The following is a 53,486-nucleotide window of genomic DNA, read 5'->3' on the forward strand; positions in this document are numbered from 1 at the left end:
GCTGGCGAGGTAACCGCCCAGCAGGCCGACCAGTGGCGTGCCCCACCAGGCTTTGAACGGTGTTCGATCAGACATCGGCGATAACGCGCCGTGCAACCGAACGTTTACGCCAGATCCGTACGATCGGCACCAGCAACATGACCACAATCAGACTCCAGACACCGATGGTGATCCCGCTCGACCAGAGGATATCCAGCGAACCGTTGGAGATCGACAAGGCCCGACGCAGGTTTTGCTCCATCAAGCCGCCGAGGATGAAGCCCAGCAGCACCGGCGACAACGGGAAGTCCAGTTTGCGCAAAATGTAGCCGAAGATGCCGATACCGATCATCAGGAACAAATCGAACGTGGTGGCATGCACCGCGTACACGCCGATGGCGGTGATGATCGCGATCATCGGCACCAGCGCCCAGTTCGGCACGGCGAGGATTTTGGTGAAGATGCGGATCATCGGGATGTTGAGGATCACCAGCATGATGTTGGCGATGAACAACGACGCGATCAGGCCCCAGACGATGTCCGGTTGCTGTTGGAACAGCATCGGGCCCGGGGTGATGTTGTACAGCGACAGGGCGCCGATCATCACCGCCGTGGTGCCCGAGCCGGGAACGCCGAGGGTCAGCATCGGCACCAGCGCGCCGCAAGCTTCGGCGCCGATGGCGGTTTCCGGGGCCGCGAGGCCACGCTTGTCGCCCTGGCCGAACTTGCCGTTCGGACCGGCAATGCGTTTTTCGGTCATGTAGGCCACGGCGCTGGCCAGCGTCGCACCGGCACCCGGCAGCACGCCCATGATGAAGCCGAGCACCCCGCAACGCATGTTCACCCAGAACACCGAAGCAGCTTCCTTGAAGTTGAACATCATCCGCCCGGTCGCCTGGAAGGCTTCCTGGCCACGGTGGGTTTTTTCCAGCAGCAACAGGATTTCGCTGATGGAGAACAGGCCCAACACCAGCACCACGAATTGAATGCCGTCGGTGAGGTGGATGTTGTCGCCGGTGAAGCGGTACACGCCGCTGTTGGCATCGATGCCGACGGTGGACAGGAACAGCCCGATCAGCGCCGCAATGAACGTCTTGAGTGGTCGATCACCGGCCATGCCGCCGAGGCAGACAATCGCAAACACCATCAGCACGAAGTATTCCGCCGGGCCGAAGGCAATCGCCCACTTCGCCAGGATGGGCGCGAACACCACCATCCCGCAGGTCGCAATGAACGCACCGATGAACGAACTCCAGGCCGACAGCGATAGCGCCACACCGGCCAGACCCTGTTTAGCCATCGGGTAGCCGTCGAGGGTGGTCATCACGGTGGATGCTTCGCCCGGAATGTTCAGCAGAATCGAGCTGATACGGCCACCGTATTCGCAACCCAGGTACACCGCCGCCAACAGGATCAGCGCAGACTCCGGCGGCAGGCCCAGGGCGAACGCAATCGGGATCAGCAACGCCACGCCGTTGATCGGCCCCAGCCCCGGCAGCAGGCCGACGACCGTGCCGATCAGCGTGCCGCTGAGCGCGGTCACCAGGTTGTAGGGGGTCAGTGCGACGCCGAAGCCGTGACTCAAATAACCAAGCGTATCCATATCAGTTCTCCAGAACGTCGAGCAGGCCCAGAGGCAGTGGCACGTCCATGACTTTGTCGAACAGCAGGTACAGGCCGACACTCATCAGGCTGATGATCACCGCGCCCGGCAACCAGCGCCCGCCGTACAGGCGCGCCATCGGTATGCCCACCAGCATGCTGCTGAGGATGAAGCCCAGCGGTTCGAACAGCCCGGCGAAGACCAGCAGCAACACCACGCACACGCCAATCTTGGTCAGGGTTTCGCGATCCATCGGTGGATCTTCATCGGTGTGCTTGATCGGCGAAGGGCGGTACACCATGTACACCAGCGCCAGGCCCATCAGCCCGAGCATCAACAAGGGAAAGGCGCGCGGGCCGATCGGTTCGTAGGAAAAAGGTGCCTGGTAGGGCCAGGCCATCAGCACCAGGCTGAGGCAGGCCAGCAACAGCACCGAAGCAAACAGGCGTTGTAAGAGCATGGGAAACTCCTGTGCCACGGCCCCGCGCAACGGGACCGTGGCCGCTAGACAGAGAGGATCACTGGATCAGGCCGAACTCTTTGGCCAGCACTTTGTAGTCCGCGACTTGCTTCTTCACGTAGGTGTCCAGTTCCGGGCCGGTCATGGCAAACGGGAACAGTTCACGCTGGTCGCGCAGCTTGGCGAACTCGTCGGAGGCCAGCAGTTTGTCGAAGGACGCTTTCCACCAGGCGTAGTCCTCGTCGCTGACTTTCGGCCCGAGGTAGAAGCCGCGAACCACCGGCCAGACGATGTCGTAGCCTTGCTCCTTGGCGGTCGGGATGTCTTTCATTTCCGGCTCGTCCAGGCGCTTCTCGGAGAACACCGCCAGCAGGCGCATGTCGCCGCTCTGGATGTGCGGCATGGAGTCGGAGATGTCGGTGCTGCCGACCTGGATGTGGCCGCCGAGCAGGGCCGTGGCGATTTCACCGCCGCCTTCGAGGGCGACGTAACGCAGGTCGCGCGGGTTGATGCCGGCGGCCTTGGCGATCAGGGCGGTTTGCATCCAGTCCTGGCTGCCGACGGTGCCACCGGAACCGATCACCACTTTGCTCGGATCTTTCTTCAGCGCCTGTACCAGGTCGTCCAGGGTCTTGTAGGGCGAATCGCTCTTCACCGCGATGGCGCCGTAGCTGGTGCCGACGGCGGCCAGCCAGCGCACATTGGTTTCGTCAAAACGACCGAACTTGCCTTGCGCCAGGTTCAACAGCGAGCCGCTGGACCAGGCCACCAGGGTGCCGGCATCCGCCGGACGCTGGGCCACCACCGCGTTGTAGGCCACCGCACCGACACCGCCGGGCATGTAGGTCACGCGCATCGGTTTGGTCAGCAGTTTTTCATTGATCAGCGCGCTTTGCGCCAGTTTGCAGGTCAGGTCGAAACCGCCGCCAGGAGAGGCCGGGGCGATACATTCCGGGCGCTTTGGCTCGGCCATCAATTGGCCGGCAAACAGCACGCAGCTGGCGGCGAGGGCGAAACGGCGCAGTGATCGATTCATTTTTGTCTCCACAGGAGTTGTTGTTTTTCGGGATGATTCAGGCGCGACGATTTCGCGCGGCGCTGGCGTGTTCAAGTCCGCAGGGACTGAACGACGGGCAACCGGCTTCGGCGCTGGCAAAACGTAGACAAGGGGGCGTGCGGGGAAGGGCGGTGCGGGCAAGCCTGGGGCTGTGTGGACAGCATGGCGAAGTACCTCGGTTATTGTTCTTATTGGCGAAAACGCTTCATGGCGTTTTTCGGGAGCTACATTTCACAGCAGGGTGCAGATGACGGTTGGAACGTCAGTTCGAAACATTCCGTAACCCGACTCTAACCACTCAACCTTTCGCTAACCTTTCAGGATGCTTTCACGGCTTTTCGGGCTTCACAGGGGCGGATGCCGCTGTAAACTCCGCGCGAAAGAATGGCGTCGACCATCCCTGAATGAGGTAAAGATCCATGCGTGTCCTGCTCGTCGAAGACCATCTGCAGCTCGCCGACAGTGTCGCCCAGGCGCTCAAGAGCACCGGCTTGACCGTGGATGTGCTGCACGACGGCGTGGCCGCTGACCTGGCGCTGGGCAGCGAGGACTACGCCATGGCGATCCTCGATGTCGGTTTGCCGCGCATGGATGGCTTTGAAGTGCTGGCGCGATTGCGCGCCCGGGGCAAGAACCTGCCGGTGTTGATGCTGACCGCGCGCAGCGACGTCAAGGACCGGGTCCATGGCCTGAACCTCGGTGCCGACGACTACCTGGCCAAGCCGTTTGAACTCACCGAACTCGAAGCCCGGGTCAAGGCCCTGCTGCGCCGCAGTGTGTTGGGCGGTGAACGCGTGCAGCGCTGCGGCGTACTGGCCTACGACCTGGAAACCCGACGCTTCACGCTTGGCGAGGAGTTGTTGACCCTGACCTCCCGCGAGCAGGCGGTGCTCGAAGCCTTGATCGCCCGTCCCGGCCGGGTGATGAGCAAGGAACAATTGGCCTCCCAGGTCTTTGGCCTCGATGAAGAAGCCAGCCCGGACGCCATCGAAATCTACGTGCACCGCTTGCGCAAGAAGCTCGACGGCCAGCCGGTCGCCATCGTGACGTTCCGAGGCCTTGGCTACCTGCTGGAAAGCCGCGATGCATAAGCCCAGCAGCCTGCGCTGGCGGTTGCTGTGGAACCTGGCGCTGTTGCTGGTGGTGTTGATGCTGGCCAGTGGCTTGAGCGCCTACTGGAACGGTCGCGAAGCAGCCGACACGGCCTATGACCGGACCTTGCTGGCTTCGGCGCGCACCATCGCCGCCGGCCTGTCCGAGCGCGACGGCAGCCTGAGCCTCGACGTGCCTTACGTGGCCCTCGATACCTTCGCCTACGACAGCGCCGGGCGAATTTTTTACCTGGTCAACGACATCAACCAGAAGCTGATTTCCGGCTACGAAAACCTTCCGGGCCCGCCGGCGGGAACGCCGCGCACCGATGACTATCCGGCCCTGGCACGGTTTTACAACGCGACTTACCGGGGGCAGAACGTGCGGGTGGTCAGCCTGCTCAAGCCGGTCAGCGAGCCAAACATGAATGGCATGGCGGAAATTCGCGTGGCGGAGACCGATGAGGCGCGCGTCGACATGGCCCGCAGCCTGGCGGCCGATACCTTGCTGCGGTTGGGCATGCTGGCGGTCGGTGCGCTGTTGCTGGTGTGGTTTGCCGTCAGTGCGGCATTGCGTCCGCTGGAACGCTTGCGAACGGCAGTGGAAGAGCGGCAGTCCGACGATCTTCGCCCGTTGCCTTTGGTCGAAGTGCAGCGCGAACTGTGGCCGCTGGTGCGTGCGCTCAATCACTTTACCGAACGCCTGCGGGGACAGTTCGAGCGTCAGGCACAGTTCATCGCCGATGCCGCCCATGAGTTGCGTACCCCGCTGGCTGCGCTCAAGGCGCGGCTTGAGCTTGGGCTGCGGGCGAGTGAGCCGGAAACCTGGCGCAGTACCCTGGAAACCGCTGCACAGAGCACCGATCGCCTGACCCACCTGGCCAACCAGTTGCTGTCACTGGCGCGGGTGGAAAACGGCGCCCGGGCGATTGCCGAGGGCGGCGCGCAGCTGCTCGACCTGAGCCAGCTGGCGCGTGAATTGGGCATGGCGATGGCACCGCTGGCCCACAAGCGTGGCGTGGCACTGGCACTTGAAGCGGACGAGCCGGTCTGGCTGCGAGGCGAACCGACCTTGTTGAACGAACTGTTGAGCAATCTGGTGGACAACGCGCTGGCCCACACGCCACCGGGCGGCAACGTCATTCTGCGGGTCTCGGCACCAGCGGTGCTGGAGGTCGAGGACGATGGGCCGGGCATTCCCCTGGATGAGCGTGACCGGGTGTTCGAGCGCTTTTATCGACGCAACCAGCAGGTGGCGGGATCCGGCCTGGGCTTGGCGATTGTCGGGGAGATTTGCCGGGCGCACCTGGCGCAGATCAGCCTGCACGATGGCGAGCAGGCGGGGTTGAAGGTGCGGGTGAGTTTTATTGCCGGGGAGTGAGGGTGTTTGTGCTGGCCCTTCGCGAGCAAGCCCGCTCCCACACGGGATCTATGTAACACCACAAGTCCCAGTGGGAGCGGGCTTGCCCGCGAAGGCGGCGACGCGACCTCGAATCAGTAAAACATCGAGCGCGTTTCTTCCAGGTCAGCGCACATCGCCTTGTTATCAGGGTCGATACCGAGCGTGTTGAACGCCGGCACGCTGAATGGATCGATACGCGAGATCGGGTGGTCGGTGTCCTTGTGGCAATACAGGCTGGCCACTTGCACCAGGTCGGCATAATCGATTTGCGCGGATTTGCGCTTGAAGTCCAGGTACAGCTGCGGCACCTGCACCAGCATGTCCGGAAACTCCCAGACCCTGAGCAATTTGTCGCCCAGCAGCGGGTGGATGCGGTCGATCACATGGTTGAGGCTGACCGGGTCGGACAGCAGCTCATAGTGATCCTCGGCGTAGGTCAGGATCGGCAGGACACCGATCTGATGCACCAGTCCACCCAGCGCCGCCTGATCAGGCTTGAGCTGGGTGTAGCTGCGGCACAGGGCATAGCTGACACCGGCGATTTCCAGGCTCTTGCGCCAGACTTCGCGCATTTTCTGTTCCACCACCTCGGAACGGGCATGGAAAATCTGTTCCATGACCAGGCCGATGGCCAGGTTGCTGCTGTAGTTGATGCCCAGGCGCGTGATCGCCGTGTGCAGGTCGGTGACTTCCTGGGTCGCGCGCAGCAGCGGGCTATTGACCACTTTGATCAGGCGCGCCGACAGCGCGGCGTCGCGGCCGATCACTTTGCTCAAGGTGCTGATACTGATGTCCGGGTCTTCAGCGGCCTTGCGAATCTGCAAGGCCACTTCCGGTAATGTCGGCAGAACCAGGTCATCGTTATCGATGGCCTCAACCAAATCCTGTTGGACCTTTTCCGCCAGCTCACTCATTTCGTTTATCCAGGTGTCGCAAAAAAAGTACGGCGGTTATCGCTGGATTTCGCGGTCGCGGTCCAGTTGGTAAGGCAGGTCGAGCACGTGCAGGGCCGGGCCGTCGAGCGCGCCGACGTGGATATCGCCAGCCTCCGCCGCTTCGGCCTGCAACACGGCCAGCAGTTCAATGGCTTGGCCGGCACGGGCGGCCAGCACCACTTCGCCGATCGAACTGCCGTGACTCGGGGAGAACAGCGGGGTACCGGGTTCAGGCAGTTCGCTGGCATCCAGGCGCACGCGATAGAGGCGACGCTTGAGTTTGCCCAGGTACTGCATCCGCGCGACGATTTCCTGGCCGGTGTAGCAGCCTTTCTTGAAACTGACGCCACCGACGGCTTGCAGGTTGAGCATTTGCGGGATGAACAGTTCGCGAGTGGCCGGCATCACCTGACCGATCCCGGCGCGGATCTGGCCCAGCAACCACTGGTTCAGATCGCCTTCGGCCAGCAGGGCGGCGAGTTTGCCCTTGACGGCATCGGCTTGGTCGGCGGCGACCCAAAGTTCGGCGCGTCCGGGCGATACGCGAATGGCGATCAAACCGTCATGGCGCACGACGCTGTCGGTGTCTGCCGGCAACTCAAGCCCGAGGCTGGTCAATGCAACCTCGCCATGGTCGATGCCGAAGCGGACCCAGGCGGTACTTTCATCGGTCAATTTGGACTTGGAGAACACCGCGTACTTTTTCAGGTCGGCCAGCTGCGGTTCCAGCAACTCGCTGGCCATGGCCAGGAGCACGCCGTCCCCTTCGAGCAGGATTCGGAAGCTCGATTGCATCCGGCCTTTCTGCGTGCAGCGCGCGCCCAGGCTGGCCTGGGTGTCGCTCAGGTAGTTGAGATTGCAGGTCAATTGGCCTTGCAGGAACTTGCCGGCGTCCGCGCCGCGGACCGCCAGGACACCTTCATGAGACAGCGTGCAGAAAAAAGCAGAATCGGCCATGGGTCATCGCAGGGTAAAGAGTCTGGCGGACATGATAAGGGGGCGCCCTCGAAATGGGTAGTTCACAAAGGTTCGCCGGTGACCGACCAAAGCCGACTGTTCGATCAGGCACGGGGCTGTATACTTGCGGCCTATTTGAGGAGCGCTCCATGGTCGAAGATGTTGAACTGAATCGCCTCTACTGGCACAGCCGCCGCGGCATGCTTGAGCTTGACGTGTTGCTGGTGCCGTTTGTGAAAGAGGTCTATCCGCACCTCAACCAGGTCGATCGCGACTGCTACGTCAGGTTGCTCGAATGCGAGGATCAGGACATGTTCGGCTGGTTCATGGAACGCGCCGAGTCGGAAGATCCGGAGCTTCAGCGCATGGTTCGCATGATCCTGGATCGTGTCCAGCCCAAGTAATTCGTTCGAATGCCGCTGGCATGCCTCAAGGCAGTTGCTGGCGGCGTATCTCTTGGCCCAGCTGCTTGTGTTGGGTTCGCTGTTCCTGCTCTCCGTTCCGCTCTGGGCCAGCTTGCTCGGCGCTTTCGGCTGCCTGTTGCACGGCGCCCGGGCGTTGCCACGGGTGATTCTGCTGACGCACCCGCAAGCGTTTCGCGGTCTGCGTCGCAATACCGAGGGCTGGCAGTTATGGAGTCAGGCGGCGGGATGGCAAGCGGTACAGTTGCGACCGGACAGCCTGGCGCTGCCGTTGCTCGTGGTATTGCGATTTCGCGTGAAAGGCGAACGATGCGTCAGGGCCATTTGCGTGCCCCGGGATTCGCAGGCGGCGGATGTGCACCGACGCCTGCGGGTCCGGCTCAAGTTCAGTCGGCGTAGGTGGGCGGCACCAGAATAGTGTCGAGGGCGACCGGCAGCATGTCCGGGTAGTCGAGCGTGTAATGCAGGCCACGGCTTTCCTTGCGCTCCATGGCTGACAGGATCATCAGCTCGGCCACCTGGGCCAGGTTGCGCAACTCGATCAAATCCCGGCTGACCTTATAGTTACTGTAGAACTCGTCGATTTCGTCGAGCAACAGGCGCACCCGGTGCTGGGCCCGTTGCAGGCGCTTGTTGGTGCGCACGATACCCACGTAGTCCCACATGAATCGGCGCAATTCATCCCAGTTGTGCGCGATGATCACGTCCTCATCGGAGTCGGTCACCTGGCTCGCATCCCACACGGGCAGGGCGGCGGGGGCCGAAACCCGGGGCAATTGCTCCAGAATGTCCGCCGCCGCCGAACGGGCGTATACAAAGCACTCCAGCAACGAGTTGCTGGCCATGCGGTTGGCGCCGTGCAGGCCGGTGAAGCTGGTTTCGCCAATCGCGTACAGCCCCGGCACATCGGTGCGCCCCTGCTGGTCGACCATGACCCCGCCACAGGTGTAGTGCGCCGCCGGCACCACCGGAATCGGTTGCCTGGTGATGTCGATGGAGAATTCAAGGCAGCGTTCGTACACGGTCGGAAAGTGCGTCTTGATGAACGCCTCGGACTTGTGGCTGATGTCCAGGTAAACGCAATCCACGCCGAGACGCTTCATCTCATGGTCGATGGCCCGGGCGACGATGTCGCGCGGAGCCAGTTCGGCCCGAGGGTCGAAGCGCTGCATGAAGCGTTCGCCGTTGGGCAGCTTCAGGTGTGCGCCTTCGCCGCGCAGGGCTTCGGTGATGAGGAAACTCTTGGCCTGCGGGTGATACAGGCAGGTGGGGTGGAACTGGTTGAATTCCAGGTTCGCCACCCGGCAGCCCGAACGCCAGGCCATGGCGATACCGTCGCCGCAGGCGCCATCGGGGTTACTGGTATAGAGGTAGACCTTGGCGGCGCCGCCGGAGGCGAGGATCACGAAACGGGCGCCGTAGGTGTCGACTTCGCCGGTGCCGCGATTGAGCACGTAGGCACCCAGGCAGCGATCACCCTTGAGGCCGAGGCGTTTTTCAGTGATCAGGTCGATCGCCACCCGCTGTTCCAGCAGCTCGATGTTCGGCCGTTGCCTGGCCTGGGTCAGCAGTGTCCTGAAAATGGCCGCGCCGGTGGCATCGGCGGCATGAATGATGCGTCGGTGACTGTGGCCGCCTTCGCGGGTCAGGTGGAATTCGAATCCGCCATCTTCGGTGCCGGACTGCTCATCGCGGGTAAAGGGTACGCCCTGGTCGATCAGCCACTGGATCGCTTCTTTACTGTGTTCGACGGTAAAGCGCACCGCATCTTCATGACACAGGCCACCACCGGCATTGAGGGTGTCATCGACGTGGGATTCAACGGTGTCGGTATCGTCCAGGACCGCCGCGACACCGCCCTGGGCCCAGAACGTCGAGCCGTTGGCGAGGTCGCCCTTGCTCAGTACCGCGATGCGCAAATGACCGGGCAAGGTCAGCGCAAGGCTCAAGCCGGCAGCACCGCTGCCAATTACCAGGACATCGTGTTGAAACTGTTGGCTCATTTCAGGATTCCGCTCAAAGCGACCCGGTTCGGGGTAGGCGCTGGACATCTGGAAGGCAAGGTCAGGCAACCGCACAGCCCACTAGTATATAGAGGGGGGGAGCGGCACAATAGCCGAGCCCATATGGCATTGTGAAACTACTGTGACGGAAAAAACCTGACGCTTCGTCGGATGATTTTTTGACCGATTGGGTGACATGAGGACTGTATCGTGGATTTAACAGTCTTTTTCTCTTCACGGTTGCACAATGTGGCGTTCGCGCAGCTATAAATATTTGGAACTTTTGCCAAAGGCCCAAGATCAATAGACGGTTGCCTGAATCAAGGGACAGTGTCGGGTTCGGTGAAGGGTCTTGATTGGATCCTTGTCCGCGAAACCGATGACAAGATTATTCGCGCAGCCGGGGAATCTCGCGCTGCGCTTTTCGTGCGTGCCGAATCAGAGCCCGCAGGAAACTTGCCTGGAGGGGGAGAACTTTTGCGAAAAGCCCGAGTCTATGTTTGCAAGTCCGGTCGTTTAGTTATGCAAGCCTCCTCCGAGCTTATCGAGGAGTGTTCATGCTAACCCAGGAAGAGGATCAGCAACTGGTCGAACGCGTTCAGCGCGGCGACAAGCGTGCTTTCGATCTGCTAGTGCTGAAATACCAGCACAAAATTCTCGGGTTGATCGTGCGTTTTGTGCACGACACCCATGAAGCCCAGGATGTTGCGCAGGAAGCCTTTATCAAGGCCTATCGCGCACTTGGAAATTTTCGCGGAGACAGCGCGTTTTATACGTGGCTTTACCGCATCGCCATCAACACGGCGAAGAACTATCTGGTTTCACGCGGCCGTCGGCCGCCGGATAGCGATGTCAGTTCCGAGGATGCAGAGTTCTACGATGGCGATCATGGCCTCAAGGATCTCGAGTCGCCAGAACGGGCTTTGCTGCGGGATGAGATTGAAGGCACCGTCCATCGAACCATCCAGCAACTTCCAGAAGATTTGCGTACGGCTTTAACTTTACGTGAATTCGATGGTCTGAGTTACGAGGACATTGCGAGCGTCATGCAATGTCCGGTGGGCACCGTGCGCTCCCGGATCTTCCGCGCCCGGGAGGCCATCGATAAAGCCCTGCAGCCGTTGTTGCAGGAAAACTAAAGACAGCGGCGATAGCCAAGAGAGGAACGCCATGAGTCGTGAAGCCCTGCAGGAATCGCTGTCCGCAGTGATGGATAACGAAGCGGACGAATTGGAATTGCGTCGGGTGCTCAGCGCCTGCGACGACGTTGAAACCCGTGACACCTGGGCTCGTTATCAGATCGCTCGGGCAGCGATGCACAAGGATTTGCTGCTTCCACGCCTGGATATCGCAGCGGCCGTTTCCGCAGCCCTGGCTGACGAAACCGTGCCGGCAAAAGCCACCCGTGGTCCATGGCGCAGCCTGGGTCGTCTGGCCGTTGCCGCTTCGGTAACCGTTGCCGTGCTGGCCGGTGTTCGCCTGTATAACCAGGACGAGATTGCCGGTGTTGAACTGGCCCAGCAATCCACCCAACAGAATCTGGCCGCTCCTCAAGTCAAGGGCCCGGCTGTTCTGGCAGGCTACAATGAGAGCTCGGAAGCCACAGGCCCCATGGCCAACGGCGTACTGCAAGGCCAGCCGGGCTGGCACGATCAACGTCTGCCGAGCTACTTGCGCCAGCATGCCCAGCAGGCTGCATTGAAAGGTACTGAGAGCGCTCTGCCATACGCTCGTGCAGCAAGCCTGGAAAACCGTTAAGGAGGATCATGCGCGCCATCCCTCTACTTACGCTTCTGCTTGGTGGCTGGTTTGTTGTTCCAGCCAACGCCGATGAAGCCCAGGACTGGTTGACCCGTCTTGGTCAGGCCGAGCAGCAGCAGAGCTTTCACGGTACTTTTGTCTACGAGCGTAACGGTAGTTTTTCTACCCATAACATCTGGCACCGCGTTCAGGATGGCAAGGTTCGCGAGCGGCTGCTCCAGCTCGACGGCTCCGCGCAGGAAGTCATACGCATTGATGGACATACTCAATGCGTCAGCGGCACCCTGATGGCAGGGCTGGGGGATTCGCCGAATTCCTCATCGCGTGCACTCGATCCACAAAAGCTCAAGAACTGGTATGACCTTGCTGTCATCGGCAAGTCGCGCGTGGCTGGGCGGGCAGCAGTGATTGTTTCACTGACGCCTCGCGATCAACACCGCTACGGTTTCGAACTCCATCTGGATAAGGATACTGGCCTGCCGCTCAAGTCATTGCTGCTCGATGACAAGGGACGATTGCTGGAGAGGTTTCAGTTCACGCAACTGGATACCGCCAATGTGCCCTCCGACAGCGATCTGCAGCCCGGCACTGATTGCAAGGCCGTCAATCTCGACAGTGACAAGGCTTCCGCCGCCAAGGCTGCTCAGGTCTGGCATTCAGACTGGTTGCCACCGGGTTTCGAGCTGACCAGCAGTACGGCTCGCAAGGATCCCGAGACCAAAACCCAGGTCAACAGCCTGATGTATGACGATGGCCTGGCGCGTTTTTCGGTGTTTCTGGAGCCTCTGAATGGCGCCGCCGTCACCGATACCCGCACTCAGCTTGGGCCAACCGTGGCAGTGTCTCGCCGCTTGACTACACCGCAGGGCGAGATGATGGTGACCGTTGTAGGCGAGATCCCGATAGGTACGGCTGAACGGATAGCGTTATCCATGCGTACCGATGCCGCTGCGACCAAGCAGTGAGCTGTAATCGAAATGTTTCGTGAGCATTTCAATTTGCAAATACCCCAAGAATTTTTTATAGGTCAGAGCCCCTCGGCTCTGGCCTTGTTTGTTGTTCCCGGAACAAAAATACCGGCGTATCTTTCCCGGTGTTCCTTGATCCATATCGCTTAACCATGCTCGTCGTAACGGGAGCCGTATGTCGATACCACGCTTGAAGTCTTATCTCACCATTTTTGCCACCGTGTTGGTGCTCGGTCAGGCGGTCACTGCGCAAGCGGTCGAATTGCCTGATTTCACACAACTGGTCGAGCAAGCCTCGCCCGCGGTGGTGAACATCAGTACCACGCAAAAACTGCCTGATCGCAAAGTAAACCAGCAGATGCCGGATCTCGAAGGCTTGCCGCCCATGCTGCGCGAGTTCTTCGAACGAGGCATGCCAGCCCAGCCGCGTTCGCCTCGTGGTGATCGCCAGCGTGAAGCCCAGTCCCTGGGGTCGGGCTTCATCATCTCGCCTGACGGCTACATCCTGACCAACAATCATGTAATTGCCGATGCCGATGAGATTCTTGTGCGTCTGGCCGATCGCAGTGAAATGAAGGCCAAGCTGGTCGGCACCGATCCGCGTTCCGATGTGGCGTTGCTGAAAATCGAAGGAAAGGATCTGCCAGTCCTCAAGCTTGGCAAATCCCAGGATCTGAAAGCCGGCCAATGGGTCGTGGCGATCGGTTCGCCTTTTGGCTTTGACCACACGGTGACCCAGGGCATCGTCAGTGCCGTTGGCCGAAGCCTGCCGAATGAAAACTATGTGCCGTTCATCCAGACCGACGTGCCGATCAACCCGGGTAACTCCGGTGGCCCGCTGTTCAACCTGAACGGCGAAGTGGTCGGGATCAATTCGCAGATCTACACCCGCTCCGGTGGCTTCATGGGCGTGTCGTTCGCCATTCCGATCGACGTGGCCATGGACGTTTCCAATCAGTTGAAAAGCGGTGGCAAAGTCAGCCGTGGCTGGTTGGGTGTCGTGATCCAGGAAGTGAACAAGGACCTGGCCGAGTCGTTTGGTCTGGAGAAGCCAGCGGGTGCGCTGGTGGCCCAGATCCAGGATGACGGCCCTGCAGCCAAGGGTGGCCTGCAAGTCGGCGATGTGATCCTGACCATGAATGGTCAGCCGATCGTCATGTCCGCCGATCTGCCGCATCTGGTAGGTGCGTTGAAGGCGGGTTCGAAAGCCAATCTGGAAGTGATTCGAGAGGGCAAGCGCAAGAACGTCGAGTTGACGGTCGGTGCTATTCCTGACGAAGACAAGGATATGGATGCATTGCCGAAATCGGGTGTCGAGAGCAACAGCAATCGCCTCGGTGTTTCGGTCGTCGAGCTCACCGCCGAACAGAAGAAAGCCTACGACCTCAAGGGTGGCGTGGTGATCAAGGAAGTTCAGGAAGGGCCTGCCGCGATGATCGGCCTGCAGCCAGGGGATGTCATTACCCACCTGAACAATCAGGCCATCGAATCCACCAAGGAATTCACTGACATCGCCAAGGCGCTGCCGAAGAATCGCTCGGTGTCGATGCGGGTTCTGCGCCAGGGCCGCGCCAGCTTCATCACCTTCAAACTGGCTGAATAATCCGGTTGCTGGCTGAATAAGAAACCGCCTCGAAAGAGGCGGTTTTTTTGTGCCTGAAACTAAGGGTTTCTGCTGCCGTCAGCCCATCATGTCCTTGATCATGCGCTCCTGTTCCATCAACTCGCGCTGGCGGGCATCGATTCTCGAGGACAGCGGGAAGTTGGTGCCGGCCTTGCGCTTGGCGAAATCCAGTTGCTGGATGGCCTGGCGATAGTCGCCGACCAGGGCGAAATACTCGGCGCGCGCCTGATGCAGGCCGATGATATTGCCTGACAGGCCTCGGGTCTCGGCCACCTGGTACCACACGTCAGGATCGTCCGGTCGCGACTTGAGCAAGCCTTCGAGGGCTTTTTCGGCGTCGGCGGCACGGTTCTGTTTCAGCAGCAGGTCAACACGCACCTGGTTCAGCGGATAGTTGCCGGGGTACTGGGTCAGCATCCGGTCTACCCGGGACTGCGCATCCGGGAGGCGGTTGTTGGTGATGTCCAGATCGATTTGCGCGAGGTTGTAAATGATCTCGTTCGGCGACTTGGCCAGCAACAGCTTGAGGTTTTCCCGTGCCTCGTTCAGCTGGCCGCCCTTGATCTGGGCGATGGCCAGGCCATAGCGAGCGACATCGCTTTTCGGGTTTTCATCCAGTTGCGCGCGGAAGCGCTTCGCGCCCAGGCCAGGTGTTTCTTCATAGATCAACTGGACCCGTGCACGAATCAGTTGATAACGCAGGGTGTCTTCGATTCCCCCCGGCTTGGCCTGTTCGGCGCGGTTGCGGGTGTCGGCGATACGCGATTCGGTCACCGGGTGAGTCAGCAGGAATTCCGGTGGCTTGGCGTCGAAACGATATTGTCGCCCCAGGCGCTCGAACATGGTGGGCATCGAGCGCGGATCGTAGCCGGCCTTTTCCAGATTGAGGATGCCGATGCGGTCGGCTTCCTGTTCGTTTTGACGGGAGAACCGCCGCTGCTCCTGAATCGCCGCCGCCTGCGTGCCCGCAATGGCGGCGATACCCGCATCGCCGGCGCCGGCTGCGGCGATCACGATCCCGGCCAGCAGCGCGGCCATCATTGGCACTTGCATGCGTTGTTGGGCTTCGACGCCACGGGCAAAGTGGCGCTGCGACAAGTGCGCCAGTTCGTGAGCCAGTACCGAGGCGTATTCGCCTTCGGTCTGGGCGTTGAGGAACAAGCCTCCGTTCACACCGACAATCCCGCCTGGCGCCGCGAAGGCGTTGAGCTGCGGGCTGTTGATCAGGATGAATTCAAGACGCCGGTCATTGACCTGGCTGGTCTCCACCAGGCGATAAACGCTGGATTCGACATAGTCCTTGAGTTGCGGATCATTGAGCTGCGAGACCTGGCTGCGCAATAGCGCCAGCCACGCGCGGCCCAATTGGTATTCCTGCTGCGGCGAGACGATGGCAGAACTGGCGTCGCCGAGTGACGGCAGGTCGTCGGCAAAGCCCGGTGAGGCGAGCAGGCAAGCGAGCGTCAGCAGGGTAGGGCGCAAAAAAGTCATGCACAAAGCCTTAGTCGACAAAGACCTTACTGTAGCCGGACACCAGCCCTGCGACCAGATATTCTAGGCAACTCAACCATCTGAACCGGAGTGATGCAATGACCGACGCTGTAGCCCATGACGTTGAACTGGACGCCAGTGGCTTGAATTGCCCGTTGCCGTTACTCAAGGCCAAGATGGAACTCAACCGGATGGCCAGTGGCACGATACTCAAAGTGATCGCCACCGATGCGGGCTCGCAGCGCGACTTTCGCACCTTTGCCCGATTGGCCGGTCATACGCTGCTTCGTGAAGAAGATGAGTCGGGCGTGTACCGCTACTGGTTGAAAAAAGCCTGAATCCCCGCGGCATTTGTTCTTAAGGATTATTGATGTTCAAAGTGTTACGCGACTGGATGCAGCGCTACTTCTCCGATGAAGAAGCCGTGGTTCTGGCTGTTCTGCTCTTTCTGGCGTTCACCGCCGTACTGACGCTGGGCGGCATGCTGGCGCCAGTCCTGGCCGGGATGGTGCTGGCATACCTGATGCAGGGCCTGGTGCTGACCCTCGAACGCCTGCGTGTGCCAGGCGGCGCGGCGGTAGGGCTGGTGTTCGCGTTGTTCATGGGGCTGTTGCTGGTGTTCATCGTGGTCGTGGTGCCGTTGCTGTGGCATCAGTTGATCACCTTGTTCAACGAGTTGCCGGGCATGCTAGCCAAGTGGCAATCGCTGTTATTGCTGTTGCCGGAGCGCTATCCGCATCTGGTGTCCGACGAGCAGGTGCTGCAGGCCATCGAAGTGGCGCGGGGCGAGATTGGCAAGTTCGGGCAGTGGGCGCTGACGTTCTCGCTGTCGAGCCTGCCGCTGTTGGTCAACATCATGATCTATCTGGTGCTGGTGCCGATCCTGGTGTTTTTCTTCCTCAAGGACCGGGCGATGATTGGCCAGTGGGTGCGCGGCTACCTGCCCCGCGAGCGAACGCTGATCACCCGCGTAGCCCATGAAATGAACCGGCAGATCGCCAACTACATTCGCGGCAAGGTCATCGAGATTTTCATTTGCGGAGGGGTGACCTACATCGCCTTCGTCATTCTGGAGCTCAACTATGCGGCGCTGTTGGCGTTGCTGGTCGGGGTGTCGGTGGTGGTGCCCTACGTCGGGGCGGTGGTGGTGACCGTGCCGGTGTTTCTGATTGCATTGTTCCAGTGGGGCTGGAGCGATCAGTTCATCTATCTGATGGCGGTCTACGGAATCATCCAGACGCTGGACGGCAACGTGCTGGTGCCGTTGCTCTTTTCGGAAGCGGTGAATTTGCACCCGGTGGCGATCATCTGTGCGGTGCTGTTGTTTGGCGGGTTGTGGGGTTTTTGGGGGGTGTTCTTTGCGATTCCCCTGGCGACCCTGTTTAAAGCCGTGCTCGACGCGTGGCCGCGCAAGGAGCCGGTGGTGGCGCCGCTGCTTTAGATTGATTGTGCTGCAAAAAAGATCGCAGCCTCCGGCAGCTCCTACAGATACATGCGAACCCCTGTAGGAGCTGCCGAAGGCTGCGATCTTTCTGGAATCAGGCCTTGTTCAGCGCCTGGGCCGCCGCCAGAACCGCATCGACATGCCCCGGCACCTTCACCCCACGCCATTCCTGGCGCAACACACCATTCTTGTCGATCAGGAAGGTGCTGCGATCAACACCCATGTATTCCTTGCCGTACAGCTTCTTCAACTTGATCACGTCGAACAGCTGGCAAAGCGCTTCTTCCTTGTCGCTGATCAGCTCGAAGTTGAACGCCTGCTTGGCCTTGAAGTTTTCGTGGGACTTCAGGCTGTCGCGGGAAACGCCGAACACTTCGGTGTTGGCCGCTTTGAAGGCGTCAAGCTGATCGCGGAAACCCTGGCCTTGAGTGGTGCAGCCCGGGGTGCTGTCCTTCGGATAGAAGTAGATCACCACCTGCTTGCCTTTGAGCGCCGCCAGGCTGACGGTTTGCCCGATGGTGGCGGGGGCTTCGAAGTCGGCAACCGGTTGGTCGATGGCAACGGCCATGAAAGCATCCTTACATTGGGTTTTGAGGGCGCCACGGTTCGATCAGGGCATCCAGGTTAAGCGCATCGGCGAAATCCAGGAACTGATCGCGTAACCAGCTGATTTGCACGCCGGCCGGCAAAGTGACGGTGAACGTGGCATTGAGCATGGTGCCGCCGGTTTGCGGTGCCTGATACGTGTCGCAGGTCAGGTTTTCCAGCTCGACGTTGTGGTCCATGAAGAACTGGCACAGCTCGTTGATGATGTCCGAGCGGTAGGCCGAGCTGACATAGGCGACGTACGGCAGGGCCTGGGGACGGTTCTCCAGCGCGGCGCTACGCACCACATTGACCGTAAAGGCGTGCCGTTTTGCCAGCACTGGCAGGCTGCCTTCCAGGCGAGCCAGGGCGTCCCAGCTGCCCGAGATCTCGAGGACCAGCGCACTGCACTCGCCATGACGAGTCAGGCGAGAAGTGACCACGGCGCAGCGGTTTTCATGGCTGGCGCGGCACAGGACGTTAGTCAGCTCCATGGGGTTGGCGCCGAGGGCACTGATGACAAGGAATTGTTCGCGAACTGTGGGGGTGGACATGCAGCATTCCTAAAGCGATGAGCGGTCGGTACTTCTATCGGCTTGTTTTGCCGGGTGCGAGCCTGCGGATGCGAATTCAGAAAGCGCCAGGCGCAGGTTGCAACGTGCTCCAGTATGGCAGGAGCGAGTGGCGGCAACGCTGGAATGGGGCTTGTGATGCCGAAAATGGAGGCTCAAACCTGACGTACGAGCTTATCAGTACCGATCAAAGTCTGAAGGGTAGCGAAAAGCGACGCCAAGGGGAATGGCGGCAGCGCAGTACTTCGCTTGTACAAGCATCTTGGCGCCAGTACCATTACGGCTCTCTTTTTCCGGCAGGAGCGGTTGCATGATTGCGGGCAGTATGGTGGCACTGGTCACACCCATGGATGCACAAGGTCGTCTCGACTGGGACAGCCTGAGCAAACTGGTGGACTTTCACCTGCAAAACGGCACCCACGCCATCGTGGCGGTCGGCACTACAGGTGAATCGGCCACTCTTGATGTGAACGAACACATCGAAGTCATCCGTCGCGTCGTGAAGCAGGTCAATGGTCGCATTCCGGTGATTGCCGGTACCGGCGCCAACTCGACCCGCGAAGCCATCGAGCTGACCACCAACGCGAAGACCGCCGGCGCCGATGCGTGCCTGCTGGTCACGCCGTATTACAACAAGCCGACCCAGGAAGGCCTGTACCAGCACTTCAAGACCATCGCCGAAGCCGTCGACATCCCGCAGATCCTCTACAACGTGCCAGGTCGCACCGCGTGCGACATGCAGGCCGAGACCGTGATTCGTCTGTCGACCGTCAAGAACATCATCGGCATCAAGGAAGCCACCGGCGACCTCAAGCGTGCAAAAGACATCATCGACGGTGTCAGCAGCAACTTCCTGGTGATCTCCGGTGACGATGCCACCGCAGTCGAGCTGATCCTGCTTGGTGGCAAGGGTAATATTTCGGTCACCGCCAACGTCGCCCCGCGCGACATGGCCGACCTGTGCATCGCTGCCCTGAACGGCGACGCCGAGAAAGCGCGTGCCATTCATGAAAAACTGATGCCGCTCAATAAGACCCTGTTTATCGAATCCAATCCTATCCCCGTGAAATGGGCGCTGCATGAAATGGGCTTGATGCCGGACGGTATCCGTCTGCCGCTCACCTGGCTCAGCGCCGAATGTCATGAACCGCTGCGTCAGGCCATGCGCCAGTCCGGCGTCCTGGTTTAATTGAGGAAGTACAACGCATGAAGCGAATGGCCGGACTTTCCGCACTTGCCTTGATTATCTCCAGCACCAGTGGCTGCGGATGGATCTGGGGCCCGGAAGGTTATTTCCGTGACCGTGGTAGCGATTACCTGGAAGCGCAACAGACTGCACCGATGCAATTGCCACCGGATGTCCAGACCGCCAAGCGCCTGGACCCGCTGCTGCCAATCCCGCGTAACGTGGCCGATGACACCGTCAAGGGCGAATACGTCGTTCCTCGGCCGCTGCCCTTGTCCGCCGCTGCCGACGCCAGCGCTTACTCCCTGCAAAAGAGCGGCGATTCGCGTTCGATCCTGGCGCAGAACCCGCCTGCGGAAGCCTGGCCTGTGGCCGTGCAATTCTTCCAGGACAACGGTTTCCGCCTGGATGAACAACGTCCGCAAACCGGCGAATTCACCACGACCTGGCAACATTCCGACGAACTGTCGGCAGCCATGGCCAAGCGCCTGAGCGCGGCGGGCGTGAGCACCGATAGCGAAGTCCGCGCCCGGGTGCGTATCGAGCCAGGCGTGCAGCGCAACACCAGCGAAATCTATGTGGTCACCGCTGAGCGTCCTGCCGGCAGCACCGCCGACGTCGCCTTCACCAATCGTTCGGTCAACACTGGCCTGGACGCGGCTCTCGTCGATGACATGCTGGCAAGCATGAGCCGCATCTCGGAGAAGGGCGGTTCGGTCTCCATGCTGGCCTCCCGTGATTTCGACACGCCAAGCCGTGTCAGCCTGAGCGAAGATGGCAGCGGCAACCCTGTGCTGAACGTCGGTACCGACCTGGATCGTGCCTGGTCGAGCGTCGGCCGTGCACTGGAGCAAGGCGAGTGGCGCGTCGAAGACATCAACCGCAGCCTGGGCCTGTACTACATCAACCTGGCCGAAAAGGCCGAGAAGAAGGACGACAAGCCAGGTTTCTTCAGTGGCCTGTTCGGCAGCAAGCCGGACAAGGAAGAAGTTGAAGCCCGTGCCGAGCGTTATCAGGTTCGCCTGAGCAAGGTGGGTGACAGCGTCCAGGTCACCGTCGAGAAAAACATCAACACTGTGGCGCCGGCTGATGTAGCGCGCAAAGTGTTGGCCGTGATTCAGGACAACCTGGGCTGATCCCATGCGTTTTGCCGTTCTCGGCAGCGGTAGCCAAGGGAACGGCACGCTGATAGCCAGCGCTGACACGTACGTGCTGGTGGATTGTGGTTTCTCCCTGCGGGAAACCGAAAAACGCCTGCTGCGCCTGGGTGTGAACCCAGCGCAGCTGAGCGCGATACTCGTGACCCACGAACATGCCGACCACGTGCATGGCGTGGGTTTGCTGTCTCGGCGCTACAATCTGCCTGTCTACCTCAGTCGCGGCACCTTGCGCGGGATGCGCAAACCCATCGAACCCGCCGGCTTCCTGGCGGGCGGTGAGCAACTGCAGATCGGCGACTTGAGCATTGGCGTCATTGCCGTGGCCCACGATGCGCAGGAACCGACGCAATACGTCTTCAGCGATGGTGAGCGGCGCTTCGGCCTGCTGACCGACCTGGGTTCGTATTGCAGCAAGGTACTGGACGGCTATCGGGATCTCGATGCGTTGATGATCGAGGCCAACCATTGCCGTGACCTGCTGGCTCGCGGTCACTACCCGTACTTTCTCAAGCAGAGGGTGGGCGGTGAACTGGGACATTTGAACAACCATCAGGCGGCATTCCTGGTGGCCGAGTTGGGCTGGCAAGGCCTGCAACATCTGGTCCTGGCCCATCTGAGCAGCAAGAACAACCTGCCGCAGCTGGCCCGGCAATGTTTTGTCGACACCCTCGGGTGCGACCCGGACTGGCTGCAACTGGCCGATCAAGATTCAGGGCTCGACTGGCGACACATCGCCTAGCCCATCTACTTAGCAAGCGGAGCCCATCATGGAAAAACGTGAAGAACTCTACCGCGGCAAAGCCAAATCGGTTTACAAGACCGACGACGCTAACCGCTTGATCCTGCTGTTTCGCAACGACACTTCGGCGTTCGACGGCAAGCGTATCGAGCAGCTCGACCGCAAGGGCATGGTGAACAACAAGTTCAACGCCTTCATCATGCAGAAACTCGAAGCAGCCGGCGTGCCGACCCAATTCGACAAACTGCTGGGCGACAACGAGTGCCTGGTGAAGAAACTGGACATGATCCCGGTCGAGTGCGTCGTGCGTAACTACGCCGCCGGCAGCCTGGTCAAGCGCCTGGGCGTCGAGGAGGGCATGAAGCTCAACCCTTACACCTTCGAACTGTTCCTGAAGGACGACGCCAAGGGCGACCCGTTCATCAACGAATCCCACGTCGTGGCGTTCGGTTGGGGCACCGCCGAGCAACTGGTTCGCATGAAAGAACTGTCGCTCAAGGTCAACGAAGTGCTGAGCAAACTGTTCGACGACGCCGGCCTGTTGCTGGTCGACTTCAAGCTTGAATTCGGCGTGTTCCACGACGGCTCCATCGTGCTGGGCGACGAATTCAGCCCGGACGGCTGCCGCCTGTGGGACAAGGCCACCGGCAAGAAAATGGACAAGGACCGCTTCCGTCAAGGCCTCGGTGACGTCATCGAAGCCTACGAAGAAGTCGCCAATCGTCTGGGCGTACCGCTTTAACCGACGCAAGCATCTGATAGCACAGAAATATTTCGCGAAAGGGGGTTCGCTTCCGGCGAAAGTGTTGTTATGATGCGCGCCGTTGGAGAGATGCCAGAGTGGCCGAATGGGACGGATTCGAAATCCGTTGTACCTTCACCGGTACCTAGGGTTCGAATCCCTATCTCTCCGCCATTACATAGAAAAAGCCCCGTAGCTGAATAAGCTGCGGGGCTTTTTTGTTTGTGCCGGTTTTTTGCTAATGGTAATGACCTGCGATCAAACCCCGGTCCAGCAGATCCAGCTTTGTATCGATGAAGCTGCCCAGGCAGGGCAGCTTCCCGGTCGGGCGGTCTCAGGGTTGCGAGTGGCCCAGTTTGCGCTTGATCAAGTCGTAGACGTCCTTGTGGGTGGAGTTGTGCAGGGATTTGTCCTTGCAGGCCGTGGTCAGGAACGTTTTGACCTCTTCCCTGGCGTGAGGGTAAAGACCCGCAACGTAGTCGGCTTCGTGGGGCTGGGTGCAATTGAAATGTTTGTCGTCTTTCGCTTTATCTCTAGCCATCGTGCGGCTCCTTTTGGTTTCGAAGGGTTGACGGTGGCCTCGGTGTGTTCCGCCCGAGGCTCCCTGAGCTTAGGGGGGCACCAAGGTCCCGCCAGACGAACGAAGAAATCAGGAGGCGGCTGTAGGACAAAACGTGTGAGCGCATTTGCATTAAACGCAAAATGCTCGGGGCATTCGTTCAGTTGCATAGACGCCGATTACGCCACCTCCCTAAACTGTCGAGAATCAAAGGGCGCGGGGCCAATGGATGAATCGCAACGAATTACGCAAGGCCGACATCAACCTGATGGTGGTGTTTGAATCGCTGATGCTTGAGCGCAATGTCACCAAGGTGGCGAAGAAGCTGTTTCTCGGTCAGCCCACCATCAGTTCGGCGCTCAACCGCTTGCGTACGATGTTCAATGATCCGTTGTTCATTCGCGTCGGTCATCGCATGGAGCCCACGGCGCGGGCCGAAGAGATCTTTCGGCACCTGTCGCCGGCGTTGGATTCGTTATCAGTGGCGCTCAGCCTGACCCACGATTTCGACCCGAGCAGCAGCACCATGACGTTTCGTATCGGGATGTCGGACGATGTCGAGTACGGACTGTTGCCGCCGCTGTTGCGCGCGCTGCGCCAGGAGGCGCCAAAAGTGGTGTTCGTGGTTCAGAATGTTGATTACTGGCGGATACCCGATTTGCTGGCTTCCGGCGATATAACGGTCGGTATCACCCAGACCCGCGGTCTGCCGGCCAACGCCAAGCGCAAATTGCTACGGCACATCCACCCTGCCGTGTTACGTGCCGATGCGTCCGATACGCCGCTGACCGTCGAAGAATACTGCTCGCGCCCACATGTTCTGGTGTCGCATATTGCCAACGTCAGCGGGTTCGCCGATGAGTGGCTGGCGCAGATCGGTCGCTCGCGGCAGGTGGTGCTCTCGGTGCCGCAATACAGCTCGTTGCCGGCGCTGCTGGCCGGGACCGATCTGCTTGCCAGCCTGCCGGACTACACCGCCGAGGCGATGGCGGCATCCGGTCAGTTGTTCAAGGAACCCTTTCCGTTCAAGACCCCGACCCTGGAGCTGTCCATGGTCTGGCTCAGCCATGTCGACAGCGACCCGGCTGAACGCTGGCTGCGTTCGCGGATCGAGGCCTTCATGGGGGAGCGCAATCTGTTGTCGCTGCCCCAGTGACCATGGCCGCGCTATGTTATACGTACGAACTTTCCACCGACCTACGGGAGTTACACCATGCCGCACCTGCACCTGGAATACACCGCCAACCTGCCTGACCTGAATGCCGACGTGGCGCTGATGCGGCTCAACAACACACTGGTGGGTTCCGGTCAGTTCGGCGCCGAATTCGACATCAAGAGTCGGGCGGTGAAGGTCGAGACATTCAGGGTCGGTACGGCATTGGCGGAGCGGGCGTTCGTGCATGTGAAGCTGGCGCTGCTGAGCGGGCGTTCGCCGCAGATCAAGCAGCAACTGTCCGAAAGCCTGCTGGCGGTGGTGAAGGACCTCTGTGAATGGCCAGCGGGCGTTGAAGTCCAGTTGTGTGTGGAGATTCTTGATATCGATCGCGAGTCGTATACCAAAACCGCCATCGGCGTCTGAGTTTCTGCTCGTTTTCGGCTCGGCGCAGGCCTTGAGCACCTGCTCGCGCAACCAGAGGTTGGCGCTGTCCTGATCGACACTTTGGCTCCAGTGTATGTCGAGGGTGAATCCCGACAGGCCTTCGGGCACTTCACGGTGATCGAAGGCCGCCGAAATTAAATAATGCAAGGCGACGGGAGGGGCTTGCATGGTCCGGTCCTGAATAAACGCTGAACCATTCTCAAATAAGCTGTTAGTTTCAGGCGAATCTTCAAGCCCAACTAATCGTTGGCGTCTTTTTCACAAAAAATTGATGGTTGGCTGCCTAAAGTTAGTGCTGTCGCGGTGAATGAAATTTTCACATTTGCCGAAGGCACTTCTTTTCAGGATCAGCCGATTATCATGTTGAAGATTAAAGCCGTGCGCCCCGAGTGGGTGACACTGATTGCCAGCGCCTTTTTATTGACTGCCTTCAACTTTGTCTTGTGGCAGCATTTGTTTGAAATCACCGGGGCGGACGGTAAAGGCGTGGTGATGCGCGTGGCTTTTGGCGCGATGATCTTTGCGGCCTTCAACATTGTGCTGACGCTGCTGGCCTTCCGCCCGGTCATGAAGCCGGTCCTGACGCTGCTGTTCATGATCAGCGCCGGTGTGGCGTATTTCATGAGCCAATACGGTGTTTTGATAGACGCCGGCATGTTGCGTAACTTCGCTGAAACCAATGCCACGGAAGTTCGCGACTTGCTGTCGATAAAGTTGCTTGTTTATATCCTTTTGCTGGGGGTCTTGCCCTCGTGGTTGTTGTGGAAAACCCCGATTAGTTACCGTCGCTGGCACCGTGAACTGTTAAGTAAGGTGTTGGTGAGTGTTGCTTCAGTGGCGGTCATTGGTGGTGTGGCGCTGATTAACTATCAGGGGCTTTCTTCATTGTTTCGCAATCATCATGAGTTGCGCCTGATGCTGGTGCCGAGCAACTACATCGGCGCTTCGTTCGGTTATTTGCGTGAACAGGTCGCCTCGGCTCAGCAACCCTTTGTCAAAGTGGGTGAGGATGCCCAGCGAAACCCCGCCTTGCAAAACCACGGCCGCAAATCCTTGACCGTGCTGGTGGTGGGGGAGAGTGCCAGGGCCGAGAACTTCGGCATCCTGGGATATGACCGCGATACAACGCCAAAGCTCGATAAAGAGGCGGGCCTGATCGCTTTCACGGATGTGCACTCCTGCGGCACGGAAACCGCCGTGTCGGTGCCCTGCATGTTTTCTAACATGGGCCGCAAGGATTACAACGCCAGCAAGGCGAAGAATGAAGAGGGCCTGCTGGATGTGCTCAAGCGCGCCGGCCTCGATGTTATCTGGCGGGATAACCAGTCCGGCTGCAAGGGCACTTGCGACCGGGTGACGCTCGACGACGTCAGCAACCTGAAAGACCCGGTGCTGTGCGCCAACAGTGAATGCCGCGACGAAATCCTGCTGCAAGGCTTGCAACACTTTATCGATAACCTGGATAAAGACACGGTGCTGGTGTTGCACCAGATGGGCAGTCACGGTCCGGAGTACTTCAAGCGTTATCCGAAAGAGTACGAACGCTTTACCCCGGTCTGTGAAAGTAATGCGCTGAACAATTGCAGCCGCGAAAGTATCGTCAACGGCTACGACAACACGCTGGTGTATACCGATCACGTGCTGTCGACCCTGATCGATCTGTTGCGCAGCAACCAGGACAAGGTCGATACCGCGATGCTCTATCTGTCGGATCACGGCGAATCCCTGGGCGAATACAACCTGTTCCTCCACGGCACGCCTTACATGCTGGCGCCGGAACAGCAGAAACATGTGGCGATGCTGGCCTGGTTTTCCGACAACTATCAAAAGTCCTACTCGGTGGACACTCACTGCCTGCAACTGAGCCGGGAAAAACCTCTCAGCCAGGACAACCTGTTTCATTCGATGCTGGGGTTGCTGGAGGTCAAGAGCCACGTCTACAACCAGGATCTGGACATGTTTGCCGGCTGTCGAGGGGCGGTGATCGACGGCGTGCTGGCCAAGGAGTGACCGCCTTCAACACGCCGGTGGCCCGCTTTTTCCGGGCAAATTCAAGGTTTCCTGAGTGGCGCAAGGTGTTTTCCCTCAAGCTCTTGTTCAGTGGATGCGCGGAAATCGCCGGGGGCGATATATACTGCGGGCCATTCTTCAAGGGAGAGCCGTGTGGCCATCGATATTCACTGGATTCGCGACAACGATAGCCTCGGGCGGTTTTGCGCCGAATGGCAGCAACTGCCCTACGTTGCCCTCGACACCGAATTCATGCGGGTCGACACCTTCTATCCGATAGCCGGCCTGCTGCAGGTGGGCGATGGCGTACGTGCTTACCTGATCGATCCACTGACCATCGACAACTGGCAACCCCTGGCCGCCTTGCTGGAAAACCCGGCCGTGGTCAAAGTCGTGCATGCCTGCAGCGAAGACCTCGAAGTCCTGCTGCGCTTGACCGGCAGCCTGCCGGCGACGCTGTTCGATACGCAATTGGCCGCCGCTTACCTGAACCTGGGTTTCTCCATGGGCTATTCGCGGCTGGTGCAGGAAGTGCTCGGCATCGACCTGCCCAAGGGTGAAACCCGTTCCGACTGGCTGCAGCGCCCGCTTTCCGAGACCCAGATCAGCTACGCCGCCGAAGATGCCCTGCACCTGGCGGAGGTTTTCGTACAGCTGCGTCCGAAGCTTTCTGACGATAAATATGCCTGGGTCCTGGAGGACGGCGCCGAGCTGGTGGCCAACCTGCGCCGCGAGATCGACCCCTATGAGGTTTACCGCGACGCCAAGTTGGCCTGGAAACTGTCTCGCGCCCAGCTCGCCGTGTTGCGCGAGCTGTGCGCCTGGCGTGAAACCGAGGCCCGCGCCCGTGATCTGCCGCGCAACCGCATCATCCGCGAGCATTCGCTGTGGCCCTTGGCGCGCACGCAGCCCGACAACCTGGGCGCCTTGGCAAAAATCGAAGACATGCACCCGCGCACCGTGCGTCAGGACGGCGAGTTTCTGCTTGATCTGATCAAGCGCGCTGGCAGTGTGTCGCCAGACCAATGGCCACCCGCCGTGCCCGAGCCACTGCCCGTGGACGCCGCGGCGCTGCTCAAGCAGATGAAAGCCATCGGCCAGGCCGAGGCCGAGCGCCTGAACATCGCGCCGGAACTGATGCTGCGCAAGAAAACACTGGAAGCACTGCTCAAGAGCGGCTTCCCCAATGGTCCCTACCAATTGCCTGATTCGTTGCGTGGCTGGCGCCGCGAATTGATGGGCCAGGCACTGCTCGACAGCCTGGCTACCGCCGGAGAACAGCCTTGAAACGTATTTGCTCCATCTACCGCAGTACCAAGCGAAACGAGATGTACCTCTATGTGCTCAAGAGTGATGCGCTTGAGCGCGTGCCGGAACCCTTGATGATCGCTTTTGGCAAACCCATCCACGCTTTCGATCTGGTGCTGAGCCCCGAGCGCAAACTGTCGCGCGAGGACATCACCGTCGTGCTGGAAAACCTCGACAAGCAGGGTTACCACCTGCAAATGCCACCGGCCGAAGACGAATACATCGAACATTTGCCGGAAGAGTTGCTACGACGCAACGACCCGATGTAATCGGCAGACAGGCTCTGTTCAGAGCCTTTGTGAAACACTGGAATGATTTTGGCGATGGCCGCGACGACGCAGCAGTAGTGCGTCGGCGGTCGTCTGCAGCGCTTTTTTGAAAGGTTGAAGCATGCGCGTTCTGATTGCCGAACACGACCACCCTGTGTACACCCAACTGCTGCGCGAGTCCGCGCCGGACCTGGAAGTGCTGACCAGCGGTGACTCCGCCGAACTGTCCCGCCAGGCCGCCGAGTGTCCGGTCTGGCTCGGTCAACCCGATTTACTGGCGACCCTGTTGCGTCAAGGCCACCAACCCCAATGGCTGCAATCGACCTGGGCGGGCATCACGCCACTCCTGGCCGATGGATTGCCTCGCCACTATCGCCTGACCCGTGCGGTGGGGATTTTTGGCCAGGTCATGGCCGAATACGTGCTCACCTATATGCTCGGTCATGAGCGAGAAGTGATGGCGCGGCTGGTCAGCCAGGTTGAGCGCAAGTGGGACAGTCGTCATGGCCAGAGCCTGGCAGGGCGCAAGGTCCTGATCGTTGGCACCGGTGATATCGGGCAGACCGTAGCCCGGTTTCTCTTGCCTTTTGGTGTCGTGCTGTATGGCATCGCCAGTGAGGCCCGTGAGCAGGCGCCGTTCGTCGAAGTCGGTTCGCTGGAGGACTTGCCACGTTTGGTCGGTGAAGTGGATTACGTAGTGAATCTGCTGCCAAATACCCCGAACACCCACGATATTTACAATGCGGCGCTGTTCAAGCAGTTCAAGCCGACCGGGTTGTTCATCAACGTCGGGCGCGGGGTGGCGGTGGTCGATGCGGACCTCGTGCAAGCCTTGAAAGAAGGGCATCTGGTAGGCGCCGTGATCGACGTCTGCCGCCAGGAGCCGCTGCCGCAGCGTCATCCGTTCTGGACCGCCTGGGGGCTGTTGCTGACCGGGCACAGCTCGGCACCGACTTCGCCATCCCTGATGGTGAAACTGTTTGTCGAGAACCTGCGGGCCTATCAGGCGGGTGAAGCATTGCGCGGGGAAGTGGATTTCGATCGCGGGTATTGAAGTCACCCCCCCAATCAAAAGGTGGGAGCAGGCTTGCTCGCGAAAGCGGTCTATCAGTCAGGCAATTGTCCGCTGATGCGCCGCCTTCGCGAGCAAGCCCGCTCCCACATTTATTTTTGCAGTGTGGCTTAGAGGGTGAAATCGCCTTCGGCCGCCAGCTCGTTCAACGGACGACGCGGGCTCGGCACTTCACGGGCTTGCAGGTACTCGGCCAAGGTCGCCTTGTCGCCCAGCTTGCCGATCGCCACGGCGGCGTGCAGGGCATAGCCTTCAGGAATGTTCAGCTCCTTGCGGGTCAGTTCCTGATCGAAACCGGCCATGCCGTGGGTGTGCCAGCCACTGAGGCTCGCTTGCAGCGCCAGGTGGCCCCAGGCCGAACCGGTGTCGAAGGTGTGCCACAGGGCCGGGGTTTCTTCGCTGGCACCAGGCGCCGTGAAGGTGGTCTTCGAGATCACGATCACCAGGGCCGAGGCGTGTTGCGCCCAGCTGCGGTTGAACTCGTTCAACAGGCCCAGGTAACGCTCCCAGTTCGGCGTATCGCGGCGCGCGTAGAGAAAGCGCCAAGGCTGCGAGTTGTACGCCGACGGGGCCCAGCGCGCGGCTTCGAAGAAGCACAGCAGGGTCTCCTCGGGGAGGGTTTCGCCGGTGAAGGCGCGGGGCGACCAGCGATCGGTGAACTGAGGGTGGATGGCGTAATCGGCAACGCGTGGATTTGCACTCATCAAGAGATTCCTTGCTACGTTTTGAAGTGAGGGGCGTCTGAACCTGCGGGCGCAGTTGAGCTGAGCGTAAGGTCTGTGCAGGGTCGTGGCGGTTCACCGGAATGCAACGCGGTCGAGCGTTAATGGCACGCGGATAGGGCTCCTTGCGACTGGCAAAGCTACTTGGCGACGTCAAAACTGACAAGCCCTGATCTACCGGCAGTCGCCAGTGCTTGGCCCGCGGGGCCGCGGGCACTAGACTGGCGGCCTTTTCACCACCTGATGTTGATGCTTGAGCCATGGCCGCCAAAGTCGAACCGTTCTGGATACGCAAAACCCTCGATCAACTCGATCAAGAGGAATGGGAATCGCTGTGCGACGGTTGTGGCCTGTGCTGCCTGCAAAAGCTCGAAGACGAAGATGACAACAGCGTCTATTACACGCGTATCGCCTGCAAACTGCTGGACCTGAAGACCTGCCAGTGCAGCGATTACCCGAACCGTCGCGATTCGGTGCCGGACTGCATCCAGCTCACGCCGGGCAAGGCCGATGAATTCAAATGGCTGCCGCCGACCTGCGGTTATCGCCTGGTCAGCGAGGGCAAGGACTTGCCGCTGTGGCATCACCTGGTGTGCGGTGATCGCGATGCGGTGCATCACGAACGTATTTCCCAGTCCGGGCGTATGCTCGCCGAAGGCAGCGTGGCCGAAGACGATTGGGAAGATCATCTGATTTTCCGGGCGGGCTGAGCGTCAACAAGGAGTGTGTATGGCTGTGGGATGGCGGCTGGCGTGGGTCGTTGGGCTACTGACCCTAGGTTTGCCCGTGTGGGCCGCGAAGAAGGTCGATCTGGATTACCACGTGCGCCTGTTACCGCAAAGCGACCAGGCGGAAGTGCGCCTCACCCTGGCGCAGGGCTCAGCGGTACGCAGCCTGGATTTCGACCTGGGCGATGGTAGCCATTACAGCGATTTCAAGGCTGATGGCCAGTGGCAACTGACCCCGGGCAAACCGGCCCGGGGTGTCTGGCGCCCGGCCACCGACAAGGCCAGCCTGACCTACCGCGTTCGTGTCAGCCATGGCCGCAAGAGCGGCAGCTTCGACACCCGCATGACCCCGGCCTGGGCGCTGCTGCGCGGTGAGGACCTGGTGCCGCCCGCCAGGCTCGATCAGCAGGACGGTATCGAACTGGTGTCACGCCTGGAATTCGAATTGCCCAATGGCTGGAAAAGCGTCGAAACCGCCTGGCCGCGAATCGGCAAGAACAAGTTCCGCATCGACAACGTCTCCCGATTGTTCGACCGGCCCACCGGCTGGATGCTTGCCGGTCATCTCGGCAGTCGGCGCACCCGCCTGGGAGAAACCGAAGTCACCGTGGCCTCGCCCCAGGGGCAGGGCATGCGGCGCATGGATGTGCTGACCCTGTTGACCTTCGTCTGGCCGCAGGTGCAAGCGGTGTTTCCTCGCCATCCCGCCAAGCTGTTGATTGTCGGTGCCAACGATCCGATGTGGCGCGGCAGCCTCGCGGCGCACGAGTCGATCTACCTGAACAGCCGCCTGCCGCTGGTCAGCGAAAGCGGCAGCAGTGCACTGGTTCGGGAGTTGGCCCAGTTGTTTGGGCGGATCAACGACAAGCAGCGCAGTGACTGGATCAGCGAGGGCTTTGCCGAGTATTACGCCATCGAACTGGTGCGCCGCGCTGGCGGCATGAGTGACGAGCGTTATCAGAGTTTGCAGGAACGTTTGGCGAAGGACGGCCAGAAAGTCACCACCTTGCGCGGCGAGCAGGTCAATCCGGCGCAGATTTCAAAAGCGGTGGTGTTGATGCAGGAACTGGATCGCGAGATTCGCCTGAAGACCCGCAACAAGCGTTCGCTGGACGATGTGTTGCGTGGGGCGATGCGGTTGGGGAGCCTGGACACCAAGGAGTTTGTGCAGCTCTCGGAGAGCGTGATTGGCGATTCTTCCAAGGTGCTCGATACCGAGTTGCTTCAGTAACACCGCCGTTCGCGAGCAAGCCCGCTCCCACATTGGTTTTGTGTAAGACACAAATGTGGGAGCGGGCTTCGCGAAGTGGCCCTGATGCTCAACGCCTCTTCAGGATCAAACCCCGGTTTTCGGCGATTTCAACGAATCATTGCCGGTCACCGTCGCGGTTTTGGTCGCCGCTTCGGCATTAGCCTTCAATTTCGCCAGATCTTCGCCGGCACGCTGGATTTTCGCCCGCACGTTGTCCATGTCCTGGCGACTTTTTTCCAGCAGGCTTTTCGCCGAGCTATGGCCGGTGATGCCTCGGGCGAGGGCGACGCCGCCGATGGCCACTTGGATCAAGCCGAAAATACCGCCACGGCGCAGGCCCTTGCCCACCATCACCACACCACCGGCCAGCGAGCCGATCCGCTCCCAACCCTGGACGTTATGGTCGGTATGCGTCTGAAACGGGGTGGATTCGATACGTTGTACGCGTTTGAGTTCGCTCATGATCTGTCTCCAGGCTTCGGTTCAGTAATGGATAGTCAGCTGACTGCCGGGACGGTCAGCCGGTTCCATCGAATGTACCGCAACTCAGCGGAACTTCGGCCCCGAGCGGGTATTGAGGCCCTTGGCCATGCGGTCGTAAAGCACCACGTTGACCGTGGCCGCCAGGTTCATGCAGCCGGTGGTCGGGATGTAGACCACGTCTTCGCACCAGTCGCGGATCTCTTGATCCAGCGAACCGTCTTCCGGTCCGAAAATGTACAGCGCGCGGTCCGGGTGCGTGTATTCAGGCAGCGGGCGGGCGCCTTCGACCAGCTCCACGGCGACCGGTACGCAGTTCAGCGGCAGGATTTTCTTCAGGTCGTCGATGCCGATCAGCGGGATGTCGTAGTGGACGCGCTTGGTATCGGTGACGAAGTCGGCGGCGCGCTCATAGCGCTTGCCGGTGTAGAACACCGATGCCACGCCATAACAGCCTGCGGCGCGCATCACAGAACCGACGTTCTCCGGTGACTTGGGGTTATACAAACCAATGCAGCTGTACCGTTTGTCTGCCACGAGCGGGGTGCCTTTGGGGAAAAAAGCGCGATTATACGGGGATTGGCAGGCAGTGGTCAGTTTGGAGATTGGCGGTGTCCGGGCGATCGCTTTCGCGAGCAGGCTCGCTCCCACAGGGGAGATGTGGTGTACACAAAACCACTGTGGGAGCGAGCCTGCTCGCGAAGAGGCCGGTTGAGGCGCTGAAGATTATTCTTCTTTCTTCATCAGTCCGGCCAACGCGGCAAACGGGTTGTGCGTCGCCTTGGCGATTTTCGGCGTGCTCAGCGAGCCTTCACCGAAGTACTGCTGGTCGGTATAGCGCGAGTGTTCATTGTCGTGGCAATACAGGCACAACAGCTCCCAGTTCGAACCGTCCTGCGGGTTGTTGTCGTGGTTGTGGTCACGGTGGTGCACGGTCAGTTCGCTCAGGCGCTTGCCGGAAAATTCACGGGCGCAGCGGCCGCACACGTGCGGGTACATTTTCAGGGCCTTGTCGCGGTAGCCCATTTCCTTGTCGCGCTGGTTGTCGGCGAGGATGCGGTCCAGTTTGGACGTGTTGGTTGGGGTGGACGAACTCATGGGTTCACCTTTGTAGAAGACGAATGACGGTTATGGGTGAAGTTTAGCTCAGCCCTTGAGCTTCTCGGCAATCCAGATGGTGTGGCGGGTGCCCTTGTTACCGTGGGCGAAGACCTGCACTTCCTCGGCCTTGAACCCGGCTTTTTTCAGTTTGTCGGAAAACTGCCGGTCGGCGCTGGCTGACCAGACCGCCAGCACGCCCTTTGGCCGCAGGGCCTTGGCACAGGCGCTCAGGCCGCCGGCGGAATAGAGCCAGCTATTGGCCTTCTGGGTCAGGCCTTCGGGGCCGTTGTCGACGTCGAGCATGATCGCATCGAATCCTTGCGGCTCGGCTTGCAGCACCTTGGCCACGTCTTCCAGGCGGATGACGGTGCGCGGGTCAAGTAACGGGTTTCCGGCTTTTTCGCCCAAGGGCCCGCGATTCCACTCCACGACACCGGGCACCAGCTCGGCCACCACCACTTCGGCACTCTTGCCCAAGTGCCTGAGCGCCGAGGCGAGGGTGAAGCCCATGCCCAGGCCACCGATTAACACCCGCGAATCCGGACGCCCGGCGACCTTGCGGCAGGGAATCTCGGCCAGGGCATCCTCGGAGCCGTGCATGCGGGTGTTCATCAGTTGTCCGCCGTCACCGCCCTGGATCTTGATGACGAAATCCTCGCCGTACTCGAACAGGCACAGGGCACCGCCGTTCTCGGGAATAGGGGTGGTGTCGAGCAGAACGAAACGTTTCATGGGGCTCACTTGAGGAGAAAATGGCAACAGGGGGGAAGGCAAACGGACGCGGTTGGGAGTAGCCTGCAACTGACAACAAGGCCAACGGAGCCATTGATGAAGCGCACCATTCTAACGGTCATTGCCCTGGCCGCGCTCTCGATTACTGCAGTGCAGGCCCAACAGTTGCAAGCCACGCCGGTCAGTCCCGCGCCGATGCCCGGTTCGCCGGGCACCGCCACGCCCACGCCGTATCCGCAAATCACCCCGGCGCCGCTGCCCAAGGTCGGCCCCGGCAGCGGCGGTCCTCCCCTGGTCCCAATCGAGATGCCGAACCCGCCGACCAAGGACCAGCCCGTGCCGGGGATCGAGCAGAACCCGCCGAAGGTCAAGTCGCCGGGTGGTTAGACTTGCTGCGCAAGCAATTGCCCGTCGGCCATGCGCAAGCGCTTGGACAGGGACACGGCAAGGGCGCGGATGATCTTGGCGGCGATTTTCGGGGCGTCGTTGAGCATCTTTTCCAGCGAGTCCTTGCCCAGATTGAGCAACTGGCAGTTGCTCGCCGCCACGCAACTGGCTGAGCGGCGTTCGCCATCGAGCACGGCCATTTCGCCGAACGAGCGGCCACTGCGCAAGGTGGCGATGGTCACGAGTTGCCCGTCGCCGGTGGTCTTTTGCACGGCCACCTGGCCGGTGTGGATGATGCACATGAAACTGCCAGCATCCCCTTCGTGGAAAATCTCTTCACCCTGGGCAATGGTGCTGATGCTGAAATAACCGGAGGCCGCGGCGAAGTCCGCCGGCAGCAATTGGTTGAACAGGCCGCAGTCCATCAGCCAGTCGCGGATTTCGTTATTCAGATGAGTCGGTTCTGACATGTCGGGCGATCTTTATTGTTGTGTCTGTTTTTCCGGGTTCTGGATGCCCACTTTCCCTTGTGGGAGCGGGCTTGCTCGCGAAAGCGTCGGGCCCGGTAACATTGATGCCGGCTGACCCACCGCTTTCGCGAGCAAGCCCGCTCCCACAGGGAATGAGTGATCTTAAGACCGGGTCATCGGGCCAAGTTCCTCAGGCGATCCCCAAAACCTTGAACAAAAATGCGTATTCGAGTGCTACGTCACGCAATCCCTGGTATCGACCACTCATCCCGCCATGCCCGGCGCCCAGTTCAGTCTTGAGCAGCAGGGGATTGTTGTCGGTTTTGGTCGCGCGCAACTTCGCCACCCATTTGGCGGCCTCCCAATACTGCACGCGGCTGTCGTTATAGCCGGCAATCACCAGCGTGGCCGGATACGCCTGTGCGCTGACGTTTTCGTACGGAGCGTAGGCCTTGATCCGCTCATAGACGTCCGGTTCTTCAGGGTTACCCCACTCGTCGTATTCAGTGACGGTTAACGGCAGTTCAGGGTCGAGCATGGTATTGAGCACGTCGACGAACGGTACTTCGGCAATCGCCGCGCCGAACAGCTCCGGCCGCTGATTCAGCACCGCGCCGATCAACAGGCCGCCGGCACTGCCACCGCTGATCGCCAGTTGCGGCGCGGTGGTGAAGCCATTGGCGATCAAGTGCTCGGCGCAGGCGATGAAATCGCTGAAGGTGTTGTGCTTGTGTTCCTGCTTGCCGGCGCGGTACCAGGCTTCGCCCAGTTCGCCACCGCCGCGCACGTGAGCGATGGCAAACGCGATGCCGCGATCGAGCAGGCTCAGGCGTGCGTGGGAGAACCACGGGTCGAGGCTTTCGCCATAGGCGCCGTAGCCGTACAGATAAAGCGGAGTCGGCTTGCCGAGCGCTTCGCGTTTGACCACAAGGCTGATCGGCACTTTCGTACCGTCGGGCGCCGTGGCCCACAGGCGCTGGCTGACATAGGCATCGGCGTCGAAGGGGCCGAGCACCGGGGTCTGCTTGAGGACTTTCTGCTCACCGTTGACCAGCTCAAGCTGGCGGATCTGTGCCGGACGGTTCAAGGCTTCGTAGCGCAGGCGAATCCGCTCGCTGGGGAATTCCAGGCTGTTCTGCACATGCAGGCTGTAGGCCGCGTCCGGCAGTTGCACCCGGTAGCTCGGCAAATCCTGCGGGTGCACTTCAATGATCGGCAAGCCGCCTTCACGCAGGCTCAAGGTCATGGCGCCAGCGTTCAGGCTCATGCCTTCGATCATCACCGTGTCGCTATGGGGGATCAGGTTGTGCCAGGCGGATTCGATCGGCGCGACGCCACTATCGACCGCGGTGTACAGGGCGAAATTGATGCCGTCGCGGTTGCTGCGAATGAACCAGGTCCATTGGCCGTCGAGCGCGCCGTGATCGACGTCATACTCATGGTCTTCGACCCGTGGCGCGATGCAGGCAAAGGCTTGCTGCGGCTGGTTGGCATCCAGCACCCAGACTTCGCTGGTGGTCTTGCTGCCCAGGGACAGCAGCAATTGCTGTTCGGAGCTGGAGCGGTAGCAGTGCATGAAAAAGCGCCCGTCCGGCTCATGGAACACTTCATCGGCCGCCGTGCCGTCCAGGCGATAGCGGAACAACTTGTGCGGGCGATGGGTATCGTCCAGTTCGCCGAAGAACAGGGTCAGGCTGTCATTGGCCCAGGTCATGCTGCCGTCACAGTCCTGGAACTCCAGTTCACTGACACGCCCGTCGGACAATTCCTTCACGAACAGGGTGTAGATCTCATCGCCCGTGGAGTCGATGCTGTAGGCCAGGCGCTGGTGGTCCGGGCTGATGCTGAAGGCGCCGAGGGAAAAGAAGCCGCCATTGGCCAGCACGTTCGGGTCCAGCAGCAGTTGTTCCCGGCTCTCATCGAGTTGCAGGCTGTCGTCGGCCGGGCGCGGGCAGCGGTAGTGACGGGCGTACTCGTCGCCTGCCGTGGTGCGCGTGTAATACAGGTACGGCCCCCACGGCGAGGGCAGGGACAGGTCGGTTTCGAGAATCCGCCCCTTGATCTCTTCGAACAGGGTTTCACGCAACCCGGCCTGGTCGGCGGTTTGTGCTTCCTGGTAACTGTTTTCAGCCTTGAGGTAGTCGAGCACCGCATCGGTGTCGCGCTCCTGCAGCCAGGCATACGGGTCATCGCCCTCGTCCTTGCGGGCGATCGGGGCATCGGAAACGTTGGCGGTTAGGGGCATGAAAGGTTCTCGATCAATGTACGAAATAGAGGCTTGGCAACCTGTGGGGGCGGGCTTGCTCGCGAAAGCGGTGTATCAGTCAACACAGATGTTGAATGTGCTGACCGCTTCGCGGGCAAGCCCGTTCCCACAGGGAATGCGTTCGACCGACCGGCATTGGGGCAAGCCTGGCGTGCGAAAAGTCGTTACTATAAGCGCCTCTTTGCCTGCCTTGCCATGGACACCATGACCGAGAACGACTATCTGATCGCTTGGGGCCTTTACGCCTTTGCCGCTTTGGGCTGCCTGTTGGTGTGGATGCGCCTGACCCGCTGGATGTGGCGCTGGCTGCGTGAACCGCTGCGAGTGCTGATGGCGGTGCTGTTGTTCAGCCCGACCATCATCGACCCGGTGAAGGAAAAGGTCGCGCCGGCCATCGCCATTACCGCCCTGGACCTGTTGTTCAAGGTCGGCAACAACGCGTGGCGGGCGATTTCGGACCTGTTCATGTACGGCATGATCGCGTTCGGCATCTACCTGGTGTTCGTCGCCATCCGCTTCCCCATCGAGCGCGCCTCCAGGGCCCGCAAGGAACAGGCCGCCGCCGCCAAGGCCGCGGCCCTCGCCGAGGAACCGGAGGAGGATCATCCTTTCGGCGGTGCCGGCGACGATCGTTATGGTCGTCCACCCGTGCCGAGCAATCCCCAGCGTATGCGGGTCGAACCGCGTTTGTAACTTTGCCCCTGGCTTGAAGCGAGAGTCCGCGCATGTGTGAGTTATTGGGGATGAGCGCCAATGTCCCGACCGATATCGTGTTCAGCTTCACCGGGCTGATGCAGCGTGGTGGACGCACCGGTCCGCACCGTGACGGCTGGGGTATCGCGTTCTATGAAGGGCGTGGATTGCGGCTGTTTCAGGACCCGGCGGCAAGCTGCGAGTCGGAAGTCGCGAACCTGGTGCAACGCTACCCGATCAAGAGCGAAGTGGTGATCGGGCACATCCGCCAGGCCAACGTCGGCAAGGTCTGCTTGTCCAACACCCATCCCTTCGTGCGTGAGTTGTGGGGCCGCAACTGGTGTTTCGCCCACAACGGCCAATTGGCGGATTTCCAGCCAGCCGCCAGTTTCTACCGTCCGGTGGGCGATACCGACAGCGAAGCGGCGTTCTGCGATTTGCTCAACCGCATACGTGCGGCGTTCCCCGAGCCGGTCGAAGTCGAGGAGCTGCTGCCGGACCTGGTGGCGGCTTGTGCCGAGTACCGCAGCAAAGGCGTGTTCAACTGCCTGCTCAGCGATGGCGACTGGCTGTTCTGCTATTGCTCGACCAAACTGGCGCAGATCACCCGCCGCGCCCCGTTCGGCCCGGCGCGCTTGAAAGACGTCGATGTGATCGTCGATTTCCAGGCCGAAACCACGCCCAACGACGTGGTCACGGTGATCGCCACCGAACCTTTGACTGAAAACGAAACCTGGACCCGCTACGAACCGGGCCAATGGAGCCTGTGGCGACGCGGTGAATGCGTCAGCCAGGGCAAGACCGAATAAGGATCTGCTCCCCATGTTGCTCAGTTATCTACGGCTGGTGTTGTTTGCGGCGGGCCTGTTGGTCGGTGTCCAGGTGCCGGGGTTCATCAACGATTACGCCAAGCGCGTCGAAGCGCACCTGATTGAAGCGCAAACCAGCCTGAGCGGGTTTCAAGGCACGGCCAACCAGTTCTTCAAGGGCGATGTGCAGGCACTGGTGGCCCATTATCGCGCCAGCGAAGACCCGATCTTTCGCAGCGATGCCGACAGTCTGAGCAACCTGCTGACCCGTCAACTGGCACTGGACAAGCAATTCCAGGCGATGCAGGGCCCCTGGTACATCCGCTTGCTGCAGGTGGTATTGGCCGCTGACCCGGACATTCGCAAGGAAACCTGGAATGGATACAGCTACCAGATTCTGCTGACGCCGGAGGCGATGATCTGGGGCATGAGCGGCGCATTGCTGCTGTCATTCGGGATTGAATGCCTGTTCCGCCTGATCGACTGGGTCGTGCTGGGCGGCAAACGCCTGCGCCAGAGCCGGCCGATCGAAGAGCGGGATTTGCGCGGGCTCTGAAAAAGATCGCAGCCTGCGGCAGCTCCTACAGGGGAAACGCAATTCCGATGTAGGAGCTGCCGCAGGCTGCGATCTTTTGATTTTTTACGAACTTAAAACAATGTACTGCTCACCCACCCTGCGCGCATACCCCTCCAACACCTGCTGGCACAACGCAACAATCTCCTCGACCCACTCCACGCCCACCCGCCACGACACCACCACCTGCAAATCCGGCGGGCGTTGATCGATTGCCAGCAAGGTCAGTTCGCCACGTGCCAGCTCCTCGGCCACCAATACCGGTGGCAGTGCCCCGATGCCGAAACCGTCACGCAATAACCGGGTAATCGCCGACACTGAATTCACGCAGTTCAGCCTTGGCGCCATGACGCCGTTGGCCTGCATCAGGGCGAGCACTTCCTGGTGCGGATGGGAGTTCTTCGAATAGGTAATGATTCGTTCGTTGGCCAGGTCGGCGATGCCTGAATACTCACGGTTGTACAGCGAGTTACTGGCGACGATCCAGCCCATGGGATGACTGGCCAGCTCCAGGCTGCGCACGCTTTCCTGGCGCAGAAGGTCGGTTTGCAGGATCACATCGAGAAAGCCTTTTTGCAGCTGATCGCAGAGGTTGAGCGACGTATCGGCCACCAGCTCGATTTCCACCAACGGGTAGTGATCGGTCATCTGCGCCACCAACGGGCTGAGCCAGGTGTGGATGACCGTGTCCATCACGCCGATGCGCACGCGCCCGGCCTTGCTCGAACGGGTCTCGATCGACTGCTTGAGCGCCTGCATGGTGTCCATCATCTGCTCGGCGTAATCGAGCACTTTCAAGCCTTCGGGCGTCAGGCTCACGCCCCGGGAATCACGCAAAAACAGCTTCACCCCCAGCTCGCCTTCGAGCACGGCGATGCGGCTGGAAATCGACGCCTGGGTGGTGAAGAGCTTGTCGGCGGTCAGGCGGAAACTCTTGAGCCGGGCGACCCAGACAAAGGTTTCGAGAAACTTCAGGTTCATGGGGATAAAGATTTCTTATGCCTAAGGCGGGTTTTTATTAGTTGGACGCGGCAGGGCGGTGCGCCCAAGAATCAAGCCATCCGGTTCCCACGATAGGCGTCGTCGGGGCTCAGAACAATACCAATAAAATCAGCGCGGAGAATTGCCATGAGTGCGCCCGACACGACCGCCATTCCGAAAACCACGGCTCGCCCGGGTCCTTTCGACTGGTATCGCAACATCAATCAACAGGAACGCCGCACCTTCTGGAGCTGCAAGATCGGCTATGGCCTGGACGGCATGGACACCCAGATGCTCAGCTTCGTGGTGCCGACCCTGATTGCCATGTGGGGCATCACCACCGGCCAGGCCGGGCTGATTCACACCAGTACACTGATCGCTTCGGCCATCGGTGGCTGGGTCGCGGGGATTCTCTCCGATCGCATTGGCCGCGTGCGCACGTTGCAGCTGACGGTGCTGTGGTTCGCCTTCTTCACTTTTCTCTGCGGTTTTGCCCAGAGCTACGAGCAGCTGCTGATCGCGCGCACGTTGATGGGCTTCGGTTTCGGTGGCGAGTGGACCGCCGGCGCGGTGCTGATCGGTGAAGTCATCCGCGCCCAGGACCGCGGCAAGGCGGTTGGCATGGTGCAGTCCGGCTGGGCGCTGGGCTGGGGCCTGACCGCCATTCTCTATGCGTTGCTGTTTTCGGTGATGCCACCGGAAGACGCCTGGCGTGCACTGTTCATTCTCGGCATCGTCCCGGCGGTGTTCGTGATTTTCGTCCGTCGCCTGGTCAAGGACCCGGAAATCTACCGCGAAGCCAAAGCCAAGGAAGCCCCGAGCAACCCCTCGAAGTTCTACGAGATCTTCGCCCCCGGCATGCTCTTCACCACCATTCGCGCTTCGTTGCTGACCACGGGTGCGCTGGGTGGCTACTACGCGATCACGTCGTGGCTGCCGACTTTCCTGAAGAACGAACGCGGTCTGAGCGTCCTCGGCACCGGTGGTTATCTGGCGATGGTGATCATCGGTTCCTACGTTGGTTACGTCATCAGCGCCTATTTGACCGACATCCTCGGGCGCAAAAAGAACTTCATCCTGTTCGCCGTCGGCTCGTTCACCATCGTCCTGCTGTACACGCAACTGCCGGTCAGTAACGGCGTGATGCTGTGGCTGGGCTTCCCGCTGGGCTTCTTCGCCTCGGGGATTTTCAGCGGCATGGGCGCGTTCCTGACCGAGTTGTTCCCGACGCGGATTCGCGGCTCGGGCCAGGGTTTCTGCTACAACATCGGCCGGGCGCTGGCGGCATTGTTCCCGCTGCTGATCGGCCTGCTCAGCCAGACCGTGCCGCTGAGTGTCGGCATCGGTGCCTTTGCGGCGGTGTCCTACGGCGTGGTGATCCTCGCGGCCCTGAGCCTGCCGGAAACCCGTGGCAAGCAACTCGACGCCCAGTAACTGATAATCTGCGGGCCTGTCTTACGGGTATGTCCGACAGCTAAAAAGAATAAAGCCTACAGGAGTGTTCATCGTGAACCGCCTGCTATTGAACTGCGACATCGGCGAGAGTTTCGGCAACTGGACCATGGGTCTGGACGCGGAAGTCATGTCCTTCATTGATTGCGCCAATATCGCCTGCGGCTTCCATGCCGGCGACCCGAGCATCATGCGCAAAACCGTCAGCCTGGCCCTCAGCCACGGCGTGCAGATCGGCGCCCATCCGGCCTATCAGGACCTGGTGGGGTTCGGCCGCCGCTCCATGGCCTATGCCGCCCACGAACTGCAAGACATCCTGCATTACCAGATCGGTGCCCTCGACGGCATCTGCCGGGCCCAGGGCGGCCGGGTCAGTTACGTCAAGCCCCACGGCGCGATGTACAACGACATGATGGCCAACCCGGCGCAGTTGCGTGCGGTGTTGCAGGCCGTGGCCGCGTACGACCGTGACCTGCCATTGATGCTGATGGCCACTCGCGACAACAGTGCGGCGCAGCAGTTGGGCGATGAATATGGCGTGACCCTGTGGTTCGAAGCCTTCGCCGACCGCGCCTATGATCGCGCCGGAATGCTGGTTTCGCGAAGCCTGCCGGGAGCGGTGCACCACGACCCGGAGCACATTGTCGGGCAAGCACTGACGATCGCCCGTGGCGACGCCCTCACCGCCAGCGATGGCAGCGCCTTGCATTTGCAGGCCAACACCTTGTGCGTGCACGGCGACAACGCCAGTTCGGTCGCCGCCGTACGCCGCATCCGTGAAGCCTTGAATCAGCAGAGTGCATCATGAAATTGCGCGTGGAAGTGGTCGCGCTCGATTGCCTGATGGTGCGCCTGTTCGATGAAATCGCCGAGGCCAACATGCCCTGGATGCTCGCGGCCAGCGAAAGCCTGCGGGCGGCGTTCGGCGCGCACCTGATCGATCTGGTGCCGTCCTACACGACCTTGATGGTGCATTACGACCTGACTGCGTTGAGCCCGGTCCAGGCCCGGGAGCTGATCGCCGAAGCACTGATCGATCTGTCGCCCAATGCGCGGACTCGTGGCACCTGCCATGTGTTGCCGGTGTGGTACGACTTGAGCGTCGGCCCGGAGCTGAGCCTGTTGTCGCAGCGCAGCGGGCTGGCGGTGGAGGAGGTGATCCGCCGTCACAGCGAGCGTGAATATCAGGTGTTCGCCCTGGGCTTCGCACCGGGGTTCGCCTTCATGGGGCTGGTGGAAGAAGTGCTGGCCGCGCCGCGACTGAACACCCCCCGCAAGAAAGTCGCCGCCGGCAGTGTCGGCATCGCCGAACGGCAGACGGCGGCCTATCCGGTGGTGTCCCCGGGCGGCTGGAACCTCATCGGCCGTACCCCGGCCAAATTGTTCGACCGCCACCGTGACGGCTACAGCCTGATGCAACCGGGCGACACCGTGCGCTTCGAAGCCGTCGGCCATGCCGAGTTCATCAAGCTGGGTGGCGACGACACGCCACTGGAGGCGCAGGCATGAGCCGTTTGACGATTGAGGCAAGTACGCCGCTGTGCCTGTTGCAGGACGCCGGGCGTTTCGGCGTGCGCCATCTGGGCGTGACCCAGGGTGGCGGGCTGGATTGGCGTTCGATGTCCTGGGCCAACTGGCTGCTGGGCAACGGCCTGGACGCGGCGGTGATCGAAATCACCCTCGGCGGGTTCACTGCGGTGGCTGAAGAGGATTGCGTGCTGGCGCTCGCCGGCGCCGACCTGGGCGCGCAGGTGGATGGCGAGCCGCTGGCGCCGTGGCGCAGTTTCAGGCTGCACAAGGGACAGCGTCTGCAATTCACGCAGCCGTTGCTCGGCGCCCGCGCCTATCTCGCCGCACCGGGGGGCTTTGACGCACCGAAGGTGTTGGGCAGCCGTGCGACGGTGGTCCGCGAAGAATTGGGCGGCCTGGATGGCATGGGGCGTGCGCTGAGCAACGGTGCGTGTTTGAGCTACTCGGGCAATTGCGTGATGTTGCTGCGCGAGTTGTCGGCAGACCAGCGGCCCAACCTGAAGCTCAATACGCCGCTGGACCTGGTACTGGGTGCGCAAATTGGCGAGTTCAGCGGCCAAAGCCTGTTTGATGCGTTCAACAGCGCTTGGAGCCTCGACAGCCGCGCTGACCGCATGGGCATTCGCCTGTTGGGTCCGGCGTTGCAATACCTGGGCAAGCCGATGATTTCCGAAGGCATTCCATTGGGCGCTGTGCAGGTGCCGCCGGACGGGCAGCCGATTGTGTTGCTCAATGATCGGCAGACCATTGGCGGATATCCGCGGTTGGGGGCGTTGACCCCGTTGGCGCTGGCCCGGTTGGCGCAATGCCTGCCGGGGACGCAGGTGCGGTTGCGGCCGGTGGTGCAGGACGTGGCGCATCGGGAGCAGGTCGAGTTCTTGCAGCAGTTTTCAGGCTGCTAAAAGCTTCGCGAGCAAGCCCGCTCCCACATTGGATCTGCGTCATACAGAGATCCAATGTGGGAGCGGGCTTGCTCGCGAAGGCGGCATCACCGACAACCATAATCTTTACTTGGAAAGAAACCGCATCCCTTCCTCCAACCCCCGCAACGTCAGCGGATACATCTGGTCCTCGATCAAATCCCGAACGATATTGGTCGACGAGGTATAGCCCCAGGTGTCTTTCGGGTACGGGTTGATCCAGATGAGCTTCTTGTACTTCTCCTTGAAGCGCTGCATCCACACGTAACCGGCTTCTTCGTTCCAGTGCTCGACACTGCCGCCAGCCTGGGTGATTTCGTAGGGCGCCATGGCGGCGTCACCGATGAAGATCACTTTGTAGTCGGCGCCGTACTTGTGCAGCAGGTCCATGGTGGAGGTGCGCTCGGAGGTACGACGCATGTTGTTCTTCCACACCGATTCATAAATGAAGTTGTGGAAGTAGAAATACTCCAGGTGCTTGAACTCGGTCTTGCAGGCCGAGAACAGCTCCTCGCAGATCTTCACGTGGGCGTCCATCGAGCCGCCGATGTCGAACAGCAGCAGCAACTTGACCGTGTTGCGTCGCTCGGGGCGCATCTGGATGTTCAGCAGCCCGGCATCCTTGGCGGTGTGATCGATGGTGCCGTCGATGTCCAGCTCTTCCGCCGCACCCTGGCGGGCGAACTTGCGCAGACGACGCAGGGCAACCTTGATGTTGCGCGTGCCCAGTTCCACCGAGTCATCGAGGTTCTTGTATTCGCGCTGGTCCCAGACCTTGACCGCCTTGCCCTGGCGCTTGCCGGCGTCGCCCACCCGAATGCCTTCCGGGTTGAAACCGCCGGAACCGAACGGGCTGGTGCCACCAGTGCCGATCCACTTGTTGCCGCCGGCATGGCGTTCCTTCTGTTCTTCCAGGCGTTTCTTGAATTCTTCGATCAGCTTGTCCAGGCCGCCGAGGGACTGGATCGCCGCACGCTCTTCATCGGTCAGGGAACGTTCGAATTCCTTGCGCAGCCAGTCCTCGGGAATCAACGCCTGCAAGTGGTCGTCGAGCTTCTCCAGGCCATTGAAATAGGCACCGAATGCCCGGTCGAACTTGTCGAAATGCTTTTCGTCTTTCACCAGAATCGCCCGGGACAAGTAGTAAAACTCATCCATGTCGGCGAAGGTCACGCGCTGTTTCAGCGCGTTAATCAGGTCCAGCAGTTCGCGCACCGAGACCGGAACCTTGGCGGCGCGCATTTCATTGAACAGATTGAGCAGCATGGCTATCGCCTCAGGAGATCAACGACTGCCGCGACGGCTCATGAACGCCAGGCGCTCAAGCAGTTGCACGTCCTGTTCGTTCTTCACCAAGGCCCCGGCCAGCGGCGGGATGGCCTTGGTCGGATCGCGTTCGCGCAGTACCGCTTCGCCAATGTTGTCGGCCATCAGCAGTTTCAGCCAGTCCACCAGTTCGGACGTCGAAGGTTTCTTCTTCAGGCCCGGCACCTTGCGCACATCGAAGAACACGTCCAGCGCTTCGCTGACCAGGTCTTTCTTGATGTCCGGGTAGTGCACGTCGACGATTTTTTGCAGCGTGACGCGATCCGGGAAGGCGATGTAGTGGAAGAAGCAGCGGCGCAGGAAGGCGTCCGGCAGTTCTTTTTCATTGTTGGAGGTGATGATGATGATCGGGCGCTTCTTGGCCTTGATCGTCTCGTCGATCTCGTAAACGTAGAACTCCATCTTGTCGAGTTCTTGCAGCAAGTCGTTGGGGAACTCGATGTCGGCCTTGTCGATTTCGTCGATCAGCAGGATCACCCGCTCTTCGGACTCGAAGGCTTCCCAGAGCTTGCCCTTCTTCAGGTAGTTGCGAACGTCGTGGACCTTTTCGTTGCCCAGTTGCGAATCACGCAGGCGGCTGACCGCGTCGTACTCATAAAGGCCTTGATGAGCCTTGGTGGTGGACTTGATGTGCCAGGTAATCAGTTTGGCGCCAAAGGATTCGGCCAGTTGCTCGGCGAGCATGGTCTTGCCGGTGCCCGGTTCGCCCTTGACCAGCAGCGGTCGCTCCAGGGTGATGGCGGCATTGACCGCCAGCTTCAGGTCATCGGTGGCGACGTAGGCCTGGGTGCCTTCGAACTTCATCTGCAAATCCTCGAACGGTAACGCCGACCTGAATGAGGCAGGGCGGGGCGCAATAAAGGGTCAGCCCCGACTATAACGCGGCGCCCGGTCGACTGTGAACGCAGACGGCTTATTCAGTCTCTGACCGGTTGGTACACTGAGGAACTGTCGAGTCGGCTGGCGGCCTTGTACTATAAGGCGTGTAGCGATTCGGCAGTGTGACACGTGCCCCAGTATTCAGCTCTTGAATGGCGCTTATGTCACCACCACGCGACCGTACCACGTGTCACATTGGAGAATCCTGTATGTCATTCATCACCCGCCGCGATGGTCGGTACAGCTACCGCCGCCGATTCCCTGCTGACGTTGCAGAGGTAGTCGGACGCACCGAGTACCGCAAAGCCTTGGGCACCGCTGACCGTACGGAGGCTTTGTTGCGTGCCCGTGCGGTGTCCGTGGAGTTCGACAATGTATGCGAGGAAGCCCGCACGCCTGCTCAGGCTGGGCGAGGGGATGCGCAGCCGGATGCCACAGCGAGTTCAATCCTCGAAAGCCTCGATGCCGTTGTACGGAACATCACACTCACCACCGTTGAAACGATGGGGAAGCCCGGATGGCAGCGCACTGTGCAGTGGCAACGCCAGTCCCTACAAGCTCAGGCAGACGGTGTTATGCCGCCCGGAGTGCAGATGCATCCGGTACTCGCTAGGCGGGCGCTGCAAGCGTTTGACGCGGTGCTGTCGGGGAATCCTGAGACGTTCAAGTCTGACACTGCCGCTGGCCCTGAAGTCGCGGATGCACGGACTACAGCGGCGGAATTCAAAGCGGTGCTAGATGATTATTACGAAGGCGTAGGCCCTAGCCGGGTGGGCAGGGTGCGGGGCCTGAGCGAGCGCGTGTTGGTCTGGCCGAGTTCACAAGAGGAACAGATGGCGAGGGTGATGCAGTACTGCGCCGATAAGCTGGCGGCTGGGGGTAAGGCTACGTCCGTGCACGCGGATGCAGCCGCTTTAATCACGGTCCTAAAACGCCTGCCCGGTTGGGACGGGTTGCGATTGCCTAAGGTTGGAGCAACAGCTAGGGCAGTACGCGCCGGTGGCGGGATGAACATAAATCAGCGCGCACCTGTACCTCTAGCGCAGATGCTCGCGGTGCATGCGAGGATAAAACAGGAAGTGCCGCAATGGCATGCCGCAGTAGTTCTTCTGGCCCGGTACGGCCTGCGCCCCGGTGAGCTTTTGCAAGAGGGACCGAATGCGTTAGGTGAGCGCGTGGATATTCGCGGACGCCGGGAGTTGGTTTTCAAAGCGGGATTAAGTGGCGGGAAGAACGCTGCTGCCCGCCGCGATGTCCCTGTGCACGCTAAGGACGTACCGCTGTTTCGCGATGTGCTGGCTGGGTTGAACATACCACCTGACGCCTCGCGTGAAGTTCGCGACCAGCGTATTCGCCAGCGCGTGCGGAATCTCTCTCGGGTGTTCCGTCGAATGTTGCCGCCTGATTCCGAACTTGTGTTGTACAGCCAGCGGCATTCATTCGCTGACCTGATGCGGGATGCTGGCGCGACCTCAGAAGAGGTGGGCGGGGTGTTGGGGCATACCGCTGCTGGTGCGAAGGCCACAAGCATATACGGCGGCTCTCAGCCCCTCGACCGCGCAAGGGAGCTTCTACAGAAGGTTCGAGAACTCATCCCCGGTTAGGTGACGGCCTCCGCTGCTCTCGGTGCCCGGAGGAAGCAATAGTACCGGACTTATCGCACAAGAGGGAATGACTGCACAGGTTGCGGCCCTGATAAACCGGGCATGTTGAATAGCTAATCACTATTCGTACGAGTAAGGCTAACCAACCGTCTGCCGCTCTTCCTGCCGGATGCCCAAGCAATAGAACGAGACTCATCGTACGGGAGGGAATGACTGCACAGGTTGTCGTCCTGTACTTGCAAATAGCCTTTGGAGGGCTGAACGAACAAAGGAGACGACCAATGACAGATTTACAGAACATGCTGGACGGATTGTCCGAGCAGTTCACCCAGCCTGCCCCCGCTGTATGGAGCGCGAAGGAGAATATGCGAGCGCTCAAGATGGCGAACGATGCATGCCCCGGCTTGGATGGGAATGCTTTGTGCAACACCCTCAGAAGCGCCAGCGCTCACTTCCAAAAGAACGGCACCCTAGACGGCTGGAGTCCGAAACGGCACTGCGTAGGTTCTGAGTTTGCCCGGATCGCCCGTGACGCAAGCGCCCAGCGCAAAGCGGCACTGCAAGCCGTTGGATTCAAGCCACGATATGCCACTGCCCCCGAGGTCCGGCACGTTATGAAAACCGCCCACGACGTTTGTATGACTGAGGGAACCAAACCCAGCGCCGCCGCTATGCTGCGTGAAGCCGGTGTCCCTGCCAAAGAAGCCACACGCCTCGCCAGCAAGGGGAATCGCAACATTGCTACGGAATGGCAGGCTCAAAGCCAGCACGCCGCCCGCACGGCTATGCGTGAGCAAGGTGTCCTGACCCGTCGAAAGGAGAATGCCGCTACCAGTGGCACCCTCGCCGGGACCGTCGCTGCGCTGTACAGCCTTGCCGATCACACAAAAGACCGCCAACGGCTGAGCGCTGTCGAGGATGAAGTAGCTAAGCTCAAAGCTCAGGTAGCCGCGTTGGAGACTCGCCAGACCATCACGGAGGCCGGAGAACACTGGCATGTTGTAGCCCGTCGTATGCTAGTTGCTGGAGACGGACCAACCGCTATTGCCAACGCCACCGGCCAGAAGGTCAACACCGTTAAGCAATTCGTGAAGCGCAGTCGCTGAGGGTACAGAAGGGGTACATGTACCCCATGAAACGAACAAAAAACCCAAGGGTAATACCCTATAAGGAACTCTACCAATCCTAGGAGCAAGCATGAACACACCACCTGACCGCACAATCGTCACCGTCACTGATGAGTCTGGTATCACTCCCCGTGCTCAGGCTCGTGGAATGTTCGCAAGTGGCAAATCTGTGCAAGAGATCGCGGAGTTCATGGGTGCCAGCACCGAGTACGTCGAGAAGCTGTTACTACCGAAAGCCCGCAAAGCCAAGCCTGCCGTTGTATTTCAAACCTGTAAGGGCATGCGCCAACGCCCGTAACACCTGAGTTTCCCCGCTCCAGCCGGTTTGGTCACCTGCTGTAGCTGCCAGTGACGCGCTTCTCCTTCGCGGGCGCTGGCACCCTATCCCGAGGCTGTGCATTCGCATCGCCTCACGGCTGACCACCGACCCTGCACCGTGCATCAATCAAGACACGCCTAAATCCCCGAGTTTCAAGGGTGATTTCCTGCGCTCAACTCAAAGACATACCAACGCCAAGGTTCCGAGTCATCGACGTTTATACGACCGATAACTCAGGGATTTAGCGGAAGTGTGCCTGATCCCCACTGGAGGTTTCATGCAATCGCAATCCGTAGACACCAACAACACCGCCCGCACATTCATTCCCGGCGCTTGGCAGAACCAGCAAGCCGACGCGGCTGCCGCTGCCCGTGAAGCGGCCCAACAGTTCGCCAGAGCTCATTTGCGCCTCGACTTCGCTGATGCCTCGCACTGGCGTGCGCTGGCTGCTGCCGCTGGCGTGCGCCTTCCAGCGTGGTACGTCCGCTGCACTGGCGGCGGAGTCCGTAAGTTCTGCGCGCGCCTGGGACTGGACTTGCCAGCTATCGAGGACGCCACCGGCTGTAGCTCGTTCCGGGAACTGGCAGGGATGAATCCGACTTGGCCGCTCTTCGCTGTCGTTGGGCTGCTGTTAGAGATCCACGCCGAGCGCGCCGCGCCGGTCCCGCAATACAACTAGGAGAACCAACCTTGAGCAAGAAAACATCACTGAGCCACACCGACCGTCAGCGCCTTGAATTCCTGACCAGCCATCTCCGCAGTTCCGCTCGCCCGTCCGTGAAAGCGCGATACGAAAATGAGCTCGCCCAGCTTCTGGAAGGCAAAGAGCTGTCACGAGGCGATATGGCGCTGGCCGCTTACTACCTCGGCAACTCCGGCACCGATGGCTCTGAGTCTCAACAGCTGTCCCGTGATTTCGCCGCCGCTTATCGCGCCACCCCTGCCGAGTAATTCGGCCTTCATTACAGAGGAGATTGACCATGAATGAATTGAATGCCCCGACCGCTGCGCACCTGTCCGTGCTGGCGAACCTGTCGGACGCTGCCCTGTTGGCCCCGTTGAGTATCGGAGATGTTGAACCCGCCGAAGCGCTCCCGATGTTTCCTGTGCAAGCCCCTGCGCCGGTCGCACCGCTCCCAAGCCTTGAAGAGCTGCTAGCCGAAGCTGAATCGGTGTTCACTGCGGAAACCGCACAGGATCTGTACCGCCGAACCCTGACCGTGGGCGGCGTGCATCCTTCCGAAACTGTCTCAACGAAGCTTGCTGGGAACGGGCAGAAGCTGAGCGACGCCCTGCGCAATGTCGTGGGTGAAACTCTCAAAACCCCGGATGACCTGCGTTATGCCATGCGTGTGTTCGCTGCCCATGCCGTAAACAGCCTGATTGGAAACCGCCGTGACGAACTCATGATTCGTGAGGCTGAGGCTGCTAAGGCTGTGCACAACGAGTGGGAACAAAAGGTGTTGGTAGCTGCTCGCGGTGAGGTGGCTGCCATTCAAGCATCGGGCAAGCTCAGTGCCGAAGAGTTCGAGTTCCTGCTGGAGTTGGTAGACGGGAACAAGGCCGGTATGGCTCAAAACTTAGCAGGCCCTGACGTTGACGTTCCGGCGCTGGTCGCTGGCCGTGGTACTGACTGGCGCAGCATTGCTAATTCTTGGGCAGGCGCGTGCAAGTCGCGTGGCGCTGTGACGTTTGAAGCGGGGGCGGATGCGGCAGGCCCTCGCTCGTTCTGCATTGAAGTTCAACCCGAAGCCGGGTGGGTGCTGATGACTCACGTTGACCAACAGTGGATTCCTATTGAGGCAAGCGCTGATGGTACAGCTCGTGCGATCAGCACCCGCGAGCAAGCCATGTTGGTGCGCTCTTTGTCGGCTAAGCCTGCGCCGTACTTCGGTGTCGTGTTCGCTGACAAACTCCGTGGTGCAGTGTGAGCACCGACAAGCCCGCGCTTCGGCGCGGGCAGCACCCATCCGCCGACGACCTTATAAAGATGCGGCTGGGGTATCCCGGCTATGCAGACCGTTTGACCAGCATGCGTCAACTCAACCCCGCCCGATACGCCGCTGTCATGTCCGGTGCCAAGACATTCGACGATCCGAACTGGCGGTGTGCGGAATGCAGTGGAAGCGAACGGCACACCCGGAACCTGACCTGTCGGGCTTGTAATGGCGCCCGCGTCCCAGAGGTGTTCAAGGCGCTGCCCTCCGGTGTGTCGGTGTACGTGCCGAAGGACAATGCAGCCTCGGATAACTGGCAACAACGCCACCTCCGGGCACAGCGCCTTCTGGATCAGCAAAGCATATTGGCTCGCCTGGGATCGATCAATGTCGGCCCGTACAGCCTCACTGGTGGTCGTGTGATGCGGGCCGGATCGGTTGTGCTAGATACCGAGTCGATCATGCTCGCGGTCGATGCCTTGCTGTCGGCTGATCGTGTACTGATACGGGCAGTTCTAACCCCACTTCTTGAGCAAAGCCGTGAACTGGTGCAACTAGTCCGGCTAATCGCTAGCGCCGTTTCGGCACCTCAAAACCTACGCAAATAGCCTGCCCTCCGGGGCGGGCCGTACCCCTTGGAGGAACAACATGAAAGCTCGAATTACAAAGCAAGTCCTAGCCTCGTTTCAGGAAGCGTTCAGCACTGATCTGACCAGCCCCAGCGGTCTGCGGTGGAAGCGCTGGAACGGCAACGTAGGTATCCGTAACCGTGAAGTCGGAGACGTGGCAGGTGGATGCACAAACAGCGGTAGCTACGTCGTGACGTTGGCCGGGGAGAAGTACCTTGCCGCCGATGTTCTGGTGGCCCTGCATCGTGCCCAGCACCGTGCTGTGAAGGCCGGGGTGACGGCGTGAGCCGCGCTCGCGGAACAGTCTCTCGCAAGAACGCTAGGCCGGAGATTAAGCCTTGGCATGAAGAGTACGCGCTGTCGGACGCCTCACCCTGCGGCGTGGTGTACATGGTGTGTGGTTCGCCCAGCACTGTGGTCGCTGGCTGCCCGAAGGAACCTATCTGGCCTTATGACAAGAGCATGGCCCATCACTGTATCTGGCCTAGGCATTACACCGTGTCGGTGATTGTCGATTGGGAAGGCGAAGACCTTGGCGGATTCATGAAGTGGGACTCGGTTCTGGAGTCGGTGTCTGCTGGGGTTGTCCGTGAAATCCTGCTGGAGCACGCCGAGCGTGAGCAGCAGATTGAATTGTTGGAGCAGCATCTGGAAGCACAACGGGAAGTGGCCTAACAGCTACTTCCCTTTTTGGCCTCCCGGCACTGGTGTGCCTTCCCCGGCGTGTTCTATGCGCAATGAAATTTTATTATGCTCACGCGAGGGTGTCCCTGAACTATAAACAGCCATCGTTCCCCCGTCGGTCTCGCGCCCTTGGGCGTGCTGGGGCGCACCTCCGAGCCCGCGCATGCATCCGCGCATGTCCGCGCTGAACGGTTCGCGCCTGCGCCACTGGAAGCCGTTTGCTGAGTTGCTGGACGTTGGACTAGCTCAGTGTTGTGGCTCAAAAGGTACACCTTGTGAGCCATTCATCGGATCGTGCTATTAGGCTGGCTCAAAGGTGTTGACTTGTATTGAGCTACCCATGAATATCTGAGCCATAGGTTATGAGCTATTCAGACCACAACTCACGGACAGCAGACATGGCAACTATCGGATATGTACGCGTTTCCACCAACGAGCAAAGCGTTGAGGCTCAGAAGCATTCCCTTGCTGAGACTTATGCCGTCAATGAATGGTATGAGGATGCTGGCGTGTCGGGCGCAGTAAAGGCACTAGAGCGCCCGGGATTCGCTGCATTGGTAGCGTATGTTCGCAAGGGCGATACGCTTGTGGTGAGCGCCGTAGACCGACTAGGACGCGATACCTTGGACGTACTGGGCACGGTTGAGGCGCTGCAATCGAAGGGCGTGAGCATTATCAGCAAGCGCGAGGGGTTCGACCTGAGTACGCCTATGGGTAAAGCGATGCTCACGATGTTGGCGGCTGTGGCCGAGCTGGAGCGCTCCAACATCAAGGCGCGGCAGATGGCCGGGATTGAGCGCGCCAAGTCCGAAGGGCGAGCGCTTGGGCGAGTGAAAACGATACCAGATGCAGAAGTGGCGATTTGGAGGCGAGAGCACAGCGCGA

Annotated in this window: 61 protein-coding genes, 1 tRNA gene and 1 pseudogene (2 of these 63 running past the window's edge); 41 read left to right on the plus strand and 22 right to left on the minus strand. The window is 60.4% G+C overall.

What is annotated here, in order from left to right; all coding sequences use genetic code 11:
- The 4 genes in view from F8N66_RS09110 to F8N66_RS09125 are tightly spaced (at most 58 nt apart) and all read right to left on the minus strand, a layout consistent with a single transcriptional unit that may run on beyond the window.
- On the minus strand, window positions 1-75 hold the start of the coding sequence (locus F8N66_RS09110) for an AbrB family transcriptional regulator (protein ID WP_150769854.1). 966 nt of this gene lie to the left of the window's left edge; the window shows 75 of its 1,041 coding nt (coding positions 1-75); its start codon is at window positions 73-75; its stop codon lies off the left edge, out of view.
- Window positions 68-1,582, minus strand: a complete 1,515-nt coding sequence (locus F8N66_RS09115) for a tripartite tricarboxylate transporter permease (protein WP_150769855.1) — start codon at window positions 1,580-1,582, stop codon at window positions 68-70. Before F8N66_RS09115 ends, F8N66_RS09110 begins: the two co-directional genes overlap by 8 nt.
- Before the next feature lies 1 nt (window position 1,583).
- Window positions 1,584-2,042: a tripartite tricarboxylate transporter TctB family protein gene (locus tag F8N66_RS09120; RefSeq protein WP_150769856.1), complete on the minus strand. Its 459-nt coding sequence runs from the start codon at window positions 2,040-2,042 to the stop codon at window positions 1,584-1,586.
- Between the two features lie 58 nt (window positions 2,043-2,100).
- Window positions 2,101-3,078: a Bug family tripartite tricarboxylate transporter substrate binding protein gene (locus F8N66_RS09125; protein ID WP_150769857.1), complete on the minus strand. Its 978-nt coding sequence runs from the start codon at window positions 3,076-3,078 to the stop codon at window positions 2,101-2,103.
- 440 nt (window positions 3,079-3,518) lie between these two features.
- Here F8N66_RS09125 and F8N66_RS09130 point away from each other — a divergent pair, with 440 nt between their 5' ends.
- Both F8N66_RS09130 and F8N66_RS09135 read left to right on the plus strand, forming a co-directional pair.
- Complete coding sequence (locus F8N66_RS09130; RefSeq protein ID WP_150769858.1) at window positions 3,519-4,190, plus strand: response regulator; 672 nt, start codon at window positions 3,519-3,521, stop codon at window positions 4,188-4,190.
- On the plus strand, window positions 4,183-5,571 hold the full coding sequence (locus F8N66_RS09135) for a sensor histidine kinase (protein ID WP_150769859.1): 1,389 nt from the start codon (window positions 4,183-4,185) through the stop codon (window positions 5,569-5,571). The genes F8N66_RS09130 and F8N66_RS09135 overlap by 8 nt, the downstream gene beginning before the upstream one ends.
- A gap of 113 nt (window positions 5,572-5,684) precedes the next feature.
- Here F8N66_RS09135 and F8N66_RS09140 read toward each other — a convergent pair whose 3' ends face one another.
- Both F8N66_RS09140 and F8N66_RS09145 read right to left on the minus strand, forming a co-directional pair.
- Window positions 5,685-6,506: an HDOD domain-containing protein gene (locus F8N66_RS09140; protein WP_150769860.1), complete on the minus strand. Its 822-nt coding sequence runs from the start codon at window positions 6,504-6,506 to the stop codon at window positions 5,685-5,687.
- Between the two features lie 36 nt (window positions 6,507-6,542).
- The gene (locus F8N66_RS09145) at window positions 6,543-7,484 is read right to left on the minus strand and encodes a YgfZ/GcvT domain-containing protein (protein ID WP_150769861.1); all 942 of its coding nucleotides are present in this window, start codon (window positions 7,482-7,484) and stop codon (window positions 6,543-6,545) included.
- A gap of 149 nt (window positions 7,485-7,633) precedes the next feature.
- Between F8N66_RS09145 and F8N66_RS09150 the strand changes: the two genes are divergently transcribed.
- Together F8N66_RS09150 and F8N66_RS09155 are read left to right on the plus strand one after the other, a co-directional pair.
- Window positions 7,634-7,888, plus strand: a complete 255-nt coding sequence (locus F8N66_RS09150; RefSeq protein ID WP_028624454.1) for a succinate dehydrogenase assembly factor 2 — start codon at window positions 7,634-7,636, stop codon at window positions 7,886-7,888.
- Window positions 7,872-8,324, plus strand: coding sequence for a protein YgfX (locus F8N66_RS09155; protein WP_150769862.1), 453 nt, complete (start codon window positions 7,872-7,874; stop codon window positions 8,322-8,324). The genes F8N66_RS09150 and F8N66_RS09155 overlap by 17 nt, the downstream gene beginning before the upstream one ends.
- Here F8N66_RS09155 and nadB read toward each other — a convergent pair.
- On the minus strand, window positions 8,293-9,909 hold the full coding sequence (gene nadB, locus F8N66_RS09160; RefSeq protein WP_150769863.1) for an L-aspartate oxidase: 1,617 nt from the start codon (window positions 9,907-9,909) through the stop codon (window positions 8,293-8,295). The two genes, F8N66_RS09155 and nadB, sit on opposite strands and share 32 nt — an antisense overlap.
- A 557-nt stretch (window positions 9,910-10,466) precedes the next feature.
- Between nadB and rpoE the strand changes: the two genes are divergently transcribed.
- The 4 genes from rpoE (at window position 10,467) to F8N66_RS09185 (ending at window position 14,241) form a co-directional block, all read left to right on the plus strand.
- On the plus strand, window positions 10,467-11,048 hold the full coding sequence (gene rpoE, locus F8N66_RS09165) for an RNA polymerase sigma factor RpoE (protein ID WP_003172477.1): 582 nt from the start codon (window positions 10,467-10,469) through the stop codon (window positions 11,046-11,048).
- Window positions 11,049-11,079: 31 nt separating this feature from the next.
- Complete coding sequence (locus tag F8N66_RS09170; protein ID WP_150769864.1) at window positions 11,080-11,667, plus strand: sigma-E factor negative regulatory protein; 588 nt, start codon at window positions 11,080-11,082, stop codon at window positions 11,665-11,667.
- An 8-nt stretch (window positions 11,668-11,675) separates the two neighbouring features.
- Entirely contained in the window at window positions 11,676-12,635 is a 960-nt protein-coding gene (locus F8N66_RS09175; RefSeq protein ID WP_150769865.1) for a MucB/RseB C-terminal domain-containing protein, read from the plus strand.
- Window positions 12,636-12,813: 178 nt separating this feature from the next.
- Complete coding sequence (locus F8N66_RS09185) at window positions 12,814-14,241, plus strand: DegQ family serine endoprotease (protein WP_150769867.1); 1,428 nt, start codon at window positions 12,814-12,816, stop codon at window positions 14,239-14,241.
- Between the two features lie 78 nt (window positions 14,242-14,319).
- Here the strand turns inward: F8N66_RS09185 and F8N66_RS09190 are convergent, their stop codons facing one another.
- Window positions 14,320-15,753 carry a M48 family metalloprotease gene (locus tag F8N66_RS09190; protein WP_150769868.1) on the minus strand — a complete coding sequence of 478 codons (1,434 nt, stop codon included), beginning with the start codon at window positions 15,751-15,753 and terminating at the stop codon, window positions 14,320-14,322.
- 98 nt (window positions 15,754-15,851) lie between these two features.
- On the opposite strand from F8N66_RS09190, the gene F8N66_RS09195 reads away from it, so the two are divergent.
- The gene (locus F8N66_RS09195; protein ID WP_150769869.1) at window positions 15,852-16,091 is read left to right on the plus strand and encodes a sulfurtransferase TusA family protein; all 240 of its coding nucleotides are present in this window, start codon (window positions 15,852-15,854) and stop codon (window positions 16,089-16,091) included.
- A 32-nt stretch (window positions 16,092-16,123) separates the two neighbouring features.
- Window positions 16,124-17,194, plus strand: coding sequence for an AI-2E family transporter (locus F8N66_RS09200; protein ID WP_150769870.1), 1,071 nt, complete (start codon window positions 16,124-16,126; stop codon window positions 17,192-17,194).
- Between the two features lie 97 nt (window positions 17,195-17,291).
- Here F8N66_RS09200 and F8N66_RS09205 read toward each other — a convergent pair whose 3' ends face one another.
- The gene (locus tag F8N66_RS09205; protein ID WP_150769871.1) at window positions 17,292-17,765 is read right to left on the minus strand and encodes a peroxiredoxin; all 474 of its coding nucleotides are present in this window, start codon (window positions 17,763-17,765) and stop codon (window positions 17,292-17,294) included.
- Window positions 17,766-17,775: 10 nt separating this feature from the next.
- Window positions 17,776-18,336 (minus strand): glycine cleavage system protein R, encoded by a 561-nt coding sequence (locus F8N66_RS09210; protein WP_007979776.1) that lies wholly within the window; start codon window positions 18,334-18,336, stop codon window positions 17,776-17,778.
- 328 nt (window positions 18,337-18,664) lie between these two features.
- Between F8N66_RS09210 and dapA the strand changes: the two genes are divergently transcribed.
- The 5 genes from dapA (at window position 18,665) to F8N66_RS09240 (ending at window position 22,355) form a co-directional block, all read left to right on the plus strand.
- The gene (gene dapA / locus F8N66_RS09220; protein ID WP_150769872.1) at window positions 18,665-19,543 is read left to right on the plus strand and encodes a 4-hydroxy-tetrahydrodipicolinate synthase; all 879 of its coding nucleotides are present in this window, start codon (window positions 18,665-18,667) and stop codon (window positions 19,541-19,543) included.
- 17 nt (window positions 19,544-19,560) lie between these two features.
- Window positions 19,561-20,676, plus strand: coding sequence for an outer membrane protein assembly factor BamC (bamC, locus tag F8N66_RS09225; protein WP_150769873.1), 1,116 nt, complete (start codon window positions 19,561-19,563; stop codon window positions 20,674-20,676).
- Between the two features lie 4 nt (window positions 20,677-20,680).
- Window positions 20,681-21,439 carry an MBL fold metallo-hydrolase gene (locus tag F8N66_RS09230; RefSeq protein ID WP_150769874.1) on the plus strand — a complete coding sequence of 253 codons (759 nt, stop codon included), beginning with the start codon at window positions 20,681-20,683 and terminating at the stop codon, window positions 21,437-21,439.
- 28 nt (window positions 21,440-21,467) lie between these two features.
- On the plus strand, window positions 21,468-22,181 hold the full coding sequence (gene purC / locus F8N66_RS09235; protein WP_007944067.1) for a phosphoribosylaminoimidazolesuccinocarboxamide synthase: 714 nt from the start codon (window positions 21,468-21,470) through the stop codon (window positions 22,179-22,181).
- A gap of 84 nt (window positions 22,182-22,265) precedes the next feature.
- Window positions 22,266-22,355: transfer RNA gene (locus F8N66_RS09240), tRNA-Ser, on the plus strand.
- Between the two features lie 160 nt (window positions 22,356-22,515).
- On the opposite strand, the gene F8N66_RS09245 is transcribed toward F8N66_RS09240, so the two are convergent.
- Window positions 22,516-22,722 carry a hypothetical protein gene (locus tag F8N66_RS09245; RefSeq protein WP_150769875.1) on the minus strand — a complete coding sequence of 69 codons (207 nt, stop codon included), beginning with the start codon at window positions 22,720-22,722 and terminating at the stop codon, window positions 22,516-22,518.
- A 247-nt stretch (window positions 22,723-22,969) separates the two neighbouring features.
- Between F8N66_RS09245 and F8N66_RS09250 the strand changes: the two genes are divergently transcribed.
- Window positions 22,970-23,896, plus strand: a complete 927-nt coding sequence (locus F8N66_RS09250) for a LysR family transcriptional regulator (protein WP_150769876.1) — start codon at window positions 22,970-22,972, stop codon at window positions 23,894-23,896.
- A 57-nt stretch (window positions 23,897-23,953) separates the two neighbouring features.
- On the plus strand, window positions 23,954-24,319 hold the full coding sequence (locus tag F8N66_RS09255) for a 5-carboxymethyl-2-hydroxymuconate Delta-isomerase (protein ID WP_150769877.1): 366 nt from the start codon (window positions 23,954-23,956) through the stop codon (window positions 24,317-24,319).
- A gap of 18 nt (window positions 24,320-24,337) precedes the next feature.
- Here F8N66_RS09255 and F8N66_RS31685 read toward each other — a convergent pair.
- A pseudogene (locus F8N66_RS31685) lies at window positions 24,338-24,469 on the minus strand (LysR family transcriptional regulator); the annotation flags it as partial.
- A gap of 231 nt (window positions 24,470-24,700) precedes the next feature.
- Between F8N66_RS31685 and F8N66_RS09265 the strand changes: the two are divergent.
- The 4 genes from F8N66_RS09265 (at window position 24,701) to F8N66_RS09280 (ending at window position 28,981) form a co-directional block, all read left to right on the plus strand.
- Entirely contained in the window at window positions 24,701-26,350 is a 1,650-nt protein-coding gene (locus F8N66_RS09265; protein ID WP_150769878.1) for a phosphoethanolamine transferase, read from the plus strand.
- A 153-nt stretch (window positions 26,351-26,503) separates the two neighbouring features.
- Window positions 26,504-27,637: a ribonuclease D gene (rnd, locus tag F8N66_RS09270; protein WP_150769879.1), complete on the plus strand. Its 1,134-nt coding sequence runs from the start codon at window positions 26,504-26,506 to the stop codon at window positions 27,635-27,637.
- Complete coding sequence (locus F8N66_RS09275; RefSeq protein WP_150769880.1) at window positions 27,634-27,927, plus strand: YcgL domain-containing protein; 294 nt, start codon at window positions 27,634-27,636, stop codon at window positions 27,925-27,927. Before rnd ends, F8N66_RS09275 begins: the two co-directional genes overlap by 4 nt.
- 121 nt (window positions 27,928-28,048) lie before the next feature.
- The gene (locus tag F8N66_RS09280) at window positions 28,049-28,981 is read left to right on the plus strand and encodes a D-2-hydroxyacid dehydrogenase (protein WP_150769881.1); all 933 of its coding nucleotides are present in this window, start codon (window positions 28,049-28,051) and stop codon (window positions 28,979-28,981) included.
- A 128-nt stretch (window positions 28,982-29,109) separates the two neighbouring features.
- On the opposite strand, the gene F8N66_RS09285 is transcribed toward F8N66_RS09280, so the two are convergent.
- The gene (locus F8N66_RS09285; RefSeq protein WP_150769882.1) at window positions 29,110-29,703 is read right to left on the minus strand and encodes a nitroreductase family protein; all 594 of its coding nucleotides are present in this window, start codon (window positions 29,701-29,703) and stop codon (window positions 29,110-29,112) included.
- Window positions 29,704-29,981: 278 nt separating this feature from the next.
- Here F8N66_RS09285 and F8N66_RS09290 point away from each other — a divergent pair, with 278 nt between their 5' ends.
- Together F8N66_RS09290 and F8N66_RS09295 are read left to right on the plus strand one after the other, a co-directional pair.
- Window positions 29,982-30,431, plus strand: coding sequence for a YcgN family cysteine cluster protein (locus F8N66_RS09290; RefSeq protein WP_128608633.1), 450 nt, complete (start codon window positions 29,982-29,984; stop codon window positions 30,429-30,431).
- Between the two features lie 19 nt (window positions 30,432-30,450).
- Window positions 30,451-31,680 (plus strand): hypothetical protein, encoded by a 1,230-nt coding sequence (locus F8N66_RS09295; RefSeq protein WP_150769883.1) that lies wholly within the window; start codon window positions 30,451-30,453, stop codon window positions 31,678-31,680.
- Window positions 31,681-31,785: 105 nt separating this feature from the next.
- On the opposite strand, the gene F8N66_RS09300 is transcribed toward F8N66_RS09295, so the two are convergent.
- The 4 genes from F8N66_RS09300 to F8N66_RS09315 form a co-directional block, all read right to left on the minus strand.
- Window positions 31,786-32,163 carry a DUF2892 domain-containing protein gene (locus F8N66_RS09300; RefSeq protein WP_150769884.1) on the minus strand — a complete coding sequence of 126 codons (378 nt, stop codon included), beginning with the start codon at window positions 32,161-32,163 and terminating at the stop codon, window positions 31,786-31,788.
- A gap of 84 nt (window positions 32,164-32,247) precedes the next feature.
- Window positions 32,248-32,718, minus strand: a complete 471-nt coding sequence (locus F8N66_RS09305; RefSeq protein WP_095060636.1) for an RNA methyltransferase — start codon at window positions 32,716-32,718, stop codon at window positions 32,248-32,250.
- A gap of 189 nt (window positions 32,719-32,907) precedes the next feature.
- The gene (locus tag F8N66_RS09310) at window positions 32,908-33,279 is read right to left on the minus strand and encodes a YajD family HNH nuclease (protein ID WP_053156205.1); all 372 of its coding nucleotides are present in this window, start codon (window positions 33,277-33,279) and stop codon (window positions 32,908-32,910) included.
- A gap of 48 nt (window positions 33,280-33,327) precedes the next feature.
- Window positions 33,328-34,014 (minus strand): spermidine synthase, encoded by a 687-nt coding sequence (locus tag F8N66_RS09315; protein WP_150769885.1) that lies wholly within the window; start codon window positions 34,012-34,014, stop codon window positions 33,328-33,330.
- 96 nt (window positions 34,015-34,110) lie between these two features.
- Between F8N66_RS09315 and F8N66_RS09320 the strand changes: the two genes are divergently transcribed.
- On the plus strand, window positions 34,111-34,401 hold the full coding sequence (locus F8N66_RS09320; RefSeq protein WP_150769886.1) for a hypothetical protein: 291 nt from the start codon (window positions 34,111-34,113) through the stop codon (window positions 34,399-34,401).
- On the opposite strand, the gene F8N66_RS09325 is transcribed toward F8N66_RS09320, so the two are convergent.
- Window positions 34,398-34,871 carry a cyclic nucleotide-binding domain-containing protein gene (locus tag F8N66_RS09325; RefSeq protein WP_150769887.1) on the minus strand — a complete coding sequence of 158 codons (474 nt, stop codon included), beginning with the start codon at window positions 34,869-34,871 and terminating at the stop codon, window positions 34,398-34,400. The genes F8N66_RS09320 and F8N66_RS09325 overlap by 4 nt on opposite strands.
- A 190-nt stretch (window positions 34,872-35,061) precedes the next feature.
- The gene (locus F8N66_RS09330; protein WP_150769888.1) at window positions 35,062-37,116 is read right to left on the minus strand and encodes a S9 family peptidase; all 2,055 of its coding nucleotides are present in this window, start codon (window positions 37,114-37,116) and stop codon (window positions 35,062-35,064) included.
- A 216-nt stretch (window positions 37,117-37,332) separates the two neighbouring features.
- Here F8N66_RS09330 and F8N66_RS09340 point away from each other — a divergent pair, with 216 nt between their 5' ends.
- From F8N66_RS09340 to F8N66_RS09350, 3 genes are read left to right on the plus strand one after another with little or no spacing between them, the layout of a single operon-like run.
- Window positions 37,333-37,830 (plus strand): MFS transporter, encoded by a 498-nt coding sequence (locus F8N66_RS09340; protein WP_150769889.1) that lies wholly within the window; start codon window positions 37,333-37,335, stop codon window positions 37,828-37,830.
- Between the two features lie 32 nt (window positions 37,831-37,862).
- Window positions 37,863-38,639: a class II glutamine amidotransferase gene (locus F8N66_RS09345; protein WP_150769890.1), complete on the plus strand. Its 777-nt coding sequence runs from the start codon at window positions 37,863-37,865 to the stop codon at window positions 38,637-38,639.
- A 13-nt stretch (window positions 38,640-38,652) separates the two neighbouring features.
- On the plus strand, window positions 38,653-39,195 hold the full coding sequence (locus tag F8N66_RS09350) for a DUF2937 family protein (RefSeq protein WP_150769891.1): 543 nt from the start codon (window positions 38,653-38,655) through the stop codon (window positions 39,193-39,195).
- 84 nt (window positions 39,196-39,279) lie between these two features.
- Here F8N66_RS09350 and F8N66_RS09355 read toward each other — a convergent pair whose 3' ends face one another.
- Window positions 39,280-40,194, minus strand: a complete 915-nt coding sequence (locus F8N66_RS09355) for a LysR family transcriptional regulator (protein WP_150769892.1) — start codon at window positions 40,192-40,194, stop codon at window positions 39,280-39,282.
- A gap of 147 nt (window positions 40,195-40,341) precedes the next feature.
- On the opposite strand from F8N66_RS09355, the gene F8N66_RS09360 reads away from it, so the two are divergent.
- The 4 genes from F8N66_RS09360 to F8N66_RS09375 all read left to right on the plus strand — a co-directional run bounded on the left by F8N66_RS09360 (window position 40,342) and on the right by F8N66_RS09375 (window position 44,078).
- Window positions 40,342-41,628 (plus strand): MFS transporter, encoded by a 1,287-nt coding sequence (locus tag F8N66_RS09360; RefSeq protein ID WP_150769893.1) that lies wholly within the window; start codon window positions 40,342-40,344, stop codon window positions 41,626-41,628.
- 73 nt (window positions 41,629-41,701) lie between these two features.
- Window positions 41,702-42,454, plus strand: a complete 753-nt coding sequence (locus F8N66_RS09365; RefSeq protein ID WP_150769894.1) for a 5-oxoprolinase subunit PxpA — start codon at window positions 41,702-41,704, stop codon at window positions 42,452-42,454.
- Entirely contained in the window at window positions 42,451-43,155 is a 705-nt protein-coding gene (locus F8N66_RS09370) for a 5-oxoprolinase subunit B family protein (protein ID WP_150769895.1), read from the plus strand. Before F8N66_RS09365 ends, F8N66_RS09370 begins: the two co-directional genes overlap by 4 nt.
- Window positions 43,152-44,078: a biotin-dependent carboxyltransferase family protein gene (locus F8N66_RS09375; RefSeq protein ID WP_150769896.1), complete on the plus strand. Its 927-nt coding sequence runs from the start codon at window positions 43,152-43,154 to the stop codon at window positions 44,076-44,078. The genes F8N66_RS09370 and F8N66_RS09375 overlap by 4 nt, the downstream gene beginning before the upstream one ends.
- 105 nt (window positions 44,079-44,183) lie before the next feature.
- Here the strand turns inward: F8N66_RS09375 and F8N66_RS09380 are convergent, their stop codons facing one another.
- Both F8N66_RS09380 and F8N66_RS09385 read right to left on the minus strand, forming a co-directional pair.
- Entirely contained in the window at window positions 44,184-45,362 is a 1,179-nt protein-coding gene (locus F8N66_RS09380) for a vWA domain-containing protein (protein ID WP_008055445.1), read from the minus strand.
- 18 nt (window positions 45,363-45,380) lie between these two features.
- Entirely contained in the window at window positions 45,381-46,226 is an 846-nt protein-coding gene (locus F8N66_RS09385) for an AAA family ATPase (RefSeq protein WP_047526880.1), read from the minus strand.
- A gap of 284 nt (window positions 46,227-46,510) precedes the next feature.
- Between F8N66_RS09385 and F8N66_RS09390 the strand changes: the two genes are divergently transcribed.
- From F8N66_RS09390 to F8N66_RS09435, 10 genes are all read left to right on the plus strand, one after another.
- Entirely contained in the window at window positions 46,511-47,905 is a 1,395-nt protein-coding gene (locus F8N66_RS09390; RefSeq protein ID WP_150769897.1) for a DUF6538 domain-containing protein, read from the plus strand.
- Between the two features lie 281 nt (window positions 47,906-48,186).
- Window positions 48,187-49,011, plus strand: coding sequence for a helix-turn-helix domain-containing protein (locus F8N66_RS09395; RefSeq protein ID WP_150769898.1), 825 nt, complete (start codon window positions 48,187-48,189; stop codon window positions 49,009-49,011).
- A gap of 91 nt (window positions 49,012-49,102) precedes the next feature.
- Complete coding sequence (locus tag F8N66_RS09400) at window positions 49,103-49,330, plus strand: hypothetical protein (protein ID WP_150769899.1); 228 nt, start codon at window positions 49,103-49,105, stop codon at window positions 49,328-49,330.
- Window positions 49,331-49,628: 298 nt separating this feature from the next.
- Window positions 49,629-50,030, plus strand: a complete 402-nt coding sequence (locus tag F8N66_RS09405; protein WP_150769900.1) for a hypothetical protein — start codon at window positions 49,629-49,631, stop codon at window positions 50,028-50,030.
- Window positions 50,031-50,041: 11 nt separating this feature from the next.
- The gene (locus F8N66_RS09410) at window positions 50,042-50,302 is read left to right on the plus strand and encodes a hypothetical protein (RefSeq protein ID WP_150769901.1); all 261 of its coding nucleotides are present in this window, start codon (window positions 50,042-50,044) and stop codon (window positions 50,300-50,302) included.
- Window positions 50,303-50,331: 29 nt separating this feature from the next.
- Complete coding sequence (locus F8N66_RS09415; protein WP_150769902.1) at window positions 50,332-51,282, plus strand: hypothetical protein; 951 nt, start codon at window positions 50,332-50,334, stop codon at window positions 51,280-51,282.
- Window positions 51,279-51,896 (plus strand): hypothetical protein, encoded by a 618-nt coding sequence (locus tag F8N66_RS09420; protein ID WP_224790453.1) that lies wholly within the window; start codon window positions 51,279-51,281, stop codon window positions 51,894-51,896. Before F8N66_RS09415 ends, F8N66_RS09420 begins: the two co-directional genes overlap by 4 nt.
- 40 nt (window positions 51,897-51,936) lie before the next feature.
- The gene (locus F8N66_RS09425; RefSeq protein ID WP_150769903.1) at window positions 51,937-52,203 is read left to right on the plus strand and encodes a hypothetical protein; all 267 of its coding nucleotides are present in this window, start codon (window positions 51,937-51,939) and stop codon (window positions 52,201-52,203) included.
- 176 nt (window positions 52,204-52,379) lie between these two features.
- Window positions 52,380-52,592 (plus strand): hypothetical protein, encoded by a 213-nt coding sequence (locus F8N66_RS09430; RefSeq protein ID WP_224790454.1) that lies wholly within the window; start codon window positions 52,380-52,382, stop codon window positions 52,590-52,592.
- A gap of 407 nt (window positions 52,593-52,999) precedes the next feature.
- Window positions 53,000-53,486 carry the 5' portion of a recombinase family protein gene (locus F8N66_RS09435; RefSeq protein ID WP_150769904.1) on the plus strand. Its footprint extends 98 nt past the window's final position, so only the first 487 of its 585 coding nucleotides appear in the window; it begins with the start codon at window positions 53,000-53,002; the stop codon falls past the right edge of the window.

The organism is Pseudomonas fluorescens (assembly GCF_902498195.1).
Classification (GTDB): domain Bacteria; phylum Pseudomonadota; class Gammaproteobacteria; order Pseudomonadales; family Pseudomonadaceae; genus Aquipseudomonas; species Aquipseudomonas fluorescens_BU.

Excerpts from the sequence above, each read along its gene's own strand:
- F8N66_RS09425 (WP_150769903.1), top strand. The coding sequence starts at position 51,937 with ATGAAAGCTCGAATTACAAAGCAAGTCCTAGCCTCGTTTCAGGAAGCG.
- F8N66_RS09145 (WP_150769861.1), bottom strand. The coding sequence starts at position 7,484 with ATGGCCGATTCTGCTTTTTTCTGCACGCTGTCTCATGAAGGTGTCCTG.
- F8N66_RS09415 (WP_150769902.1), top strand. The coding sequence starts at position 50,332 with ATGAATGAATTGAATGCCCCGACCGCTGCGCACCTGTCCGTGCTGGCG.
- nadB (WP_150769863.1), bottom strand. The coding sequence starts at position 9,909 with ATGAGCCAACAGTTTCAACACGATGTCCTGGTAATTGGCAGCGGTGCT.
- F8N66_RS09140 (WP_150769860.1), bottom strand. The coding sequence starts at position 6,506 with ATGAGTGAGCTGGCGGAAAAGGTCCAACAGGATTTGGTTGAGGCCATC.
- F8N66_RS09350 (WP_150769891.1), top strand. The coding sequence starts at position 38,653 with ATGTTGCTCAGTTATCTACGGCTGGTGTTGTTTGCGGCGGGCCTGTTG.
- F8N66_RS09115 (WP_150769855.1), bottom strand. The coding sequence starts at position 1,582 with ATGGATACGCTTGGTTATTTGAGTCACGGCTTCGGCGTCGCACTGACC.
- F8N66_RS09250 (WP_150769876.1), top strand. The coding sequence starts at position 22,970 with ATGAATCGCAACGAATTACGCAAGGCCGACATCAACCTGATGGTGGTG.
- F8N66_RS09120 (WP_150769856.1), bottom strand. The coding sequence starts at position 2,042 with ATGCTCTTACAACGCCTGTTTGCTTCGGTGCTGTTGCTGGCCTGCCTC.
- F8N66_RS09330 (WP_150769888.1), bottom strand. The coding sequence starts at position 37,116 with ATGCCCCTAACCGCCAACGTTTCCGATGCCCCGATCGCCCGCAAGGAC.
- F8N66_RS09375 (WP_150769896.1), top strand. The coding sequence starts at position 43,152 with ATGAGCCGTTTGACGATTGAGGCAAGTACGCCGCTGTGCCTGTTGCAG.
- F8N66_RS09175 (WP_150769865.1), top strand. The coding sequence starts at position 11,676 with ATGCGCGCCATCCCTCTACTTACGCTTCTGCTTGGTGGCTGGTTTGTT.
- F8N66_RS09380 (WP_008055445.1), bottom strand. The coding sequence starts at position 45,362 with ATGCTGCTCAATCTGTTCAATGAAATGCGCGCCGCCAAGGTTCCGGTC.
- dapA (WP_150769872.1), top strand. The coding sequence starts at position 18,665 with ATGATTGCGGGCAGTATGGTGGCACTGGTCACACCCATGGATGCACAA.
- F8N66_RS09300 (WP_150769884.1), bottom strand. The coding sequence starts at position 32,163 with ATGAGCGAACTCAAACGCGTACAACGTATCGAATCCACCCCGTTTCAG.
- F8N66_RS09170 (WP_150769864.1), top strand. The coding sequence starts at position 11,080 with ATGAGTCGTGAAGCCCTGCAGGAATCGCTGTCCGCAGTGATGGATAAC.
- F8N66_RS09190 (WP_150769868.1), bottom strand. The coding sequence starts at position 15,753 with ATGACTTTTTTGCGCCCTACCCTGCTGACGCTCGCTTGCCTGCTCGCC.
- F8N66_RS09320 (WP_150769886.1), top strand. The coding sequence starts at position 34,111 with ATGAAGCGCACCATTCTAACGGTCATTGCCCTGGCCGCGCTCTCGATT.
- F8N66_RS09345 (WP_150769890.1), top strand. The coding sequence starts at position 37,863 with ATGTGTGAGTTATTGGGGATGAGCGCCAATGTCCCGACCGATATCGTG.
- F8N66_RS09355 (WP_150769892.1), bottom strand. The coding sequence starts at position 40,194 with ATGAACCTGAAGTTTCTCGAAACCTTTGTCTGGGTCGCCCGGCTCAAG.
- F8N66_RS09195 (WP_150769869.1), top strand. The coding sequence starts at position 15,852 with ATGACCGACGCTGTAGCCCATGACGTTGAACTGGACGCCAGTGGCTTG.
- F8N66_RS09405 (WP_150769900.1), top strand. The coding sequence starts at position 49,629 with ATGCAATCGCAATCCGTAGACACCAACAACACCGCCCGCACATTCATT.
- bamC (WP_150769873.1), top strand. The coding sequence starts at position 19,561 with ATGAAGCGAATGGCCGGACTTTCCGCACTTGCCTTGATTATCTCCAGC.
- F8N66_RS09295 (WP_150769883.1), top strand. The coding sequence starts at position 30,451 with ATGGCTGTGGGATGGCGGCTGGCGTGGGTCGTTGGGCTACTGACCCTA.
- F8N66_RS09130 (WP_150769858.1), top strand. The coding sequence starts at position 3,519 with ATGCGTGTCCTGCTCGTCGAAGACCATCTGCAGCTCGCCGACAGTGTC.
- F8N66_RS09315 (WP_150769885.1), bottom strand. The coding sequence starts at position 34,014 with ATGAAACGTTTCGTTCTGCTCGACACCACCCCTATTCCCGAGAACGGC.
- F8N66_RS09210 (WP_007979776.1), bottom strand. The coding sequence starts at position 18,336 with ATGTCCACCCCCACAGTTCGCGAACAATTCCTTGTCATCAGTGCCCTC.
- F8N66_RS09390 (WP_150769897.1), top strand. The coding sequence starts at position 46,511 with ATGTCATTCATCACCCGCCGCGATGGTCGGTACAGCTACCGCCGCCGA.
- F8N66_RS09230 (WP_150769874.1), top strand. The coding sequence starts at position 20,681 with ATGCGTTTTGCCGTTCTCGGCAGCGGTAGCCAAGGGAACGGCACGCTG.
- F8N66_RS09395 (WP_150769898.1), top strand. The coding sequence starts at position 48,187 with ATGACAGATTTACAGAACATGCTGGACGGATTGTCCGAGCAGTTCACC.
- F8N66_RS09400 (WP_150769899.1), top strand. The coding sequence starts at position 49,103 with ATGAACACACCACCTGACCGCACAATCGTCACCGTCACTGATGAGTCT.
- F8N66_RS09185 (WP_150769867.1), top strand. The coding sequence starts at position 12,814 with ATGTCGATACCACGCTTGAAGTCTTATCTCACCATTTTTGCCACCGTG.
- F8N66_RS09200 (WP_150769870.1), top strand. The coding sequence starts at position 16,124 with ATGTTCAAAGTGTTACGCGACTGGATGCAGCGCTACTTCTCCGATGAA.
- F8N66_RS09150 (WP_028624454.1), top strand. The coding sequence starts at position 7,634 with ATGGTCGAAGATGTTGAACTGAATCGCCTCTACTGGCACAGCCGCCGC.
- F8N66_RS09280 (WP_150769881.1), top strand. The coding sequence starts at position 28,049 with ATGCGCGTTCTGATTGCCGAACACGACCACCCTGTGTACACCCAACTG.
- F8N66_RS09135 (WP_150769859.1), top strand. The coding sequence starts at position 4,183 with ATGCATAAGCCCAGCAGCCTGCGCTGGCGGTTGCTGTGGAACCTGGCG.
- F8N66_RS09205 (WP_150769871.1), bottom strand. The coding sequence starts at position 17,765 with ATGGCCGTTGCCATCGACCAACCGGTTGCCGACTTCGAAGCCCCCGCC.
- F8N66_RS09125 (WP_150769857.1), bottom strand. The coding sequence starts at position 3,078 with ATGAATCGATCACTGCGCCGTTTCGCCCTCGCCGCCAGCTGCGTGCTG.
- rpoE (WP_003172477.1), top strand. The coding sequence starts at position 10,467 with ATGCTAACCCAGGAAGAGGATCAGCAACTGGTCGAACGCGTTCAGCGC.
- F8N66_RS09385 (WP_047526880.1), bottom strand. The coding sequence starts at position 46,226 with ATGAAGTTCGAAGGCACCCAGGCCTACGTCGCCACCGATGACCTGAAG.
- F8N66_RS09255 (WP_150769877.1), top strand. The coding sequence starts at position 23,954 with ATGCCGCACCTGCACCTGGAATACACCGCCAACCTGCCTGACCTGAAT.
- purC (WP_007944067.1), top strand. The coding sequence starts at position 21,468 with ATGGAAAAACGTGAAGAACTCTACCGCGGCAAAGCCAAATCGGTTTAC.
- F8N66_RS09285 (WP_150769882.1), bottom strand. The coding sequence starts at position 29,703 with ATGAGTGCAAATCCACGCGTTGCCGATTACGCCATCCACCCTCAGTTC.
- F8N66_RS09340 (WP_150769889.1), top strand. The coding sequence starts at position 37,333 with ATGGACACCATGACCGAGAACGACTATCTGATCGCTTGGGGCCTTTAC.
- F8N66_RS09370 (WP_150769895.1), top strand. The coding sequence starts at position 42,451 with ATGAAATTGCGCGTGGAAGTGGTCGCGCTCGATTGCCTGATGGTGCGC.
- F8N66_RS09265 (WP_150769878.1), top strand. The coding sequence starts at position 24,701 with ATGTTGAAGATTAAAGCCGTGCGCCCCGAGTGGGTGACACTGATTGCC.
- F8N66_RS09290 (WP_128608633.1), top strand. The coding sequence starts at position 29,982 with ATGGCCGCCAAAGTCGAACCGTTCTGGATACGCAAAACCCTCGATCAA.
- F8N66_RS09310 (WP_053156205.1), bottom strand. The coding sequence starts at position 33,279 with ATGAGTTCGTCCACCCCAACCAACACGTCCAAACTGGACCGCATCCTC.
- F8N66_RS09245 (WP_150769875.1), bottom strand. The coding sequence starts at position 22,722 with ATGGCTAGAGATAAAGCGAAAGACGACAAACATTTCAATTGCACCCAG.
- F8N66_RS09430 (WP_224790454.1), top strand. The coding sequence starts at position 52,380 with ATGGCCCATCACTGTATCTGGCCTAGGCATTACACCGTGTCGGTGATT.
- F8N66_RS09360 (WP_150769893.1), top strand. The coding sequence starts at position 40,342 with ATGAGTGCGCCCGACACGACCGCCATTCCGAAAACCACGGCTCGCCCG.
- F8N66_RS09325 (WP_150769887.1), bottom strand. The coding sequence starts at position 34,871 with ATGTCAGAACCGACTCATCTGAATAACGAAATCCGCGACTGGCTGATG.